The sequence below is a fragment of the Flavobacterium sp. GL_143 genome, assembly GCF_057834355.1.
In genome coordinates this window covers 4,902,078-4,959,748 of record NZ_CM174401.1, presented here as the reverse complement: position 1 = coordinate 4,959,748, position 57,671 = coordinate 4,902,078, and the positions used below count along the sequence as shown (strand labels likewise).

General features: G+C 32.2%; 57 protein-coding genes (2 of these 57 cut by a window edge). 37 read left to right on the top strand and 20 right to left on the bottom strand.

What is annotated here, in order from left to right; genetic code table 11:
• The 10 genes from AC3IPI_RS20940 to AC3IPI_RS20895 form a co-directional block, all read left to right on the top strand.
• On the top strand, positions 1–699 hold the 3' portion of the coding sequence (locus AC3IPI_RS20940) for an outer membrane protein assembly factor BamD (RefSeq protein WP_039113093.1). Its footprint begins 96 nt before the window's first position; 699 of the gene's 795 nt are visible here — the last part of the coding sequence; its start codon lies off the left edge, out of view; it ends in the stop codon at positions 697–699.
• 9 nt (positions 700–708) lie between these two features.
• On the top strand, positions 709–1,026 hold the full coding sequence (locus tag AC3IPI_RS20935; RefSeq protein ID WP_012025451.1) for a DNA-directed RNA polymerase subunit omega: 318 nt from the start codon (positions 709–711) through the stop codon (positions 1,024–1,026).
• A 9-nt stretch (positions 1,027–1,035) separates the two neighbouring features.
• Positions 1,036–2,247 (top strand): bifunctional phosphopantothenoylcysteine decarboxylase/phosphopantothenate--cysteine ligase CoaBC, encoded by a 1,212-nt coding sequence (gene coaBC / locus AC3IPI_RS20930; RefSeq protein ID WP_489155475.1) that lies wholly within the window; start codon positions 1,036–1,038, stop codon positions 2,245–2,247.
• Positions 2,240–3,124 carry a type IX secretion system protein PorD gene (gene porD / locus AC3IPI_RS20925; RefSeq protein WP_039113073.1) on the top strand — a complete coding sequence of 295 codons (885 nt, stop codon included), beginning with the start codon at positions 2,240–2,242 and terminating at the stop codon, positions 3,122–3,124. Before coaBC ends, porD begins: the two co-directional genes overlap by 8 nt.
• A 51-nt stretch (positions 3,125–3,175) precedes the next feature.
• Positions 3,176–4,828: a DNA repair protein RecN gene (gene recN / locus AC3IPI_RS20920; protein ID WP_489155473.1), complete on the top strand. Its 1,653-nt coding sequence runs from the start codon at positions 3,176–3,178 to the stop codon at positions 4,826–4,828.
• Between the two features lie 107 nt (positions 4,829–4,935).
• Positions 4,936–6,126 carry an enoyl-ACP reductase FabV gene (gene fabV / locus AC3IPI_RS20915; protein ID WP_039113071.1) on the top strand — a complete coding sequence of 397 codons (1,191 nt, stop codon included), beginning with the start codon at positions 4,936–4,938 and terminating at the stop codon, positions 6,124–6,126.
• A gap of 128 nt (positions 6,127–6,254) precedes the next feature.
• Positions 6,255–7,256: a glycosyltransferase family 2 protein gene (locus tag AC3IPI_RS20910; RefSeq protein WP_039120199.1), complete on the top strand. Its 1,002-nt coding sequence runs from the start codon at positions 6,255–6,257 to the stop codon at positions 7,254–7,256.
• 1 nt (position 7,257) lies between these two features.
• The gene (gene coaE / locus AC3IPI_RS20905; RefSeq protein ID WP_489155470.1) at positions 7,258–7,854 is read left to right on the top strand and encodes a dephospho-CoA kinase; all 597 of its coding nucleotides are present in this window, start codon (positions 7,258–7,260) and stop codon (positions 7,852–7,854) included.
• 59 nt (positions 7,855–7,913) lie between these two features.
• Positions 7,914–9,494 carry a sensor histidine kinase gene (locus AC3IPI_RS20900; RefSeq protein WP_489155468.1) on the top strand — a complete coding sequence of 527 codons (1,581 nt, stop codon included), beginning with the start codon at positions 7,914–7,916 and terminating at the stop codon, positions 9,492–9,494.
• A gap of 3 nt (positions 9,495–9,497) precedes the next feature.
• Positions 9,498–10,214, top strand: a complete 717-nt coding sequence (locus tag AC3IPI_RS20895) for a response regulator transcription factor (protein WP_035620894.1) — start codon at positions 9,498–9,500, stop codon at positions 10,212–10,214.
• Between the two features lie 275 nt (positions 10,215–10,489).
• On the opposite strand, the gene AC3IPI_RS20890 is transcribed toward AC3IPI_RS20895, so the two are convergent.
• From AC3IPI_RS20890 to AC3IPI_RS20850, 9 genes are all read right to left on the bottom strand, one after another.
• A complete protein-coding gene (locus AC3IPI_RS20890) occupies positions 10,490–11,233 on the bottom strand; it encodes an acyl-[acyl-carrier-protein] thioesterase (protein ID WP_039113068.1) in 744 nt (247 codons plus the stop codon).
• Between the two features lie 12 nt (positions 11,234–11,245).
• Positions 11,246–12,169, bottom strand: coding sequence for a tRNA (adenosine(37)-N6)-dimethylallyltransferase MiaA (gene miaA / locus AC3IPI_RS20885; RefSeq protein ID WP_086895771.1), 924 nt, complete (start codon positions 12,167–12,169; stop codon positions 11,246–11,248).
• A 153-nt stretch (positions 12,170–12,322) separates the two neighbouring features.
• Complete coding sequence (locus AC3IPI_RS20880) at positions 12,323–13,162, bottom strand: ion transporter (RefSeq protein ID WP_039120201.1); 840 nt, start codon at positions 13,160–13,162, stop codon at positions 12,323–12,325.
• Between the two features lie 30 nt (positions 13,163–13,192).
• Complete coding sequence (locus AC3IPI_RS20875; protein WP_489155464.1) at positions 13,193–14,554, bottom strand: exonuclease domain-containing protein; 1,362 nt, start codon at positions 14,552–14,554, stop codon at positions 13,193–13,195.
• 79 nt (positions 14,555–14,633) lie between these two features.
• Positions 14,634–14,987 carry a four helix bundle protein gene (locus AC3IPI_RS20870; protein WP_489155462.1) on the bottom strand — a complete coding sequence of 118 codons (354 nt, stop codon included), beginning with the start codon at positions 14,985–14,987 and terminating at the stop codon, positions 14,634–14,636.
• 39 nt (positions 14,988–15,026) lie between these two features.
• Positions 15,027–15,689: a YggS family pyridoxal phosphate-dependent enzyme gene (locus AC3IPI_RS20865; protein WP_489155460.1), complete on the bottom strand. Its 663-nt coding sequence runs from the start codon at positions 15,687–15,689 to the stop codon at positions 15,027–15,029.
• Positions 15,686–16,276 (bottom strand): hypothetical protein, encoded by a 591-nt coding sequence (locus tag AC3IPI_RS20860; protein WP_489155458.1) that lies wholly within the window; start codon positions 16,274–16,276, stop codon positions 15,686–15,688. Before AC3IPI_RS20860 ends, AC3IPI_RS20865 begins: the two co-directional genes overlap by 4 nt.
• Before the next feature lie 18 nt (positions 16,277–16,294).
• Entirely contained in the window at positions 16,295–17,182 is an 888-nt protein-coding gene (locus AC3IPI_RS20855) for a 3-hydroxyacyl-CoA dehydrogenase family protein (RefSeq protein WP_489155456.1), read from the bottom strand.
• An 86-nt stretch (positions 17,183–17,268) separates the two neighbouring features.
• The gene (locus AC3IPI_RS20850) at positions 17,269–18,234 is read right to left on the bottom strand and encodes a Gfo/Idh/MocA family protein (protein WP_039120207.1); all 966 of its coding nucleotides are present in this window, start codon (positions 18,232–18,234) and stop codon (positions 17,269–17,271) included.
• 143 nt (positions 18,235–18,377) lie between these two features.
• Here AC3IPI_RS20850 and AC3IPI_RS20845 point away from each other — a divergent pair, with 143 nt between their 5' ends.
• Positions 18,378–19,019, top strand: a complete 642-nt coding sequence (locus AC3IPI_RS20845; RefSeq protein ID WP_489155453.1) for a protein-L-isoaspartate(D-aspartate) O-methyltransferase — start codon at positions 18,378–18,380, stop codon at positions 19,017–19,019.
• 225 nt (positions 19,020–19,244) lie between these two features.
• On the opposite strand, the gene AC3IPI_RS20840 is transcribed toward AC3IPI_RS20845, so the two are convergent.
• The 3 genes from AC3IPI_RS20840 to smpB all read right to left on the bottom strand — a co-directional run bounded on the left by AC3IPI_RS20840 (position 19,245) and on the right by smpB (position 21,519).
• A complete protein-coding gene (locus tag AC3IPI_RS20840; protein WP_489155451.1) occupies positions 19,245–20,252 on the bottom strand; it encodes a helix-turn-helix domain-containing protein in 1,008 nt (335 codons plus the stop codon).
• A 107-nt stretch (positions 20,253–20,359) separates the two neighbouring features.
• Positions 20,360–20,986 carry a hypothetical protein gene (locus tag AC3IPI_RS20835; RefSeq protein ID WP_489155449.1) on the bottom strand — a complete coding sequence of 209 codons (627 nt, stop codon included), beginning with the start codon at positions 20,984–20,986 and terminating at the stop codon, positions 20,360–20,362.
• An 80-nt stretch (positions 20,987–21,066) separates the two neighbouring features.
• Positions 21,067–21,519: an SsrA-binding protein SmpB gene (gene smpB, locus AC3IPI_RS20830; protein WP_039113058.1), complete on the bottom strand. Its 453-nt coding sequence runs from the start codon at positions 21,517–21,519 to the stop codon at positions 21,067–21,069.
• Positions 21,520–21,665: 146 nt separating this feature from the next.
• Here smpB and AC3IPI_RS20825 point away from each other — a divergent pair, with 146 nt between their 5' ends.
• Both AC3IPI_RS20825 and AC3IPI_RS20820 read left to right on the top strand, forming a co-directional pair.
• Positions 21,666–22,304: a porin family protein gene (locus AC3IPI_RS20825; RefSeq protein WP_039113057.1), complete on the top strand. Its 639-nt coding sequence runs from the start codon at positions 21,666–21,668 to the stop codon at positions 22,302–22,304.
• A 102-nt stretch (positions 22,305–22,406) separates the two neighbouring features.
• Positions 22,407–22,634 (top strand): VF530 family protein, encoded by a 228-nt coding sequence (locus AC3IPI_RS20820; RefSeq protein WP_323489269.1) that lies wholly within the window; start codon positions 22,407–22,409, stop codon positions 22,632–22,634.
• On the opposite strand, the gene AC3IPI_RS20815 is transcribed toward AC3IPI_RS20820, so the two are convergent.
• The 3 genes from AC3IPI_RS20815 to AC3IPI_RS20805 form a co-directional block, all read right to left on the bottom strand.
• Positions 22,631–23,188, bottom strand: a complete 558-nt coding sequence (locus AC3IPI_RS20815; protein ID WP_489155446.1) for a DUF3575 domain-containing protein — start codon at positions 23,186–23,188, stop codon at positions 22,631–22,633. The two genes, AC3IPI_RS20820 and AC3IPI_RS20815, sit on opposite strands and share 4 nt — an antisense overlap.
• A gap of 134 nt (positions 23,189–23,322) precedes the next feature.
• A complete protein-coding gene (locus AC3IPI_RS20810; protein WP_489155444.1) occupies positions 23,323–23,874 on the bottom strand; it encodes a GNAT family N-acetyltransferase in 552 nt (183 codons plus the stop codon).
• Between the two features lie 17 nt (positions 23,875–23,891).
• Entirely contained in the window at positions 23,892–24,743 is an 852-nt protein-coding gene (locus tag AC3IPI_RS20805) for an aldose 1-epimerase family protein (protein ID WP_489155442.1), read from the bottom strand.
• Between the two features lie 168 nt (positions 24,744–24,911).
• On the opposite strand from AC3IPI_RS20805, the gene AC3IPI_RS20800 reads away from it, so the two are divergent.
• The 14 genes from AC3IPI_RS20800 (at position 24,912) to AC3IPI_RS20735 (ending at position 42,574) form a co-directional block, all read left to right on the top strand.
• The gene (locus AC3IPI_RS20800) at positions 24,912–27,173 is read left to right on the top strand and encodes a M1 family metallopeptidase (RefSeq protein WP_489155440.1); all 2,262 of its coding nucleotides are present in this window, start codon (positions 24,912–24,914) and stop codon (positions 27,171–27,173) included.
• A gap of 790 nt (positions 27,174–27,963) precedes the next feature.
• On the top strand, positions 27,964–28,581 hold the full coding sequence (locus tag AC3IPI_RS20795) for a GNAT family N-acetyltransferase (protein WP_039113092.1): 618 nt from the start codon (positions 27,964–27,966) through the stop codon (positions 28,579–28,581).
• A gap of 4 nt (positions 28,582–28,585) precedes the next feature.
• Positions 28,586–29,779 (top strand): argininosuccinate synthase, encoded by a 1,194-nt coding sequence (locus tag AC3IPI_RS20790; RefSeq protein WP_039113051.1) that lies wholly within the window; start codon positions 28,586–28,588, stop codon positions 29,777–29,779.
• Complete coding sequence (argC, locus tag AC3IPI_RS20785) at positions 29,772–30,749, top strand: N-acetyl-gamma-glutamyl-phosphate reductase (RefSeq protein ID WP_489155437.1); 978 nt, start codon at positions 29,772–29,774, stop codon at positions 30,747–30,749. The genes AC3IPI_RS20790 and argC overlap by 8 nt, the downstream gene beginning before the upstream one ends.
• A 79-nt stretch (positions 30,750–30,828) precedes the next feature.
• Positions 30,829–31,968: an aspartate aminotransferase family protein gene (locus AC3IPI_RS20780; protein WP_489155435.1), complete on the top strand. Its 1,140-nt coding sequence runs from the start codon at positions 30,829–30,831 to the stop codon at positions 31,966–31,968.
• The gene (locus AC3IPI_RS20775; RefSeq protein ID WP_039113048.1) at positions 31,969–32,478 is read left to right on the top strand and encodes a hypothetical protein; all 510 of its coding nucleotides are present in this window, start codon (positions 31,969–31,971) and stop codon (positions 32,476–32,478) included. It abuts the gene before it with no gap.
• A 348-nt stretch (positions 32,479–32,826) separates the two neighbouring features.
• Complete coding sequence (locus AC3IPI_RS20770) at positions 32,827–34,023, top strand: glutamate-5-semialdehyde dehydrogenase (RefSeq protein ID WP_489155432.1); 1,197 nt, start codon at positions 32,827–32,829, stop codon at positions 34,021–34,023.
• 397 nt (positions 34,024–34,420) lie between these two features.
• A complete protein-coding gene (gene proB / locus AC3IPI_RS20765; protein ID WP_489155430.1) occupies positions 34,421–35,182 on the top strand; it encodes a glutamate 5-kinase in 762 nt (253 codons plus the stop codon).
• 378 nt (positions 35,183–35,560) lie between these two features.
• The gene (locus AC3IPI_RS20760) at positions 35,561–36,508 is read left to right on the top strand and encodes an N-acetylornithine carbamoyltransferase (protein ID WP_039113043.1); all 948 of its coding nucleotides are present in this window, start codon (positions 35,561–35,563) and stop codon (positions 36,506–36,508) included.
• A 102-nt stretch (positions 36,509–36,610) separates the two neighbouring features.
• A complete protein-coding gene (gene argB, locus AC3IPI_RS20755; protein ID WP_489155428.1) occupies positions 36,611–37,384 on the top strand; it encodes an acetylglutamate kinase in 774 nt (257 codons plus the stop codon).
• A gap of 97 nt (positions 37,385–37,481) precedes the next feature.
• Positions 37,482–38,552, top strand: a complete 1,071-nt coding sequence (locus tag AC3IPI_RS20750; RefSeq protein WP_489155426.1) for a M20 family metallo-hydrolase — start codon at positions 37,482–37,484, stop codon at positions 38,550–38,552.
• Between the two features lie 223 nt (positions 38,553–38,775).
• Positions 38,776–40,056: an argininosuccinate lyase gene (gene argH, locus AC3IPI_RS20745; RefSeq protein ID WP_489155424.1), complete on the top strand. Its 1,281-nt coding sequence runs from the start codon at positions 38,776–38,778 to the stop codon at positions 40,054–40,056.
• A gap of 345 nt (positions 40,057–40,401) precedes the next feature.
• A complete protein-coding gene (locus AC3IPI_RS20740) occupies positions 40,402–41,400 on the top strand; it encodes a DUF2157 domain-containing protein (RefSeq protein WP_489155422.1) in 999 nt (332 codons plus the stop codon).
• Entirely contained in the window at positions 41,384–42,574 is a 1,191-nt protein-coding gene (locus tag AC3IPI_RS20735) for a hypothetical protein (protein WP_489155420.1), read from the top strand. Before AC3IPI_RS20740 ends, AC3IPI_RS20735 begins: the two co-directional genes overlap by 17 nt.
• Before the next feature lie 53 nt (positions 42,575–42,627).
• On the opposite strand, the gene AC3IPI_RS20730 is transcribed toward AC3IPI_RS20735, so the two are convergent.
• The 3 genes from AC3IPI_RS20730 to ytxJ all read right to left on the bottom strand — a co-directional run bounded on the left by AC3IPI_RS20730 (position 42,628) and on the right by ytxJ (position 43,899).
• Complete coding sequence (locus AC3IPI_RS20730; RefSeq protein ID WP_489155418.1) at positions 42,628–42,888, bottom strand: hypothetical protein; 261 nt, start codon at positions 42,886–42,888, stop codon at positions 42,628–42,630.
• Positions 42,889–42,950: 62 nt separating this feature from the next.
• A complete protein-coding gene (locus AC3IPI_RS20725) occupies positions 42,951–43,493 on the bottom strand; it encodes an HD domain-containing protein (RefSeq protein ID WP_489155416.1) in 543 nt (180 codons plus the stop codon).
• Between the two features lie 16 nt (positions 43,494–43,509).
• Entirely contained in the window at positions 43,510–43,899 is a 390-nt protein-coding gene (gene ytxJ / locus AC3IPI_RS20720; RefSeq protein ID WP_039118298.1) for a bacillithiol system redox-active protein YtxJ, read from the bottom strand.
• A 156-nt stretch (positions 43,900–44,055) separates the two neighbouring features.
• Here ytxJ and clpB point away from each other — a divergent pair, with 156 nt between their 5' ends.
• From clpB to AC3IPI_RS20700, 4 genes are all read left to right on the top strand, one after another.
• Positions 44,056–46,662 (top strand): ATP-dependent chaperone ClpB, encoded by a 2,607-nt coding sequence (gene clpB / locus AC3IPI_RS20715; protein WP_489155414.1) that lies wholly within the window; start codon positions 44,056–44,058, stop codon positions 46,660–46,662.
• A gap of 481 nt (positions 46,663–47,143) precedes the next feature.
• Positions 47,144–48,025: a DUF808 domain-containing protein gene (locus AC3IPI_RS20710; RefSeq protein ID WP_086895711.1), complete on the top strand. Its 882-nt coding sequence runs from the start codon at positions 47,144–47,146 to the stop codon at positions 48,023–48,025.
• Between the two features lie 193 nt (positions 48,026–48,218).
• Entirely contained in the window at positions 48,219–48,644 is a 426-nt protein-coding gene (locus AC3IPI_RS20705) for a hypothetical protein (protein WP_039113034.1), read from the top strand.
• Between the two features lie 174 nt (positions 48,645–48,818).
• Positions 48,819–49,706 carry a carbon-nitrogen hydrolase gene (locus AC3IPI_RS20700; RefSeq protein ID WP_035620980.1) on the top strand — a complete coding sequence of 296 codons (888 nt, stop codon included), beginning with the start codon at positions 48,819–48,821 and terminating at the stop codon, positions 49,704–49,706.
• A gap of 78 nt (positions 49,707–49,784) precedes the next feature.
• On the opposite strand, the gene AC3IPI_RS20695 is transcribed toward AC3IPI_RS20700, so the two are convergent.
• Positions 49,785–51,047, bottom strand: a complete 1,263-nt coding sequence (locus AC3IPI_RS20695; protein WP_039113031.1) for an OmpA family protein — start codon at positions 51,045–51,047, stop codon at positions 49,785–49,787.
• Positions 51,048–51,312: 265 nt separating this feature from the next.
• Between AC3IPI_RS20695 and AC3IPI_RS20690 the strand changes: the two genes are divergently transcribed.
• Together AC3IPI_RS20690 and AC3IPI_RS20685 are read left to right on the top strand one after the other, a co-directional pair.
• Entirely contained in the window at positions 51,313–52,353 is a 1,041-nt protein-coding gene (locus tag AC3IPI_RS20690; protein WP_039113030.1) for an agmatine deiminase family protein, read from the top strand.
• Positions 52,354–52,419: 66 nt separating this feature from the next.
• On the top strand, positions 52,420–52,803 hold the full coding sequence (locus AC3IPI_RS20685; protein ID WP_489155410.1) for a hypothetical protein: 384 nt from the start codon (positions 52,420–52,422) through the stop codon (positions 52,801–52,803).
• Between the two features lie 75 nt (positions 52,804–52,878).
• On the opposite strand, the gene fahA is transcribed toward AC3IPI_RS20685, so the two are convergent.
• Positions 52,879–54,162, bottom strand: coding sequence for a fumarylacetoacetase (gene fahA, locus AC3IPI_RS20680; RefSeq protein ID WP_086894340.1), 1,284 nt, complete (start codon positions 54,160–54,162; stop codon positions 52,879–52,881).
• 108 nt (positions 54,163–54,270) lie between these two features.
• Between fahA and glyA the strand changes: the two genes are divergently transcribed.
• The 4 genes from glyA to corA form a co-directional block, all read left to right on the top strand.
• Positions 54,271–55,545: a serine hydroxymethyltransferase gene (gene glyA, locus AC3IPI_RS20675; protein WP_489155408.1), complete on the top strand. Its 1,275-nt coding sequence runs from the start codon at positions 54,271–54,273 to the stop codon at positions 55,543–55,545.
• 142 nt (positions 55,546–55,687) lie between these two features.
• Positions 55,688–56,281 carry a MiaE family protein gene (locus AC3IPI_RS20670; RefSeq protein WP_039118306.1) on the top strand — a complete coding sequence of 198 codons (594 nt, stop codon included), beginning with the start codon at positions 55,688–55,690 and terminating at the stop codon, positions 56,279–56,281.
• 226 nt (positions 56,282–56,507) lie between these two features.
• Complete coding sequence (locus AC3IPI_RS20665; RefSeq protein ID WP_039118307.1) at positions 56,508–57,005, top strand: GNAT family N-acetyltransferase; 498 nt, start codon at positions 56,508–56,510, stop codon at positions 57,003–57,005.
• Positions 57,006–57,125: 120 nt separating this feature from the next.
• Positions 57,126–57,671 carry the 5' portion of a magnesium/cobalt transporter CorA gene (corA, locus tag AC3IPI_RS20660; RefSeq protein WP_039118308.1) on the top strand. Its footprint extends 525 nt past the window's final position, so 546 of the gene's 1,071 nt are visible here — the first part of the coding sequence; the start codon lies at positions 57,126–57,128; its stop codon lies off the right edge, out of view.

The window sequence follows — 57,671 nt, the reverse complement described above, 5'->3', positions numbered from 1 at the left end:
TTTGAAATTGCAACAAAAATGTACGATGCCGGAAAGTATACTAAAGCAATTCGTTTGTTTGAGCAACTTGCAGCATCATATAGAGGAAAGCCTCAGGCAGAGAAATTATTTTATATGTTTTCTCAATCCTATTATAAAACAAAACAGTATTATTTAGCTGGATATCAATTCGAGAGTTTTGTTTCTGGATATCCAAGAAGTGAAAAAGTAGAAGAAGCGGCTTATTTAGGAGCAAAAAGTTATTCGATGTTGTCACCAGTATATAGTTTAGATCAAACAGATACTAATAAAGCTATCGATAAGTTACAGGCTTTTATAGATAATTATCCAAATTCACAATATATAGTAGAGGCAAATGCAAGTCTTAAAGCATTAACTACTAAATTGGAGAAAAAAGCATATGAAAATGCAAAAGGATATAATACTATCTCAGATTTTAAATCGGCGATAGTAGCATTTGATAATTTTGTTGGAGAGTATCCAGGAACAGAATTTAAAGAAGATGCATTGTATTATAAATTTGATTCAGCATATCAGTTAGCAATTAACAGTATTTCAGCAAAAATGGAAGACCGTTTAAAAGTAGCTAAAACTGCATATTCTAATTTAATGAAATATAAAAGTGATACTCATTACAAAGTGAAAGCTGATGAGATGAATGAGAGAGTTGAAAAAGAGTTACAAAATTTTACTAAATAAAATAAAGTCATGGATTTAAAAAAGACGAATGCTCCAGTAAATACAATTACCTACAATAAAACGGTTATTGAAGAGCCTACAGGTAATGTGTATGAGGCAATAACTATTATGGCTAAAAGAGCAAATCAAATTAATTCTGAAATTAAAAAGGAATTGACTGAAAAGTTAGAAGAATTTGCTACCTATAATGACAGTCTTGAAGAAGTTTTCGAAAACAAAGAACAAATCGAAGTTTCTAAATTTTACGAAAAATTGCCTAAACCACACGCTTTAGCAGTTCAAGAGTGGTTAGACGGTAAAACATACCACAGAAATTCAAATAAATAATACAGTACCATGTCAGTTTTAAACGGTAAGAAAATTTTACTAGGAGTTTCTGGTGGAATTGCAGCCTATAAAACAGCATCATTAGTACGACTTTTTATAAAAGCAGGTGCCGAGATTCAAGTAATCATGACACCTGCTTCTAAGGATTTTGTAACGCCACTTACGTTATCAACCTTATCAAAAAATCCAGTACATTCTTCTTTCTTTAATCAAGAAGATGAAAATGAAAAATGGAACAATCATGTCGAATTAGGACTTTGGGCCGATTTGATGATTATTGCTCCAGCTACCGCAAATACAATGTCAAAAATGGCAAACGGTACTTGCGATAATCTATTGATAGCAGCTTATTTATCGGCAAAATGTCCAATTTACTTTGCACCAGCAATGGATTTGGATATGTATAAACATCCCTCAACGTTAGCGAGTTTTTCGTTATTAAAACAGTTTGGAAATACTATTATTCCTGCTGAAAGCGGAGAGTTGGCTAGTGGTTTGTCTGGAGAAGGTCGTATGGCAGAACCAGAAAATATAATTGCATTTTTAGAAGCTGATTTAGAAAGTAAATTACCTCTTAAAGGGAAAAAGTTTTTAATCACAGCTGGTCCAACATACGAAGCAATAGATCCAGTGCGTTTTATAGGAAACCATTCCTCAGGAAAAATGGGGTTTGATATTGCATCAGAAGCAGCAAACTTAGGAGCTTCGGTTATTCTTGTTGCAGGACCTACAAATTGTAAAGTTACAAACACATCAGTAAAAGTAATTTCGGTAACATCAGCACAAGAAATGTATGATGCATGTCATGAATATTTCTCAGATGTAGATGTTGCAATTGCAGCAGCAGCAGTTGCGGATTATAGACCGAAAATAGTTGCATCGCAAAAAATAAAGAAAGCTTCAGAAGATTTTACAATTGAGCTGGAAAAAACAAAAGATATCTTATTGTCATTAGGAGAAATAAAGGAAAAACAATTTTTAATTGGATTTGCTTTAGAGACTGAAAATGAAATTGAGAATGCAAAGCTGAAAATTCAGAAAAAAAACTTAGATTTGATAGTTCTAAATTCTTTACAGGATAAAGGAGCAGGTTTTGGTGGGGGAACTAACAAAGTAACCTTTATTGATAAGGCTTTTGCCATCGAACCAATGGAATTAAAATCCAAAGAAGCAGTTGCAATTGATATTTTAAATAAGGTGATAAAGCATTTTCATGAATAAAATACTTACTTTTTTGTTGTTTTTAACTTTTGGCCTTACGCAGGCGCAACAGTTAAATTGTACGGTAACCGTAAATTCTCAAATGCTTCCTAATGCAAATCAGCAAGTTTTTAAAACATTGCAGACAGCATTGAGCGAATTTGTAAACAATACAGATTGGACAGGGAGTTTGCTAAAGCAAAATGAAAAAATAAACTGTTCGATGTATATTACGATTACGTCAAATAACTCAGATCAGTTTTCGGGTACAATACAAATACAATCATCTCGATTAATTTATAATTCTACTTACTCATCTCCAGTATTCAATTTTAATGATAAGGATTTAAGTTTTAGATATACAGAATTTGAAAATTTATTGTATAATCCAAATGTTTTCGAATCAAATCTTGTTTCTATAATGACTTTTTATAGCTACATGATTTTAGGAATGGATGCTGATACTTTTATGCCAGCATTAGGGAATCCTTTTTTCGAGACTGCTCAAAGTATTGCCAATGTAGCTCAACAAGGAGGATATAAAGGCTGGAGTCAGGCTGATGGAGTACAAAATCGTTATTTCTTAATTAACGATATGCTTTCGCCAACATATAATGACTTGAGACAATGTGTTTATGGGTATCATACAGGTTTAGATGTAATGAATCAGGATTTAAAGCTAGCCAAAGAAAAAATTAAAACTTCGTTATCGCTTATAGGAAAACTAAATGCAACGAAACCAAATGCTTTTTTAACGCGTGTCTTTTTTGATGCTAAATCAGATGAAATTGTATCTATATTTACAGGAGGGCCAAGTGTTCCTATAGCAGATTTAGTAGAGAATTTAAATAGAGTTTCGCCAATGAACTCTGCTAAATGGTCGCAGATTAAATTTTAAGCATTCTATTAAGATTGCTTATTTCCAAAACTTATATTACAAAAAAGAGATATGATTACTTCATTGTCAATAAAAAATTATGCACTGATTGAAAAATTATCAATTGATTTTTCAAAAGGCTTTTCTATAATTACTGGTGAAACAGGAGCTGGAAAGTCGATAATATTGGGTGCATTAGGCTTAGTTTTAGGTAAAAGAGCCGATTTGACTTCATTGAAAAATAAAGAAGAAAAGTGTGTAATCGAAGCACATTTTAAAATTTCTAAATACAATCTGGAAGCTTTTTTTGAAGCTAATGATTTAGATTATGAAGAAGATACTATAATAAGACGCGAAATCTTGCCTTCGGGAAAATCACGTGCTTTTATAAATGATAGTCCAGTAAATCTTCAGGAATTGCAAGAGTTGAGTTTGTATTTAATAGATATTCATTCGCAACAGCAAACCCAGGAACTTTCAGAAGAAAGCGTACAATTTCAGATTATTGATGCAATTGCTGATAATTTTGGTGTTATTACAGATTATCAAAATGTTTTAAAGAAATATAAGTCAGATAAAACAAAGCTGAATTCCCTTCTTAAAAAACAAAGCGAATCGGCTAAAGAACAAGAGTATAATACCTTTCTTTTAAATGAATTAGTTGCTGCGCAATTAAAATCGGGACAACAAGAAGAGCTGGAAGAAGAATTTGAAAAACTTAACAATGTTGAGATTATCAAAGAATCATTAGATAAATCTTTGGCTATAGCCAATGAAGAACAATTTGGAGTAATCCAGAATCTTAATGAAATAAAAGCTTCTTTGCATAAAATTGCTACTTTCTCGACAGAATATGGAGCTTTATTTGAAAGGATAACAAGTCTGGCAATAGAGTTTGATGATGTTTCGGGTGAATTGCAAAAAGCATCAGAGAAATTATTGAATGATCCGGCTCAACTTGACTTCATCAGTCAGAAATTGCAGGTTATTTATAATCTACAAAAAAAGCATCAAGTTGCTTCGGTTGATGATTTAATTGAAATTCAAACTAAACTAGAAAATTCAGTTCTGGAATTAGGTAATATCGAAGAAGAAATAACAAAATTAACCACTTCGATTGAGCAAAAAACAATTGAGTTGGACGCTTTTGCAAATAAAATTCATGAAAACAGAATTGCTGCAATACCATTATTGTCAGATAAATTAATAATAATATTAGAAACATTAGGAATGCCAAATGTTCGTTTTAAAATTGATATTAATTTTGGAGAAACATACTTCCCGAACGGAAAAGATGAACTTCAGTTTTTATTTTCCGCAAACAAAGGAACCGATTTTGGGTTACTTAAAAAAGTTGCTTCAGGAGGGGAAATGTCACGTATAATGCTTGCAGTAAAAGCAATTTTGGCACAATACTCTAAATTGCCAACATTAATTTTTGATGAAATCGATACAGGAGTTTCAGGAGAAATAGCAGTTAGGATGGGAGAGATAATGAAAGAGATGAGTCAGCAAATGCAAATCTTCGCAATAACTCATTTACCGCAGATAGCGGCAAAGGGAGAGTCTCATTTTAAGGTATTTAAGTCAATAGTAGATGATGATACACAATCAGAATTAAAGCTTCTGTCACAAGAAGAACGAGTAATGGAAATTGCTCAAATGTTGTCAGGTTCAGTCGTTTCAGATTCAGCTTTAAATCATGCTAAAGCCTTGCTTAACTAAAAAAATGGATTATATTTGTCAATCAAAATAAACGGTCTTGCCAAGTAAAAAACGGTAGTTAAATACCAGCATTTTATAAAATAAAAATAAAAAACAGTTCCAAAATTATGATTATAGAACCAAGAATGAGAGGATTCATTTGTTTGACATCACACCCAAAAGGATGCGAACAAAATGTAAAAAATCAAATAGAATATATAAAATCTAAAGGACCAATTGAAGGTGCTAAAAAAGTATTAGTAATTGGAGCATCAACAGGTTTTGGATTGGCTTCTAGAATTACAAGCGCATTTGGATCTAATGCCGCTACAATTGGAGTGTTTTTTGAAAAACCACCAGTTGAAGGAAAAACAGCTTCTCCAGGATGGTATAACTCAGCAGCGTTTGAAGCAGAAGCTCACAAAGCAGGATTATATGCAAAAAGTATCAATGGTGATGCTTTTTCTAACGAAGTAAAACAACAAACATTAGACTTGATTAAAGCTGATTTAGGTCAGATTGATTTAGTTATTTATAGCTTAGCTTCTCCAGTTCGTTTGCACCCTGTTACAGGAGTATTGCATCGTTCAGTTTTAAAACCAATCGGAAGTACATTTACTAATAAAACTGTTGATTTTCATACAGGAAATGTAACAGAGGTTTCTATCGAGCCATGTACAGAAGAAGAGATTGCTAACACTGTTGCAGTAATGGGCGGTGAAGATTGGTCAATGTGGATGGATGCATTGAAAAAAGAAAACCTATTAGCTCCTGGAGCTACAACAGTTGCTTATTCTTATATTGGACCATCTTTAACAGAGGCAGTTTACCGTAAAGGAACTATCGGTCGTGCTAAAGACGATTTAGAAGCTACAGCATTTGCTATTACAGATAGTTTAAAAGATTTAGACGGAAAAGCATACGTTTCAGTAAATAAAGCATTAGTTACACAAGCAAGTTCTGCAATTCCAGTTATTCCATTATATATCTCATTATTGTACAAAATTATGAAAGCCGAAGGTCTTCATGAAGGATGTATCGAGCAAATTCAGCGTTTGTTCCAAGATAGATTATATACAGGAAAACCAATTCCTACAGACGAAAAAGGAAGAATCCGTATCGACGATTGGGAAATGCGTGAAGATGTTCAGGAAAAAGTAGCTAAGTTATGGTTGGAAGCAACTACAGAAACATTGCCGGCAATTGGTGATTTGGCTGGATACAGAAATGACTTCTTAAACTTATTCGGATTTGAATTTGAAGGAGTAGATTACAAAGCAGACACAAACGAAGTAGTTGGGATAGAAAGTATCAAATAATCCAACTGAATTTATATAATTATTTAAAACCATCAACCCAAAGTTGGTGGTTTTTTTATGGATATAACTTACCTTTGTTAAAATTTTACAGTTAAAACAAATACTACCTTAATACCGCATACCTAATTATGGTGTTTTCTTTAATTATACCAGTGTATAATCGTCCTGACGAAGTTGATGAGCTATTAGAAAGCTTATTATTATCTGAATATAAAGAGCCTTTTGAAATCGTACTTGTAGAAGATGGTTCAACATTGCCATGCGATGACATAGTTCAGAAATATCAAGGAAAATTAAATATTTCCTATTATTTTAAAGAAAATTCAGGACCTGGAGATTCCAGAAATTTTGGAATGCGTAAAGCATTAGGAGATTACTTTATCATTTTTGATTCAGATTGTATTATCCCACCTGATTATTTATCAGAAGTTGATAAAGCACTAAGAGAAGATTATGTAGATTGTTTTGGTGGTCCGGATAAAGCATTGGCTAGTTTTTCGAATATTCAGAAAGCAATTAATTTTGCCATGACATCTTTCCTTACAACAGGAGGGATAAGAGGAGGTTCAGAGAAAATAGGCAAGTTCCAGCCGCGTAGCTTTAATATGGGATTATCTAGAAAAGGATTTGAAGCATCAAAAGGATTTGGAAACATTCACCCTGGCGAAGACCCAGATCTATCAATACGTTTATGGAATTTAGGTTTTGAAACCAGACTTTTCTCTAAAGCTTACGTATATCATAAACGAAGAATCGATTGGGATAAATTTTCGATTCAGGTAAATAAATTTGGAAAAGCCAGACCAATACTTAATAGTTGGTATCCCCAATATAATAAACTTACTTTTTTCTTTCCAACTTGTTTTATTTTAGGACTTGTTTTGGCAGTTATTATATTGCTGTTTTTCAACATTGATATATTATTACAATTGTATTTTGTTTATTTTGTCATAATTTTTATAGTATCGACAATTCAAAATAAGAGTTTAAAAATTGGATTTTTATCAGTTATTGCAGTTTGGAAGCAATTTTATGGTTACGGAATTGGATTTTTAGAATCGTTTATTAAGATAATTATCTTAAAGAAAAAGCCACAAGAAGCATTTCCGGGATTATTTTTTAAGATTTAATATGACAAAAGTAATAGGCTTAACAGGAGGTATTGGTAGTGGTAAAACTACCATAGCAGGGTATTTTAATGAAATGGGAATTCCTGTTTATATTGCCGATGATGAGGCTAAAAAAGTCATGCAATCCGATGAAATAATTGCCGCTATTCATGAAACTTTTGGTGCTGAAATTTTTGATAATAATACATTAAATAGAGCCAAATTGGCTGATATTGTTTTTAATAATGCAGATAAATTAGCATTACTCAATGCAATTGTACATCCTGCTGTAAAAACGGATTTTGAGAATTGGTTACTAAAGCATAAAAAAGAGCCCTATATAATTTACGAAGCAGCAATTTTGTTTGAAAGCGGACGTTATAAAGAATGTGACATTATAATTACGGTTACCGCACCCCAGGAAACCAGAATTGAGAGGGTAATGAATCGCGATAAAACTACTCGCGAACATGTTTTAAAAAGGATGAATATGCAATGGAACGATGAACAGCGTTTTGCTAATAGTAATTATATTATTCATAATTTGAATCTTAAAATTGCTAAGCAAGAAGTTGTTAAAATTCTTAAAATTTTAGATATTAAACAAAATCACTCTTAAATGTTAATATTTGGTTAATGTATTATTTAGTATATTGTTAAAATATTAATTTTGTTTCGATGAATAAATTGTTTTTTAGAATTCTTGTTTTATTGATGAGCTTATCCTTAATAGGGATAATTCTTGTTCAGGTATATTGGTTTACTTCTTCGTTTAAAAATAATGACGAACAGTTTAAGTTTCATGTTAAACAAGTTATTGGAAATGTAGCCGATAAGCTACAACAGCAAGAAGCCTATAGTTTTTATGATAAATACAATCATTATAAAGATAGTACAGGTAAAGTACCACAAAAAAATGATTTGTTAGAATTTTATTACGTTCAAAAAAATCCTAGAACAAATAAAACAATTGTATATTCAAATAGTATTATATCAGAAGATTATAATATAAATGGCTCGTTCTTTGATAAGAAATTTAGTAACGAAAGGTTTAAGAATTTTAATTCTAAGCGTACAACCGAAGTTTATAATAATAACAGTATAGATAATTCGTTGCAACAAAGCATAATACCAGATGTAAAGATTGAGAAATCAGGAAATCTGGATGTTTTAGATAACGCGCAATTTGAGATATTCTTTAAAGACATTGCTTCGGCAATGCCAATTAACGAAAGGATCACCAAAGAGAAGCTGCAAAAGCTGCTGAAAAAAGAATTAGAAGAGTACGGTGTAAAAACAAAATTCGAGTTTGGAATTTATAGTAGCGGTATTGCTACCAAAATTAAATCGGATGGGTTTAAATATGATAAAGAATCAACCTACTCGATACCAATTTTTGCAGATAATGAAGGGAATAACAAATATGAGTTATCGGTAACATTTCCTCACAAGAAGAAATTTTTACTATCAGAGTTAGTAAGTATAACCATATTGTCAATCATATTTACGCTTATTATCATAATTGCTTATACAAGTGCATTAAATCAGTTAATACGTCAGAAACATATATCTGAAATTAAAACAGATTTTATAAACAATATGACGCATGAGTTTAAAACTCCAATTGCAACAATAAATCTGGCTTTGGATGCCATTAAAAATCCTAAAATAATCGAAGATAAAGAGAAGGTCTTTAGGTACCTTCAGATGATACGGGACGAGAATAAACGAATGCACGCTCAGGTTGAGAATGTATTACGAATCTCTAAATTAGAGAAAAGTGAATTGGATATCAACAAAGAACCGACCGAAATCCATGGGATTATCGATGATGCAATTGAGCATGTAAGTTTGATTCTTGAGGATAGACAAGGTACTATTACAAATCATTACGATGCAGCCAGAGCGACAGCATTAATTAATGAAGTACATTTTACCAACGTCTTAGTTAATATCTTAGAGAATGCTATAAAGTATTCGCCAGGTATTCCTAAAATAGAAATTTTTACAGAGAACATTAAAGATATGATTCTTATAAAAGTAAAAGATAATGGGTTAGGAATGAGTAAAGTGGCTCAAAAAAGAGTTTTTGAGAAATTTTACAGAGAACACACGGGAGATTTACATAATGTTAAAGGCCACGGATTGGGCTTATCATATGTAAAAAGGATAGTAGAAGACCATAATGGTCAAGTTTACGTAGAAAGTGAAAAAGGGAAAGGTAGTACCTTTATAATAAAAATACCACTAATAAATTAAAATATGGAAAATATCAATAAAAGAATTCTTTTAGTAGAAGATGACCTTAATTTTGGTGCAGTTCTTAAAGACTATTTAATGCTAAATGACTTTGAAGTTACATTGGCAAAAAACGGAATGGAAGGCTTCGAGAAATTCAAGAAAGACGTATACGACTTATGTATTCTTGATGTCATGATGCCATATAAGGACGGATATACATTAGCAAAAGAAATCAGAGAGAAAAATAGCGAAGTGCCTATTATCTTTTTAACAGCAAAATCTATGAAAGAGGATGTGTTAAAAGGGTACAAAGCAGGAGCAGATGATTATTTGAATAAGCCATTTGATTCAGAAGTATTATTAATGAAAATCAAAGCGATTATTCAAAGAAAATCTTCTGATACTAAAGCTGAGCAAGTTCAGTTTGAGTTTAACATTGGTAAATTTCATTTAAATTCAAAACTTAGATTTTTAACTTTTGAAAATGAAGAGCCAATAAAGTTATCTCCAAAAGAAAACGAATTATTGAAAATGTTAATCCTTCATGAAAATGATTTAATGCCAAGAGAATTAGCATTAACAAAAATCTGGAGAGATGATAATTACTTTACTTCAAGAAGTATGGACGTTTATATCGCCAAACTTAGAAAGTATCTTAAACCAGACGAAGATGTTGAAATTCTTAACATCCACGGTGAAGGTTTTAGATTAGTTGTTAAAAACAAAGTAACTGCATAAATTAAAAAGCTTCGAGAAATCGGAGCTTTTTTTTGTAACTATTTCCCGCTTTCCGTTACAAGATTTTTCATAAAAAAGGCATTTCCTATGATTAAAAACGAGCTTCCGCTGGTCGCTGTTTTTATTCAGGAAATGTTTTTTTTTATTTCAAAATGCTTTTCATTACAATCAGGGTTAAGAGATGTTTATTTAAAATAGAATATGAAGATTTTAATTGATAATCCTGCAAGGTTTTTTAACCTTGCAGGATATTAAAAATGTTAGTTCTGAAAACCTTATTTCTTCCAGTTAAGTTGTAATGCGAAGCAAGATTTATCGCCTTTTGTAATACTAAAGGTTGAATTGTCTTCAGTTTCACTTTCGTGTATTACAACAGCATCGTTTAAGGATAATTCTTTTAAGAAATTCATTTCGAAACTTTCTATTTCCTGATTCAGAATATGTTTTGGGTCAACGTGATCCAAACACCATTCTAAGTATTTTACATTATTGGCATGGTTTACAATATCTAAATCGGATAGATAAACGGTTTTTTCAAAAACTGATTCTTTTTCTGGATTGATATTAATTTTAGAGAAACCTTCTTTTGTGGCTCTGTTATCTGGATATAACTCAAAATGGTCATAAGGAAGTGCTAATCCTTCAGGGCGACGTGCTTTTGTATTAAAAACTGCCCAGAATGTCTCGCTGCCAATTATTTTTTTGCCGTTTACATACATTTCTAATGCACGTACAGAACGGGAATTTTCCAGACTATTAATCCATGTTTTTACCGTTACCACATCTTGCCATTTAGGCAAAGCAGTAACTTCTACGCGCATTCGGCTTAAAACCCAAGCTTGATCGAATTCCTGCATATCTGTAAAACTAATTCCTCCAACTTCTGAGTGGGCGGCGGCTGTTAGTTGTAAAAGATTGCACATATCGGTATATTTTAAATATCCATTTGGTGTGCATTGTGTAAAATTGATTTCCCAGTCTTTGCTTAATACAGACGTGAAATTTGGAGAGATTGGCATGAGTCCTTTATCTTATTTTTTTATACTTTCTTCGATGAAGTTGATTATCTCATTTTTTGGAGTGAGATAATCAAACCATTTTGTGTTTTCATTGCGTTTGAACCAAGTTAACTGACGTTTTGCAAAGCGTCGGGTGTTTTTCTTGATTTCTTCGATTGCAAAGGGCAACGTAAATTCTTCATCAAAATAACTAAATAATTCCCGATATCCCACCGTTTGTAGTGCATTTAACGCTTTGTTAGGATAAAGGCTTTGTGCTTCTTCTAGTAAACCTTGGTTAAGCATTATGTCAACACGTTGGTTTATTCGGTCGTAAATTACAGCTCTGTCAGCTTCTAAACCAATTAAGACAGGAGTGAAGTTTCGATTATTCTTTTTCTGATTTAAAAACGATGAATATGGCTTTCCTGTTCCTAAACAAACTTCGACAAAGCGCATCATTCGTTGCGGATTTTGTAATGTCTGAGGATTTTCGATAGTTAGTTTATCGTAATAAGCAGTATCTAGTTTTTTTAATTGCTCTTGTAGATACAAAATTCCGTTTTGTTCATATTCTAGTGCTACTTTTTCGCGAATTGTTGTATCGATTTCAGGAAATTCATCAAACCCTTTTAATACAGCATCTACATATAATCCGGAGCCACCTACAAGAATTACGTAATCATTGTGTTGGAATAGTTCTTCTAACTTGGTTATGGCTTCTTTTTCGTAATCGCCTACGGTATAGTTTTCGAAAATAGATATATTCTGGATAAAATGATGTTTAGCGGCCTGTAGTTCGTCTTGATTGGGTACGGCTGTACCAATTGTCATTTCTTTGAAAAACTGACGGCTATCGCACGATATTATCTCGCACTTAAAATGTTGTGCCAAAGCAATACTTAAGGCAGTTTTACCTATAGCTGTTGGTCCGACGATGGTGATTAAGTATTTCATATTTTTTAGCCCAGATGGAAACGTAAACCCCGGACTTAGATTTGTTTATTTTTTTGGTATAAAAGAGCGACTTTATGAAGCTCCTTTTATGCCTTAAAAAAATTACGAATGTAAGGAGGAGTTGTAGTGTACAGCTGGAAAAGGCTTCATAAATTAATTATCGGGTAATGTTTCGCCACATTCATAGCAATATTTTGCATTATCAAAATGAACTTGGGAATTACATTTTAGACATTTCTTTTTTGTACTGATAGAGTTGCTTTTCAGGCTGCTTTTGGCAAATTCGGCTGTTACGATTCCAGTAGGAACGGCAATGATTCCGTAACCCATAATCATAACCAATGAGGCTAAAAATTGTCCTATTGGCGATGCTGGTGAGATATCACCATAACCAACGGTTGTTAGGGTAACGATTGCCCAGTAAATACCCATTGGGATGCTGGTAAAGCCGCTTTCTTTGCCTTCGACTACGTACATTAATGAGCCAATAATTACTGCACTAATAACTACAAAATAGATGAATACAAGGATTTTTTCTTTACTGGCTTCCATTGCTTCGCGAAGCTGTATGGATTGTTGTGAGATTTGGGGGATATGTAAAATCTTAAACAATCGGAAGAAACGTAGCACCCTTACAATTGTTAAAACATTTGTAGCAGGAAAAAATATAGATAAATACATGGGTAATATCGCCATTAAATCGATGATTCCATAAAAGCTAAAAACATATTTTATGGGTTTTTGTATCGAAATAATACGTAAAATGAACTCTATGGTAAAAAATACGGTGATTATCCATTCGCAAATAAGAAGCTGTGTATGGTATTTTTGATTGATTCCTTCTACGGTATCCATCATAACCAATAATACGCTTAGTAAAATAAGTCCTAGAAGTACCAAATCGAACAAGCGCCCTAAAACGGTATTTGTACCATAAAGGATGATTTGGGTTTTTTGCCTAAAAAGGTCGTATTTGGATTTTATTCTTGACATATCTGCGAAGATACTGAAAGTTAATATGTATTAAAAATGAATTACTTTTAATGATTTGCTTTTTCTCATGTAATTCTGAATTATGCTTTTAGCATCACGATTGTTTTGCATCGGAATTATGATATTTTTCAGGATTTCGATGTTGGTAATCTGATAGTTTAAATCGTAAAAAGCATAACCTTTATAAACGCCATTTTCTATTAATATTGCGCTGCGCTCGTTTACAGTTCGCCCACGGTCGATTAAAATCATGTTTTTGTTTTCGAAACTATAATCGGTAATAAAGTTTTGAACTCTTGCATTATATTCTTCGGGAGTGATTTCTCCGATACATGCACCGTCGCATTCTTTTATTTTATATTGAAAACATTCTTTCTTAGTGAGATATAAACCAGTCAGTTTTTGGCACAATTTGTATTTATCGGTGATGAAAAACAAAGCGTTTTTTCCTTCTTGTAAACTTCCGTAAGAGGTGATTTCTTTTTTACGTCCGTCGGTTTTCTGAAGTTTTAAGTTTAGATAACCATTTTTGTCTTTTTCGGCGTATAATGAAAGTGGGAAAATAGTTTTTTTCTGCGAACGATTGTATTTGGGTTTATTGACTTTTATTTCTTCGCTTTCTTTTAAAAGCGCAATAAGTTCGCTTCCTGTTTCATCATAAGTTACTGTAAATACTTCGGCTTGGATTTTTTTGCTTTTGGTATTTGTTCCTGTAAAATGCTGATTGATGCGTTTTTTTATGTTTCGGCTTTTGCCAATGTATATTAAATTTCCGCTTTCGTTATGAATGTAGTATACACCTGTTTTTGTAGGTGCTTGTGCTACAATATCTAATAATTTTGGCGCAATTCCTTTTTCGACTTCTAGTTTTATGAAGTCTTTTATGATTGTTTTTTCGGTATCTTTTTCAAGAAGCATTTTGAACAACTTTACTGTTGCCATTGCATCACCATTGGCACGATGTCTGTCGGCCATTGGAATTCCTAGTGCGCGAACTAGTTTTCCTAAGCTGTAAGAAGGTTGTTCTGGAATTAATTTTTTGGCAAGTTCGACTGTACAAAGCGTTTTGGCTTCGAAATCATAACCTAAACGGCGAAATTCTGTGCGTAAGATTCTGTAATCAAAAGAGGCGTTATGTGCTACGATAACACAATCGGAAGTAATTTCGATAATTCGTTTAGCAACTTCAAAAAACTTTGGTGCTGAACGTAACATTGCATTACTGATACCTGTAAGTTTTACAACAAATGGCTGAATGGGAATTTCCGGGTTCACCAGGCTAATGAATTGGTCGACTACTTCATGACCATCAAATTTATAGATGGCAATTTCGGTAATTCCTTCTTCATTAAACTGTCCTCCAGTTGTTTCTATGTCTAGTATTGCGTACATTATCAATGTCAATTTCAAAAATCAAATTCAATTTCAAAGTCAATAATAATCCTTAAAATTACTATTGTCGTTGTGATTGTTATTGACTGTTTTTATTTATTATCATTTTTGATGAAATTGCAATAAGTTGTTCTACTTCAATTAGAAGTTTATTTCTTTTATCGTTATCACCTTCTTTAATATAATTCAGAATTTTTAATGAGTTTCTTGATTCTTTTAACTCTTTTGCTACTAATGAAACTTTAAAAATAAAATCTTTATCAGTAATTGTACCTTGAGCTTCTCCAAAATTTAAGGATGCACTTCCAGATGATCTGATTAATTGATTTTTATAGTATTCGTTTTCAAATAATTTCTCCAATTGCCTTGTAAAGAAAATACATTCTCCTGCAAAACGAACTAACCTATCTTCAAAATTGAATATTTTTTCCATTAAGTATTGATTTTTGCAATTGATATTGATTTTTGAAATTTATCTCCCTCCAAATATACTACTTCCAATTCGAACCATGGTACTACCACATTCTATGGCAAGTTGGTAATCTCCGGACATTCCCATCGAAACCGTATTCAGTTTACAGTTTACAGGTTTTGTAGCTTGTAAAGAGTCAAAAATAGACTTTAAATGTGTGAATTCTTTTTTTATTTGGTTTTGATTTTCTGTAAAAGTTGCCATTCCCATTAAACCCAAAATTTGAATGTTTTTCATATTATGAAAATCTTCTGAGGCTAGGAGTGATGTGAGTTCTTTTTCGTCAAGACCAAATTTTGTTTCTTCTTCGGCAATATGCATTTGAAGCAGGCAATCTATAACTCGGTTGTTTTTTAACGCTTGTTTATTGATTTCCTGCAATAATTTTAAACTATCAACACCATGAATTAAACTTACAAACGGAGCCATAAATTTGACTTTATTCGTTTGTACGTGTCCAATCATGTGCCATTGGATGTCTTTTGGCATTTCTTCCCATTTGTCTGCCATTTCCTGGATTTTGTTTTCTCCAAAAATGCGTTGACCAGCTTCGTAGGCTTCCATTAAATCAGTAACAGGTTTGGTTTTAGAAACCGCAACTAATGTTACATGTTCGGGTAGAGAAGCTTTTATTTGGACTAAGTTTTGCTTTATTGAATTCATTTGTTGTTGTAAAACTTAATTATTTCATTGTTTTTTTGCTTTGCCCAATTTTTAAGATTAAGCGAAGAAATGTTTTTTATTTTTTGAGAATCTTCTAGTTCTAAAAGGTTAAAATTGAATACTTCTGAAATTTCCTTCTTATTGTTTTCAGTTCGGATAATTTTAATTTTCACATAAAAAAGTGACATTTCAGAATAGTAAAACTCTCCGTAAATATTTTCTGAATATGCATTCTCATAATGTATAGCTTGATGATACACTCCTTTTATTAGTGTACTATATTCTTCAAAATCATAATTTAGTTGTTCGGTTTTTGATAGAGTATTGTATTTTTCTTCATTAAAATGTTTTGTGTAAATCTTATAGGAGAAACCTCCAGTACCTTTTACGGTTTTGGCTTTCTGTTTTTTGAGTTTAATTTTAGTTGTACCTTCAATTGTTCCTTCTACAATGAGATAGTTATTGTTTTTTTTACAGAGACTATCAATTTCATTAGTTGAGAATTTTTTATCAGAATCTATTTTTATGTTTTGAGAAATGCAAATTGCAGTTACAAAATAAATAATAACTAAAAATAGATTTTTCATACTGTTTAAAATTTCATTTTAAATAAATTGCTTTGAGATTTTCTCTGCTTTTTTACTTTCACTATAATCATAGAATCCTTCGCCAGATTTCACTCCTAATTTCCCAGCTCTAACCATATTTACCAATAAAGGACATGGTGCATATTTAGGATTTTTGAAACCGTCGTACATTACATTTAAAATAGCCAAACATACGTCAAGTCCAATAAAATCGGCTAGTTGCAATGGTCCCATCGGGTGTCCCATTCCTAGTTTCATTACTGTGTCTATTTCGTAAACGCCAGCCACTTTGTTATATAACGTTTCGATTGCTTCGTTTAGCATAGGCATTAAAATTCTATTTGCCACAAAACCTGGATAATCGTTTACTTCAACTGGAGTTTTACCTAGTTTTACAGATAATTCCATGATTATTTTGGTAACTTCATCGCTAGTATTATAACCGCGAATGATTTCTACCAATTTCATAATTGGCACAGGATTCATAAAGTGCATCCCGATAACACGCTCTGGATGAGTTACAACAGCTCCGATTTGTGTTATAGAAATAGATGAAGTATTGGTCGCTAAAATTGTATTATGCGAACAAGTTTCGTTTAATTGCTTAAAAATATTCAGTTTTAGATCGATGTTTTCTGTCGCAGCTTCTACAACTAAATCAACACCTACAACACCATCTTTAATATCGGTATAGGTAATAATATTAGTTATTGTTTTAGCTTTTTCTTCTTCAGTAATACTTCCTTTTGCAAGCATTCTGTCTAAATTAGCGGCAATAGTTGCCATTCCTTTATCCAACGATTTTTCGGAAACATCAATTAGTTTTACTACAAAACCACTTTGTGCAAACGTATGAGCGATTCCGTTACCCATTGTTCCTGCACCGATTACAGCAATTGTTTTCATATTATTTAAGTACTATATTTTATAATTTTAGCCACAAACGCACAAATTAATTCGTGAATTTATGGCTAACTTTTTTTAAGATTATTTTATTTGTTAAAACAGTCGATAATTTGGTAAGCTACTCTTAAAGCATCTGTTGCTTGTTCTAGAGTTACCACTGGAGCTGTATTTGTATTGATTGCATTTGCAAAAGATTCTAATTCATCAAGAATTGCGTTGTTTTGCTCTACATCTGGATTTGTAAAATAGATTTGTTTTTTTACACCTTCAGCATTTTGCAAAATCATATCAAAATCACCTGGAACTTCAGGAGCATCTTTCATACGAACAACTTCACATTTCTTCTCTAAGAAGTCAACCGAAATATAAGCATCTCTTTGGAAAAAACGCGTTTTACGCATGTTTTTCATCGAAATTCTGCTTGCTGTTAAGTTGGCAACACAACCGTTTTCAAATTCAATTCGGGCATTGGCAATATCTGGAGTGTCGCTAATAACTGAAACTCCACTAGCATTGATACTTTTTACTTTAGATTTTACGACGCTTAAAATGGCATCGATATCATGAATCATTAAATCTAAAACTACAGGAACATCTGTACCACGAGGATTAAATTCGGCCAAACGATGTGTTTCTATAAACATCGGATTTTCAATCATGTTTTTTGTCGCTATGAATGCTGGATTAAAGCGTTCTACATGTCCTACTTGACCTTTTACGTTATATTCTTTTGCTAAAGCGATAATTTCTTCAGCTTCTTCAACAGTATTCGAAATAGGTTTTTCGATAAAGATATGCTTTCCTGATTTTATGGCAACTTTAGCACATTTATAATGGGATAATGTTGGGGTTACAATATCAATTACATCTACAGCGTGTATTAACTTGGCAATTGTATTGAAATTTTTATAACCGAATTCTTTGGAAATTTTCTCGGCGTTTTCTTGATTTTGGTCATAAAAACCAACTAATTCATATTTATCAGATTGTTGTAATAAACGTAAATGTATTTTACCTAAGTGACCAGCACCTAAAACTCCTACTTTTAACATGAGAATGTATTTTTAACAAAAATATAATTTATTTGTTGAAAGTGAAAGTGAATGCTTTAAAGTTTTAGTAATTTAATATTTAAGAATCAATATTTGAATTACTATTTACTTTCTTATTTTTACCAAAAATTAAATAATAAACATTGAAAGACACTGCCAAACATCAAGGACTTCGGAATCAATTAGTAAGCACTTTGCAACAAAAGGGAATTACCGATAAAGCTGTTTTGGAAGCGATAAAAAAAATCCCAAGACACCTTTTTTTGAACTCTAGCTTTGAAGATTATGCCTATCAGGACAAGGCTTTCCCGATTGGTGCGGGGCAAACTATTTCTCAACCTTACACTGTTGCGTTTCAATCGCAGCTGTTAGAAGTTAAAAAAGACCATAAAGTATTAGAAATTGGTACTGGGTCAGGGTATCAAACTGCAGTATTATATATGTTGGGTGCCAAGGTATTTAGTGTCGAAAGACAAAATGAACTGTTTAAAACAACATCTATTTTATTTCCTAAATTAGGAATTCGTCCGAAACACCTTTCTTTTGGAGATGGTTATAAAGGATTACCTACTTATGCACCATTTGATAGTATAATTGTAACTGCCGGAGCGCCATTTATTCCGCAACCATTAATGGCACAATTAAAAATAGGAGGAAGGTTAGTAATTCCGCTAGGAGAAGACGTTCAGATTATGACGTTGTTAATTCGTAAAAACGAAACACAATTTGAAAAACATGAGTTTGGAGAATTTAGATTCGTTCCTTTATTAGAAGATAAAAACTAAAATATTTTTGGTATTGTTAGCCAAAAAGTAAAGAATTTTACCATTAAGAAATTAAGTTTCTTTAAACTTCAGATTTCTTAATGGTTTTTTTAGCTACAGATTTTTCAGATTAAAATGATTTCTCGATTAAGTATCTTAGTTTTATTTTAGATTAAACTTAATTTTTCTTAATTTCTTAATGGTGAAAAAAAAACATTTTTAAATGTTTATACTCTAATAATGTAATTATTGAGAAACTAATTGGATGGCGCGTTGTAAATTTTCCTTTTCTACTTGTGCAACATAGTTTATAAAAATAGATTCATCATTTTGATTTTGACTTTTCTCAAGAATGCTCAGATATTCGTTTTTATGTTCTGTATCTCCTTGTATTGTTGCAAAGACATAGCCATTTTGTATTAATATCCAATTCATTAATAAATGAGCTATTTGTGTGTTTCCACTTTCAAATGGGGTAATTTTTATAATTCTTAAATGTACTTCAGAAGCTAATAATATTGGATGTAAGCTGTTTTTATTCGTTTCAAACCAGCTAAAAAAGGAAGTCATTTCGCGAATAATGAGGGCGTCATTTTTATATTTTCCTGCATGGTCAGGTTTAATTCCTCTTGAAATCAAGTTATGAATATTGAGTAATTCTTTTTCGTTAACAGGGCTGTTTTTTTGAGTCAAATCTTTAATATAAGAAATGGTTTCATGGTGGTTTACGGCTTCTAAGTGCTCGCGCATTGTTTTACCCGCAATTGTTAACCCTTCATTAATTACCGCTTTGGTTTCTTGTAATGTTAATGAGTTATCGTTGAGACGATTGCTTTCGTATGTAAATTCAAGCTCAAGAATTTTTGAAATTCGATGTAGTTCAAATTGCTGAAACGATTGAACTTTCTTTTTTAAAATTTCAATTTCATCCAAAACGTTCTGTAGCGTTGATAATATTACCGAAGCAACTACTTTTTTGTTATTTTGAATTTCGATTTCTGCAAGATGTAGTGCTTTAAGTGCAAATTCTTCTTGGCCGATTTCGTGTATTATTTTTTCTTTTAGCCAAAGAATTAATAAGTTTTCAAAATCAATTTCAAGTAATGAGGCAAGTTTAACGATTTGTTCCCTTGTGGGTTTTCGGGTACCACTTTCAAATTTACTTATTAAAGCTTGGTCAATTTCTAATAACTGCGCTACTTCTCGGGTTTTAAATCCTTTTTTCTCTCTGGCATTTTTAAGAATCGTTTTCATTTTAAAAAGCAGGTTTTAATTGTCAAGACAAGTTTAGTCATTATTTTTTAAATAAAAAAAAGCATCAAATTAATTCGATGCTATTTTATGATTTATTTTAGAAGAAATTATTTTTCAGGAAGCGTTCCGTCTTTTTTCATTTCGTTCACTACAGTTCTCATGATATCATCTACTGTTGCACCTATATCTGTTATATCTGACGATTGTGTGGTGCCTGTCCAGATTAATTTATTGTGTTTTAAAGAGAAAACGTTGGTTTCTACAATATAAAATGTGTTTTCTACATAATAACCTGGAGAATAGAAATCAGTTGCGTACATACCGTACCAACCACCAAAAGCACCTCCATATAAACCATTATAGCCACCATAATAAATACTAGTATCAATTCCTGGGACATAATCAGTTTGTTTTTCTTTGCTTACCAAGCGCATTGTTACTACACCATCAAAATTTTCGTCGTTTAATATTTTTAGTTTCTGATCATTTGTTAAGTCATTATTAATCTGATTTAAGAATTGATAAGAAGTATGGAAGATAGGGCTGCTGGCAGCAATTCTGTTCTCCGTAATTCTTCGTGTTTCTTCATCTTTGACTAAAGCTACGACTAATACTTTTTTGAAATTTTCAGAACTAATTGTTATTTTAGGATCTCTCCAGCTGCTAACAATTGTAGAACTAGTACCGCAACCATAAAGTAAGATGACGGTTAATACAACAAATATTCTTTTCATAAACTTGAAATTTAGAATTTATTGTAGTAAAAATAAGTATAAAAATCGAGAAATAACTCTTATTAAAAGAGGATTAAAAATTAGAAAGCTTTTTTAATTCTATCTAAATCACGTTTGGTATCTTGTTCTTTTAAAGATTCGCGTTTGTCGTAGTTTTTCTTTCCTTTACAAAGACCGATTTGCAGTTTTGCTAATCCTTTTTCATTAGTAAATAGTTTCAAAGGGATGATTGTTAGTCCTTTTGCTTGTACACTTTTCTGAAGACTCTTCAATTCTTTTTTATTCAAAAGCAATTTTCTTTCGCTTCTTGACTTATGATTGAATTGATTTCCAAAAGCGTATTCTTCTATATAAGTGTTTATGGCAAAAAGTTCATTACCACTAAATTCACAAAAACTCTCGGTAATATTTGCTTTACCAAGACGTATTGATTTGATTTCGGTTCCCGCTAAAACAATTCCAGCAGTATAGGTATCTATTATTTCGTAATCGAAACGGGCTCTCTTATTGAGTATATTGACAGTTTTTAACATAGGATTGCAAATGTAGAATAAAAAAGAAAAACTTTAATGAAATCAAAGATAATTAAAGATTTTTTTAAACCTATGATTTTAATCATTCTTCAGGAAAAACCTTACGCTTAAGTTTGTTAAATAATTTATAACAAAAACTTAAAAACATGAAAAAAATTTTAACATTAGTTAGTATTGTGTTAGTAGGCTTAACGGTAAAAGCTCAGGAAGCAAATCAAGGTCTAAAAGGTGCATGGTTTGTAACATCCCAATTTGGTTACCAACAAACTAAAACAGACGATGTAAAAAGCACAAATTTATTAGTAATGCCAGTTGTAGGTAAATTTATTACGCCATCTGTAGCTGTTGGAGCAGGGCTTGGATATATTAATATAAAAGCAGATTCAGATAAAGGAACTGCTGCAAATTCTAATTTAATAGTTATTCAGCCTTTAGCTAGAAAATATTGGAATGTTGCTGGTTCTTTATATTTCTTCGGACAATTGGCAGCACCAATAATCACTGGAAAAGAAAAGGAAAGTGAATTAAAAGTAAATCAATTTGGACTGTCTTTATCTGGTGGATTTGATTTCTTTGTAACGAAATATTTCTCAGTTGAGTTCTCTTATGATTTAGCTAATTTTACATCTACAACTTTAGATCCTAAAGATGGTTCTAAAACTACGGTAACTAATTTTGGATTAGCACATGTGGCTAATGTTGATTCTTATTATAATGGGGCATTAGGAGGAAGTAATCCAAATTTAACTTCTCCACTTTCTTTCGGATTTAAATTCATATTCTAATATTTAGGAGATTATTTAAATTTCAATTTAGTAATTTTGTAAAAAAGAAAGACCGTACTTTTCATAGTACGGTCTTTTTATTATTTATTTAAAAAATATTAAATGCAAAATCAAGATAAAAATCCTCTACACGGAATCACTCTTCAAACAATACTAGAAAAACTAGTAGAGTATTATGGATTTGATACTTTGGGAGAATTAATTCCGATTAAATGTTTTTCTTCAAATCCTAGTATTAAATCTAGTTTGACTTTTTTAAGAAAAACGGATTGGGCTAGAAAAAAGGTAGAAGATTTATATATAAAATCGATTCCTAAATTTTCAAATTAATTTAACTTATACGAGATCATTACACCACCACCGTAAGGTAACCATTCTCCACTTTTGTTGTAATCATGGGCTTTTTCATAACGGCCTGGTGTACCATCATTATAATGCCCTTTATAAAAACCTTGGTGCCATCCTCCGCTAACAAAAAAATCAAGCATAAATTTATCATTAAGTTTCTTTTGGTATCCTAGCGTAGCTCCTAATCTGTATCCAAAACCATCTTCGTACATATTACTATCCCAGTAGTTCCATTTTTGAATTTGATATATATCACCTCCAATATGACCACCAAGGTATAAGCCATTGAATTTCTCATTAAAATGATAACGAACTTCTGGAGTAAAGGTGACAAATTTCATTGGGCTTTTTCCATCAAATGATTCCCAAAAAGAAGCCATTAAATCAACATTCAGAGTTAATTTCTCACCAATGCTTGTTTCTACAGCAATATCTGGAATTGCTACTAAAGCGGTAAGTGCATTTGCTTTAATATAAGTTTGACTTTGGGATTGAATTGAAAATAGTAGAACGATTAGGGCAAATAAATTTTTCATAAAATCTAGTAATTACTAGCAATAAGTTAGTTTGGGTTGCTAGTTTTGGGTGCAAATATAACGGAATGAAATATGTTGTATTGTTATAAAGTTAAAATTTAACAAGAATCAATAAAAAAAGATATTGCTATGAATTACTTTTTGTTTAATAACGAATAAATTACGCTATCTAAAAAATTGCCTTCATAATATTCGACTTCTTTAAAATGCCCTTCTTTTACAAAACCAATTTTTTGTAATACTCTTTCTGATGCAAAATTTTCAGGATCAATAGCAGCTTCGATTGAGTGTAGTTTCATTTCGTTAAAGCCATAATCAATTACTGTTTTTACTGCTTCAGGAATAATTCCTTTTCCGTGAAGTTCAGGTAATAGCATATAGCCAATTTCGGCACGATAATGTTCTGGTTTTATTCTATAATAGCCAATTATTCCAACTACTTTGGAATCGCCTTTTAGTGTTATTCCCCAATTTATTCCTTCGTTAGTTTCAATTGTACTATCAATTTGAGCTATATGTTCTAATGCCTGTTCAGTAGTTTTTGTGAGTGGCCTTGGAATGTATTTCATAGTTTCAGGATTAGAACGAAGTGCTATAATTTCGTTTGCATCCTCATTGGTTACTCTTCTAATAATTAAGCGTTCCGTTTCGAGTACTGGAAATGGAGAAAAATTAAATGTTAACATAATATATCAAGATAAGATTATAGGATTTCGATACTGAATTTAGAGTTAAATGTTTGATTTGCATCTAAAGTTACTATTCCTTCTTTTTCGAAAAGATTTCCTGTGTTTTCAGGAGTATCAGAATAACCAAACCAAGGTTCGATACAAATAAAAGGAGCATTTTCTTTTGTCCAAATACCTAAACTAGGAAAATCTGCGAAATCTACTTTTATATATGGTTTGTTGTTTTCTAAAATGGTTAGCGAGTTTGACTCTAATGATTTAAAAATTAAAGCATCATTTTCAAATAGTTGATAATTTAGCTCAATTTGATTTTCTTTCGTTTCTAATTGTTTTGTTTTATTAGATATCAAATCATTTTCGAGCAAAGAATATTTTAGAGGCTCTTTTTTTTCAAATTCTAAAGCATAATTTTCAAAATTCCCAGGTAGCGCAATTGCTGGATGTGCACCGATAGAGAATGGCATTTTAGAATCATTTTTGTTAAATATTTTATATTGGATGTCTAATTGAGAATCTATTAAAGTATAAATTATTTGTAATTCAAATTCAAACGGATATACTTTCAACGATTCTGCATTAGATTGAATCGAAAAAATGGCGCTTTCGTCAGTTTTAGAAACTAAATTAAATTCCATATCTCTTGCAAATCCATGGCGTGGCAAGTGATAAGATATATCATTAATGGTGTAAGTATTGTTTTTTAAAGTACCAACAATTGGGAATAAAACAGGGGAGTGTTTACCCCAAAAATCTGGGTTTCCTTCCCAAATGAATTCTTTATTATCGTTGTTTTTTAATGAAAATAATTCGGCTCCGGCATGTTTAATAGAAGCAGTAAGTTTTGAATTTGAAATAATTGTAGTCAAAATTTAGTTTTTGAATGGTTTAAGAATGAGTTGTAAATATATTTATAAATTTAATTTATAGGAAAAAAAGCTGATGAAATATTTTTTGATAAAATTGTATTAACCGGTAGGATTTAATTCATAAATAGCTTTTTTTTTCATTAATTTGCTAGATAAACAGCAACAAAAATGAAAAAACACTCTTTAAAAGCCTTGTTAACGATGGCTTTATTGTTTGGAATTTCGGCCACCTGGGCACAACAAGTTCCTACTGCGACAACTAATCCTATTTCTAAATATGATTATTATGATGCATTCTCTCCATTATTTTATTCTAAAAACGGAACAACAACCCGTTCTGCAAGTGGTCAGCCTGGTCCAGAGTACTGGCAAAACAGAGCAGATTATAAGATAACTGCGAAGTTAAATGGGGTTACTAATGAAATTATTGGTACAGACGAGATTACATATACCAACAATAGCCCTGATAAAATGTCATTTGTTTGGCTTAATTTGGATCAAAATTTATTCAAAGAAGATTCAAGAGGAAATGCTGTAGTGCCATTAACAGGAAGTCGTAACGGTGCTCAAGGACAGGTTTTTGATGGTGGAAATAAAATTAAATCGGTAAAAGTTACTATACTTGGTAAGAAAAAATCGGTTGAAGTTGATGCTAAATATGTTGTTACCGATACAAGAATGCAAATTTTTCTTCCAGAAGAGTTAGCATCAAAAGGAAGCAGCGTTAAAATTAAAATTGATTTTTCTTATATAGCTCCTAACGAAGGATCAGATAGAACAGGAGTTCTTGAAACAAAAAATGGTAAAATATTTACAATAGCACAATGGTATCCGCGTATGTGCGTGTATGATGACGTAAGAGGCTGGAATACACATCCATATTTAGGAGCATCGGAATTTTACTTGGAATATGGTAATTTTGATGTAAAGTTGACAGTTCCTGCTAATCATTTTGTAGTTGCCTCTGGAGAATTATTAAATGCTCCAGAAGTGTATACTGCAGAACAACAAAAACGTTTTAAAGATGCTGCACTAAGCGATAAAACGGTTATGATTCGTTCAGCCGAAGAAGTTGCAGCTGCAAAAGCTAATGGAAATGGAGAAAAAACATGGCATTATCAAATAAAAAATGCACGTGATTTCTCTTGGGCATCTTCGGCTGCTTTTATTTTAGATGGTGCTAAGATTAATTTACCTAGCGGGAAAAAATCATTGGCTCTTTCTGCATATCCAGTTGAAAGTGATGGAAATGCTGCTTGGGGACGTTCGACAGAATATACTAAAGGTGCAATTGAAAATTACTCAAATAAATGGTTTGAATATCCTTATCCAGTTGCAACAAATGTTGCAGGGAATGAAGGAGGTATGGAATATCCAGGAATTGTATTTTGTAGCTGGGAATCTAAAGGAGAAGATTTATGGGGAGTTACAGATCATGAGTTTGGACACATCTGGTTTCCTATGATTGTTGGTTCAAACGAAAGATTATTTGGTTGGATGGACGAAGGATTTAATACATTTATTAATTCATTGAGTTCTGCCGAATTTAATAAAGGTGAATATAAAGATGCACCGAAGGATTTGCATAAAATGGCTGAGGCATTTACAAATCCTAAGTTAGAAACTATTATGAGTTCTCCAGATAATATGAAGGAGGCAAATATTGGGATGTTATGTTATTTTAAACCAAGTTCAGGTTTGGTAATTTTAAGAGAACAAGTATTAGGTAAAGAGCGTTTTGACACAGCTTTCCGTACTTATATAGACCGTTGGGCTTATAAACACCCTACGCCAGATGATTTCTTTAGAACAATGGAAAACGTTGCAGGAGAAGACTTAAGCTGGTTCTGGAGAGGTTGGTATGTTAACAACTGGCGTTTTGACCAAGGTATTAACTCAATTAAATATGTGAAAAATGACCCTGCAAAAGGAGTGATTATTACTATTGAGAACTTTGAAAAAATGGTAATGCCTGTTGTAATTGATGTGAAAACTAAAAGCGGAAAAGTTTCCAGAGTGAAATTACCAGTTGAAATCTGGCAAAGAAACGTAGAATGGTCTTTCAAATTTGACTCAACAGAAGAAATCGAAAGTGTTACTATAGATCCTGATCACGTTTTTCCTGATAGTAATGAGGCAAACAACGTATGGACGGCTGGAAGTGGTAAATTAGAAAAAGATGTTGTTCTAGACCCTTATTTAGGGACTTATTCTAGTAAAAAAACACCTTTAAAAATCACTTTTACCGAAAAAAATAGCGCTTTAACTGTAGAGCTTCCTAATTATCCTAAATTTCCAGTTCAGCCTGTTGCGAATGCGGCAGATACTTTTGAATCTGTGAGAGCTGGATTAAGATTTGCATTTACTAAAACTGGATTAAACATGACAATTTTAGAAAATTCGCAAGTATTAGAATTTACGAAAGAATAATTTGAATTGATAAATATTCAATAAAATTAACCCGTTGAGTACAATTATTTAACACATAGAAACATAGGTCTTGCATACAAAAAAAAGGCGTTTCACTTATTTTAAATGCACATAGCTAGCTATGTGAAAGAAATATATTTCTTTTTGTACTCTTTTTTACATATAAAATCTATGTTTCTATGTGTTAAATAATTTTTTCACGCCCCGAGCGAATAGATACAGTAATTGAAACCAGCAGGTTAAAATTATAATTTTTAGGCTTTTTTAAAGAGCAATAAAGATATAAATAATTAAAATCGGCTATTTGAGTTTAACTCAGATAGCCGATTTTTTATTAAAAGTTTAATTTTTAGTTGATTTTTTAAGTGTAGAAATGAGATAAATTGATAAAAGCAACATAATATTAAAAAAATGTTACAAATTATCAATAATGTATTGTAATTAAAAAAAAGATGTAAATTTGCACCAATGAATAAAATGAGTTTACATATAATTTCTATCTCACGGACAAACTTGCCTGTTACTTCTCCCGAAGTACGGATGCTATCTCTATAGCATTCACAAGAGTTTTTCGTCGTATGTATTTATATTCATTTTTTTGTTTTGAAATTACCTAAGTTGTCCTTTGGACAAACACATCCTACAAGTACATTTTATTTAAAATTATCTCAATGTCATCTTTTTGATATTAAGGGTTTTACGTATTTTTTATTTAATTTTGCTGAAGCAACTCTTGGGTTTCAGAAGAAAAATCATGTCTTATTTTTTAACCCTAACTTCAACTATTGAAATGAAGATCTCTATTGTTGTAACACAAGAAGAACATTATAAATATGCGCAAGAAATATGCGATACTATAGAGTCGTCTGCCTTATTGAGAGGTACCGGAATTGCCAAAAGAACTCCTGAATATATCCAGAAAAAAATGGAGAACAGAGATGCATTGATTGCTTTGGTAGATGGTAAATTTGCAGGTTTTTGCTATATCGAAAGTTGGCAACATGGCAAATTTGTGGCTCATTCTGGTTTGATAGTACATCCAGATTACAGAAATTTAGGTTTAGCCAAAAAAATTAAATCTAAGGTTTTTGATTACTCGTTAGAAAAATTTCCAGATGCAAAAATATTCGGAATCACAACTGGTTTGGCAGTAATGAAAATTAATTCAGATTTAGGATATAAACCAGTTCCTTTTTCAGAACTTACAAGTGATCCAAGCTTTTGGGCAGGTTGCAAAACTTGTACAAATTATGAAATATTAAAAAGTAAAGAAAATAAAATGTGCTTATGTACAGGAATGTTGTACGATCCAAAAGAAAAACAAAAGGATCCACCAAAACATCCTTTTAACGTAAAAGTACTCAATAGATTAAAATCAATTAAACAAGCCCTTTTCTTAAAAAAATAAAATTATGAAAAAAGTTGTATTAGCTTATAGCGGAGGATTAGATACTTCGTATTGCCTTAAATATTTAAAAAATGAAAAAGGATATGAAGTCCACACTGTACTTATTAATACAGGAGGTTTCGATGAAGAAGAATTAAATGCTATTGAAGAAAGAGCTTACGAATTAGGAAGTGCGCAACATGCAAATCTTACCATCGTAGATAAGTATTATGATAAAGCTATAAAATATTTGATTTTTGGAAATGTATTAAAAAACAATACTTATCCATTATCTGTAAGTGCCGAGCGTGTTTTTCAAGCTATTGAAGCAATAAAATATGCTAAGAAAGTAGGAGCAGAGGCAATTGCACACGGAAGTACAGGAGCAGGAAATGACCAAATTAGATTTGACTTAATTTTTCAGACAATTGCTCCAGAGATTGAAATAATTACTCCAATTAGAGATTTAAAATTGTCAAGACAAGAAGAAGTAGATTATTTGTCTAAAAATGGCGTTCATTATTCTTGGGAAAAAGCACAATATTCTATCAATAAAGGACTTTGGGGAACAAGTGTAGGAGGAAAAGAAACTTTAACTTCTGGTACACCATTACCTAGTGAAGCATATCCTTCGCAATTGCAAAAAGAAGGTGAAGAAAAAGTGACTTTACATTTTGAGCAAGGAGAATTAGTTGGAATAAATGGTAAAACAGATAAACCATCAAATAATATTGTAGCACTAGAGAAATTAGCAAATGCATATGCAATTGGTAGAGATATTCACGTAGGTGATACTATTATAGGTATTAAAGGAAGAGTAGGATTTGAAGCTGCTGCTCCGTTAATTATCATTAAGGCACACCATTTATTAGAGAAACATACACTTGGTAAATGGCAACAATATTGGAAAGAGCAATTAGGAAACTGGTACGGAATGTTATTTCACGAAGGTCAGTTTTTGGATCCAGTAATGCGTAACATCGAAACATTTTTACAAGACACGCAAAAAACGGTTAATGGAGTTGTAACTGTTTCGCTTAAACCATATCATTTTTCGCTTGACGGAATTGAATCAGATAATGATTTAATGAATACAGGATTTGGTCAATACGGAGAAATGAATAATGCATGGACATCAGACGATGCTAAAGGGTTTATTAAGATTTTAGGAAATGCTCAAAATATATTTTCATCTGTAAATCACTTAGACTATGATTAATGTTGGAATAATTGGCGGTTCAGGCTATACAGCTGGGGAATTGATAAGAATATTGATGTATCATCCCAATGTAAATATCGATTTTGTGTACAGTACAACAAATGCTGGAAAGCCACTATCGGTAGCACATCACGATTTATTGGGAGATATCGAAATGGATTTTACAGATGCTCTTAATCCAGATGTAAATGTGTTGTTTTTGTGTTTAGGTCACGGAAGATCGATTTCGTTTCTTAAAGAAAATAAATTTGCGGGTCATACTAAAATTATTGATTTAGGAAATGATTTTAGATTAAACAAAGACGCTAATTTTGATGGAAAAGAATTCATTTACGGCTTACCAGAACTGAATAAAACCGCTATCAAAAAAGCACAATTCATTGCTAATCCAGGTTGTTTCGCAACAGCAATTCAACTGGCATTATTACCATTGGCAAAGAATGAGCTTTTAAATAATGATGTACATATTAATGCAACAACAGGAAGTACAGGAGCTGGAGTAAATCCTTCAGAAACGACACATTTTAGTTGGAGATTAAGTAATATGTCACATTACAAAGCATTTGATCATCAGCATTTGGGAGAGATAAACCAAAGTATAAATCAATTGCAGGCAGATTATTCAAACGAATTGTTGTTTATTCCGAACAGAGGAGATTTTGCAAGAGGAATTTTTGCAACTTTATATACAACTGTCGAAGAAAGTTTAGATGAAATCGTTGCTAAATATGAAGATTTTTATAAAAACGAACCGTTTGTAACTGTTACTACAACTAATATCAATATGAAACAAGTTGTACAAACGAACAAATGTATAATAAGCTTAACCAAAAGCGGAAACCGGATATTGATTACTTCAATAATCGATAACCTAACCAAAGGAGCTGCTGGACAAGCAATTCAAAACATGAATTTAATGTTTGGATTACCAGAAACGACAGGTTTACATTTAAAACCAAGCGGATTTTAAATTGGTTGTTGATACGGTTAATCGTGAATTCGGTTAATCGATTAAACAAATAGCCGATTAAACATTTAAACAAAAAAAGATGAACTTATTTAACGTATACCCACTTTATGACATAACACCTGTAAAAGCATTAGATTGTACTATTACAGATAATAACGGAGTAGAGTATTTAGATTTATATAGTGGACATGGAGTAATTTCTATTGGACACACACAACCAGATTATGTAGCAAAACTTAAAAATCAATTAGATAATTTAGGTTTTTATTCCAATGCAATTCAGAATCCTTTGCAGGTAGAATTAGCTGAGAAATTAGGAAAACTTTCAGGATTAGAAGATTATGAACTGTTTTTATGTAGTTCAGGAGCTGAGGCGAATGAAAATGCTTTGAAACTAGCTTCATTCCATAACGGAAAATCAAGAGTTGTAGCTTTTGATAATTCTTTTCACGGAAGAACTTCGGCAGCAGTTGCAGTTACAGACAATAAAAAAATTGTAGCTCCAATAAATGCACAACAAGTTGTTACTTTTTTACCTCTTAATAATATCGAATTAGTAGAAGCTGAACTAGCAAAAGGAGATGTTTCGAGTGTAATTATTGAAGGAATTCAAGGAGTAGGAGGATTAGACGAGGGAACAACTGAGTTTTTTCAGGCTTTAGAAAAAGCTTGTAAAAAATACGGTGCAGTTTTAATTTTAGACGAAGTACAATCAGGTTATGGAAGAAGCGGAAAGTTTTTTGCGTACCAACATCACAATATCAAAGCCGATATTATTTCGGTTGCAAAAGGAATGGGGAATGGTTTTCCAGTTGGAGCCATTTTGATTTCGCCTGAATTTGAAGCTAGTTTCGGATTATTGGGAACTACTTTTGGCGGAAGCCATTTGTCTTGTGCTGCAGGAATTGCGGTTCTGGATGTAATCGAAAAATTGAAATTACAGGATAATGTAAACGAAGTTTCGGCTTACTTTTTTGAGCAAATCAAGCAAGTTCCTCAAATCATAAAAGTAAAAGGAAAAGGATTAATGCTTGGAGTAGAATTCGATTTTGAGATTGGTCCGCTTCGTAAAAAGTTAATTGTCGAGAAACATATTTTTACAGGAAGTGCCAACAACAAAAATCTATTGAGAATTTTGCCGCCATTAACTGTGAAGAAATCTGATATAGATACCTTTATCGTTGCATTAAAAGAAAGTTTAGAAGAGCTTCAATATTAAATGAAAGTATTAAAAAATATTTGGGGTGTTGTGCTGGTAATTAGTGTTTTACTACCAATGTTGCTTTTTCTGAATCCATTTGCGTGGGGAATGAGAAGAGCCCCTGAATATATTCCTTCTGCTGGACTTGAAAAAGTTTTAGGAAGAATGCAAAATGAAATCAATGAACAAGAAGACATAGAGATTGATACTTATAATAATGAACCTAGTTTATGGTATTTGAGAGATTGCGAGAATCTAAAGCTAGATTCTTTAGATAATTTTAAAATTGAACTTTCAGAAATTAAAAGTGATTCTTTTATTAAAGAAAAAATTAATAAATACGCACCTTTGATTGAGAAAGAAATAGGTTGTAAATGTTATGATTCTTTAATATTCACCTATAAATTGAAAGAAGATAAAGTTCAGCCTAATGAAGAAAATGCTTTAGCTAAAAAATATAATTTAGTAAAGGAAAATGAGCCAAAAAAAATAGTTTATGGATTTAAAATTAAAGAACATGAACAATAATTTTTTGATTTCAGATTTGTTTCTCAAATATCAATCATTAGCATATTTGATTATCATTTTTTGGGCGATTTTAATTAGTAGCTTTCAAAGTTTGTTTGTTATTTGGAAGCATATAGAAATGATAAACCTAATTCTTTTTTTTGTATATTTTTTAATTGGATTATCTTCTGTTATAATATTGATAATGCAGATTTCAAGAATTTATTTTTCCTCGGATAATAGTATAAAAAGGAGAGTATGGATAGTAGTAAATATTTTATTTTATTATGGAGTTTTATACGCAGATTTATATCTCTCAACACAAACTAGATTTTAGAAAACAACCAAAAACAACCAACTACAAAAATTATGAACCACCATTTATCAATTGAAAAGCGAAATTTGGTTTTACTCTCGATGGCAAAGCTTGTCGAAGAAGAAAGAAACCAAATTATTCTGACGAATCAAGCTGATTTAGCCGCTTACAATGGCGAAGATCTAGCAATGGAAGAACGTTTAAAAGTAGATAACGCCAAGATTGATGAAATGATTCTGTCATTGAATCAATTGGCTTCTCAGGAAGACCCAGTTGGCGTGGAAAGGTTTCATTTTGTACACGATAACGGAATTAAAGTCAGTAATAAAACAGCAGCTTTTGGTACGATATTAATTATTTACGAATCAAGACCCGATGTAACTATCGAAGCTGGTGGAATTGCCTTTAAATCAGGAAATAAAATTTTGCTAAAAGGCGGAAAAGAAGCGCTAAAATCCAATTTAAAGATTGTGAGTTTATGGCATCAGGCTTTAGCAGAACACAATGTTTCGACAGAATGGGTGGAATATCTAAATTTCAATCGACAAGAAACCCAAGCTTTTTTAGAAAAACCAACACAAAAAGTAGATTTAATTGTACCACGTGGAGGCGAAAAATTAATAGAGTTTGTAAAAGCACATGCTACTTGCCCAGTAATCGTAAGCGGACGGGGAAATAATTTTGTTTATGTTCATAAAGAAGCAAATACAGATATTGCATTGAAAGTGATTCTGAATGCAAAAACATCCAAAATCTCAGCTTGCAACGCTGTAGATAAAGTTTTGGTAGATTCACGATTGCCAAATTTTGAAGGTTTTCTAGCCATTTTAATAGAAGAACTAGATGAATCGAAAGTGGAAATTATTGTAGATAAAACATTAGAATCTTTTGCGAACACAAGTGTTCTAAAAGACGAAGATATTTGGTATGAAGAGTTTCTTGATTATAAAATCGTACTAGGTACAATCGATTCAGAACAAGATGCTATTGCAAAAATAAATAAGTATTGTGGCGGACATTCGGCTGCGATTATTACAAGAAATAAAGATATTGCTCAGGAATTTATGGAATCTATAGATGCGGCAGCAGTTTATCATAATGCCTCGACAAGATTTACCGATGGAGGGCAACTTGGTTTAGGCGGAGAATTAGCCATAAGCACAGATAAATTACATCAGCGAGGACCAATCGGATTGCAACATCTGGTTACCAATAAGTGGTATATTTACGGAGAAGGGCAAATTCGATAATTAGACTTCTTAGATTGTTAGACTATCTTAGATTATTAGATAGTTAGATTTCTTAGAATTTAAGTCCCGAGGCTTCGGGATAGATTAATAATTCTCGATTGTTGGAATTTGGAATTTGGAATTTAAAATTTGGAATTTAACTATAGATTTAGCTTTGCGAACTCAGCGTTTATAAAGGTTTACAATATAAAAATCTTAGCGCCCTTTGTGGTTAATTTTAGATTTTAGATTGATGATTAACGATTTTAGATTTCAGATATAGCTTTGCGAACTCAGCGTTTGTAAACACAAACAGAATATAAAACCTTGCGCCCTTTGCGGTAAAAACGTTTACAATATAAAAACTTAGTCCCGAGGCTTCGGGATAGTAACTCAGAACCTTAGCCACTTAAAAAAAATGACTAAAAAAAGGATTTTATTAAAAATAGGAAGCAATACACTAACCAAAGAAACCAATCATATTTCCAGAGGAAAGATTGAAGATATTGGTATGCAAATTGCAGCTTTAAATGACAAATACGAATTTGTAATTGTAAGTTCCGGAGCTATTGCAGCAGCGAAACAATTTGTGAAATTAGAGAGCAAAGGCAAAGAGATTATTGTAAAACAAGCTTTGGCATCGATCGGACAACCTCATTTAATGCGGATTTTCCATGAGAACTTCAGTGATTTGGGATTATTGACTTCGCAATGTTTGTTATCCTATTCAGATTTCGAAAAAGAACAATCCAAAATCAATATTGTAAACACAATTAATGTTTTGGTCGAGAATAATTACATTCCGATTATCAATGAAAATGATACCGTTGCAACCGACGAAATTCAGTTTGGAGATAACGATAAATTAGCAGCATTAACAGCAGTTTTATTAAATGTAGATATCTTGATAATCGCCACAAACACAAGCGGAATTTATACAAAAGCATCTATACATAACGAAGTGCCAGAAACGATTGCTTTAGTGAATGATTTACAGCTTTTAGAAAAAGAAATCGGAGAATCTAAATCGTCACACGGAACAGGAGGAATGCAATCAAAAATTGAAGCAGCGGCAATCGCCAAAGCAGCAAATATCGAGACCTGGATTGTAAACGGACTAGAAGATAATTTTATTCTAAAAGCATTAAAGGATGAAATTCCTTTTACCAAGATTGTATAAAGATGTTGATTTGTTTAATCGTTTATTCGTTTAAATGACAAACTATCACTTTAATTCGAATTATGATTATTAAAAAGGAACACGGATGATACGGATTTTTAGAAATTATAATAAGAAAGAAAAGAAATCTGTTTTTATCAGCGTTTTCGCAATTGCGAATCAGTTTAATCAGCGTCCAAAAAACACAACAATAAATAAAGAAAACATAAACTATATTTTTAATTCAAATTATGATGATTATCAAAAGAAGAACGCGGATGATGCGGATTTGTTAAGGCAAAGACACAGATAAAAACAGATACTACTCTTAAAAATGTTGATTTGGTTAATCGGTCATTCGGTTAAACAATTAGACAAAAAACGATTAAACAATATATTATGAACTATATTTCAATTCAAGATATCAACTCATTATCAAAATGGGTTAAGAGTGCGTTAAAAATCAAGAAAAAACCACTAAAAAACCAACACCTGGGTAAGAACAAAACATTAGGAATGTTATTCTTTAATCCGAGTTTAAGAACGCGTTTAAGTACTCAAAAAGCAGCTATAAATTTAGGGATGAACGTAATGGTAATGAATTTTACCAACGAAGGATGGACGCTAGAGTTTGAGGATGGAGCGATTATGAACTCAGGAGCTTCAGAACATATCAAAGAAGCTGCCGAAGTAGTTTCTCAATACTGCGATATTATTGCTATTAGAGCCTTTGCAGGATTATTAGATAAAGAAAAAGACTATGCAGAAACCGTTATCTCGGGATTCTTAAAATACGCTACAGTTCCAATCGTAAATATGGAAAGTGCTGTTCGTCATCCAATGCAATCTTTGGCAGATGCTATTACAATGGAAGAGTTTAAGACTAAGCACAAGCCAAAAGTAGTACTTTCTTGGGCGCCACATCCTAAGGCTTTGCCACAAGCAGTTGCTAACTCATTTGTAGAAATGATGCAAATGAAAAAAAATGTCGACTTTGTAATTACACATCCCGAAGGATATGAACTAAGTCCAGAAATTACCAAGGATTCGAAAATAGAATACGATCAGGACAAAGCATTTGAAAATGCCGATTTTGTGTACGTAAAAAACTGGAGTAATTTTAACGATTACGGAAAAGTAACTAATTCAGATCCAAATTGGACAGTTACTGCCGAAAAAATGGCATTAACCAACAATGGAAAATTCATGCATTGCCTTCCTGTTCGTCGTAATGTAATTGTAAGTGATGAAGTTTTAGATGGCGAAAATTCAATTGTAATCGAGCAAGCTAATAACAGAACATACGCAGCACAATTGGTATTACAGAAGATTCTTAAAAAGTTATAAATAAAGGTACAAAGATACAAAGTTGCAGAGGTACAAAGGTTCTAGAAACCTTAAGAGAAACCTTTGAACCTTTGAGCCTTTGTTCCTCTGAACCTATAAAAAATGAACGTTACATTAATAAAAATTGGCGGTAATATAATCGATAATCCATCAGAATTGGAGAAATTCTTAACTGATTTCTCTAAGATAGAAGGACATAAAGTATTGATTCACGGTGGTGGAAAATCGGCTACAAAAATGGCCGAAAGTATTGGTTTAGTTCCGCAAATGATAGATGGTCGTCGTATAACCGATGCAGCAATGTTGGATGTTGCCGTGATGATTTATGCAGGACAAATCAATAAGAATATTGTAGCGCAATTGCAGGCAAAAAACAATAATGCAATTGGATTTTCGGGAGCCGATGGAAATTTAATCCAATCGACAAAAAGAAACCATCCAACAATCGATTATGGATTTGTAGGCGATGTAAAACAAGTAAATACAAGTTTATTGGCTACATTGCTAGAAAACAATATTGTACCAGTTTTTTGCGCCATTACGCACGATAAAAGCGGACAATTGCTAAACACAAATGCAGACACAATTGCAAGCGAGTTAGCAATTGCATTATCCGAAAATTTTGATGTTACGCTTACCTATTGTTTTGAAAAACAAGGTGTTTTATCAGATTCAGAAGACGATGATTCGGTTATTACCGAAATAAACGCCGAATTATACGAAAAACTAAAAGCCGAAAAAGTAATTCATTCCGGAATGATTCCAAAACTAGACAATTGTTTTAATAGCCTGTCTAAGGGAGTTCAGACCATAAAAATTGGACATCATAGTATGTTGCAAAATTCCAATATATTGCATACAACTATTAAATTATAAAAGAAAAAAGTTGTTAAGTTTCTAAGAAACCAAGACTTTTGTAATCTTAGAAACTCAGCCCCGAAGCTTCGGGATAGACTTCAGTACCTATCAAAAAATGAAAAATATAGAAACGCTTACTCAAGAAGCAATAGCATTATTAAAAAGTTTGATCGAAACCCCATCTTTTTCAAGTGAAGAAGATCAAACGGCACTTTTAATCGAAAATTGGTTCAATCAAAACGAGATTCCTTTTAAAAGAGAGAACAATAATGTGTGGGCTTTCAATAAATATTTCGACAAAAATAAACCAACACTATTACTGAATTCGCACCACGATACAGTAAAACCCAATCAAGCATATACCAACGATCCGTTTAAAGCAATTGTAAAAGAAGGCAAATTATTCGGTTTAGGAAGCAACGACGCAGGAGGATGTTTGGTTTCGTTATTGGCGACGTTTGTACATTTTTACAATAATGAAAACTTACCTCATAATCTAGTAATTGTAGCTTCGGCAGAAGAAGAAAGCAGCGGAAAAAACGGATTAAACAGCGTTTTACAACATTTACCAGAGCTAGATTGTGCCATTGTAGGTGAACCTACATTGATGCAATTGGCAGTAGCCGAAAAAGGGTTATTAGTTCTTGATGTAAAAGTAAAAGGAACAGCAAGCCACGCTGCACACCAAAACGATGATAACTCATTATACAATGCTATTCCCGTAATGGAATGGTTCCGAAACTATAAATACGATAAAATATCCGATGTTTTAGGACCGGTAAAAATGACCGTAACCCAGATAAACGCTGGGAAACAACATAATGTAGTGCCGTCAGAGTGTGATTTGGTGGTCGATATTCGTGTAACCGATTGTTACTCCAATACCGAAATTCTAGAAGTGGTAAAAGCTAATGTAAAAGCCGAAGTAACGCCACGGTCTATGCATCTTAATGCTTCGTCTATTCCAATTGCACACGCTTTAGTACAAGCCGGAATCGCTTTAGGAAGAACAACCTATGGCTCTCCAACACTTTCCGATCAATCCGTTTTAAGTTGCCAGTCATTAAAACTAGGACCAGGAGAAACATTACGTTCACACTCGGCAGATGAATTTATTTTTATCAACGAAATCGAAGAAGGAATCGAATTGTATATTAAAATACTAACCGATTTCTTTAAATTATAATAGTTATGCTTTTGTCATCCTGAGCGAAGTCGAAGGATAATAAGGAGCTATTTCCCGCTATCCGTTTCAATCTTTTATTTTTTAAAGGAAAAAATAAAAGGATTTTCACTGCTATCGGGGCTAAGGCATTTAGGAAATAAAGAAACATAGTAATAAAATTAAACTTTGTGAATCTTTGAGTTTTTTTTTGAGAAACTCTGTGAAACAAAACAACATACAGCTTATGAAACTTTGGGAAAAAGGAATTGCAACAGACAAACAAATCGAACATTTCACTGTTGGAAACGATAGAGAACTAGATTTGGTTTTGGCAAAATACGATGCATTAGGTTCAATAGCTCATGCAAAAATGCTGGGACAAATCGGACTTTTAACAGCCGATGAAACCAATTCGTTAGTAGATGCATTAAACGAAATCATTGTCGATGCCGAAAAAGGAAATTTCGTAATCGAAGATAGTTTTGAAGACGTACATTCTAAAATCGAATATTTGCTAACAGTAAAACTAGGAGATGCAGGAAAGAAAATCCATACGGCACGTTCACGTAACGACCAAGTTTTAGTCGATGTGCATTTATACCTAAAAGATGAAGTAAAAGCATTAAAAGAACAAGTAAAAAGTCTTTTTGATTTGTTAATGGAATCTGCAGAGAAACATCAAAATGTATTATTGCCAGGATATACACATTTGCAAATAGCAATGCCATCATCATTCGGGATGTGGTTCTCAGCCTATGCCGAGAGTCTTATCGACGATATTACGATGCTAAATGCAGCTGCCAAAATTGTAGATCAAAACCCACTAGGTTCTGCTGCAGGATACGGAAGTTCATTTCCTATAAACAGAACATTTACAACGCAAGAACTAGGTTTTGAAACCTTAAAATATAATGCCGTAGCAGCTCAAATGAGCCGTGGTAAGGCAGAGAAAACTGTTGCTTTTGCAATGAGCAGCGTTGCAGCAACGTTGTCTAAATTTGCAATGGACGTTTGCTTGTATATGAGTCAGAACTTTGATTTTATCAGTTTGCCATCACATCTTACAACAGGTTCAAGCATAATGCCACATAAAAAGAACCCAGATGTATTTGAATTGATACGTGGGAAATGCAATAAAATACAAGCATTACCATATGAAATCACGTTGATCACAAACAATTTACCAAGCGGATATCACAGAGATTTGCAGCTTTTAAAAGAAGGATTGTTTCCAGCAATTCAAAATCTTAAAGCCTGTTTAGATATTGCGATTTTTTCTATAAAAGATATCACAGTAAAAGACCATATCTTAGACGATAAAAAATATGATTACCTATTTACAGTAGATACATTAAATGAAATGGTTGTAGCAGGAATGCCGTTTAGAGATGCATACAAAGAAGTAGCTGAACAACTAGAAAACGGTACGTTTAAGTCGCCAAAAGAAACTAAACATACACATGAAGGAAGCATCAATAACTTATGTTTAGATGCCATAAAAAATAAGATGAAGAGTTCTTATTAATTCAGGAAAATGCGCTATGATATCATAGCGTTTTTTTTTGGTTAAAACCTTTTTTATTGAAAACAGAAAATTCATACTAAATACATATATTTGATACATAGTTATCTTAACCCGTTGGGTGTAATTAATTTTAACACATAGAAACATAGGTTTTGTATTCTCAAAGTAGGCGTTTCACTTATTTTAAATGCACATAGCAAAGCTATGTGAAAGAAAAGTATTTCTTTTTGTATTCTTTTTTATACATAAAATCTATGTTTCTATGTGTTAAATGAAATTTTTACGACCCGAACGAAGCGAAGAGACGAAGTAATTACACCCAATAGACTATCTTAAAGTAATAGTATGACACAATTTGATGAACAGGCAACTCAAAAACTTTTTGAGAACAATTTAATCACCGAAGAACAATTTATACAGGTAAAAGCCTATCGTAGTTTAGGGATTTTTTCGCTGCATAACGAATTAAAGTTATTTCTGTACCTGTCGGTTTTGTTATTTACAACAGGAATCGGAATCTTAATTTATCAAAACATCGATACAATTGGGCATGTAGCTATTTTATCTTTATTATTAATCGTAACGGTAATTTGTTTTTACTTTTGCTTTAAAAAATCAAAAGGATTCCAAAAAGAAGATTCTAGTTTTGAGAACCCCGTTTTACAATATTTAGTCCTTACAGCAACAATCCTCAGTTGTATTTTTGTAGGTTATATTCAGTTTCAATACCAGCTATTCGGTACCCACTACGGTTTAGCAACATTAGTTCCTACTATTATAAGTTTCTTTTGTGCGTATTATTTTGATAACAAAAGTGCCCTAACAATTGCAGTAACAGGTCTAGCTGCCTATATAGGATTGTCAGTAAGTCCGCAAACATTGCTACATAATGATTTTTATACTACAGATACCTTAAGTTATTCGGCAATTATATTAGGAGGTTTATTAATCCTTTGGACTATTTATAGCACAAAGATTAATTTAAAAACACACTTCAATTTTATCTACCTTACCTATGCTTTGCATTTAATAAGTATTGCTTCAATCAATAATTTATTTAATGGTTATTGGTTAATCTTTGTAATTGTTTTAGGAGCTTCTACCTATTATTTTTACAATGTAAGTTATAAAATTCCCGCAATTTCATTATTTGTGTTTACAATTTTATACGGGTATATCGGTACAAATATTGTAGTTTTTAAAATCTTAAACTTTATAAATGCTTACGAATTTTATGGATTGTTGATATTTGGAACTCCTTTATATATTATAGGTTCTATTATATTGTTCATTAAATTAATTAAAAACTTCAATAAACAAAAAGCAAATGATAGTATACAATAAGGATTTATTGAAGAATATTTTCTTGGTCAATGAGGCTGAGAAATTACAAAAAGCTAATTTTATTACTAAAGAGCAATTAGATACAGTTTCTAAAGAATTACCAGTTCTTAAAAGTCAGGATAATATATTAATACGTATTGGGTTCTTTTTGTTAGGAGCATTTTTATATTCATCTATTTGTGGGTTATTATCTATTTTTGGACTTACTTATAATGATGATTATTTAGCGGTCTTACTTTATGTATATGCAATAATAGGATTTGCAGGAACTGAATTTTTAGCAAAGCAAAAATATTATGGATATGGCTTAGATGATGCATTTGTACTAGGAGCACAATTAACTTTGGCGGCAGCAGTTATAATGTCTTTTGTAATGAGTATATCTCGAGTTACAGACCTTGATGTGCTATCTTGTATGATTACAGTAACCGTAGTTTCTTTACTATTATATCTGCGTTATATACATTTATCTTCAGCATTAATTTTTTGTTTAGCACTAACCACAACATTAGGATTTTTTGTCTTTAAGTATATCGAGCTGGGGAGTCTTTTCTTACCGTTTGTATTAATGATTTATGCAATCGGAATGTATTTTGTTAGTAAAAAGCTTCTTAAGGATTTAGCAGAGCCTTTTTATTATAACGGCATACTTTTGATGAAAAATTTTAGTTTAATTATATTTTATTTTTCAGGGAATTATATGGTTGTAAGAGAGTTTTCGGCTTTTTTATCAGGGATGTATTATGAGTTAAGTCCAGATGTTCCTTTTTCGTTATTCTTTTGGGCTTTCACGTTTATAGTTCCGGTTCTTTATTTGTTTTTTGGATTACGCAATAAAGACAGAATCTTACTTTGGATAGGTTTTTTAGCCTTTTGTTTTTCAATTTTTACTTTTAGAACCTATCATCATGTTTTGCCAGTAGAAGTTGCCTTGACTTTTGGAGGTTTATTGCTTTTTGCCTTTACTTATTTTGTGATAAGAAAGATAAGGGACAATGAAAAAGGAATAACATTTAAACCAGATCGTATCGATAGCTCAAATTCATTACTAAATGCCGAAGCCTTGATTATAGCTTCTACTTTTAATTTAAAACCAGAAATAAAAGCTGAAGAATCCCCAATGGAGTTTGGAGGAGGAGATTTTAGTGGAGGAGGCTCAGGAGGGAGTTTTTAGATTGTATATTTATAAGAAAAACGCTGAAATTTTAATTTCAGCGTTTTTTATTGTTAGCTAGATAATAAGCTTATAATCACTAAAATCAAAGTAAGTATAATTTCAATAATAGATAATTTTCGCTGATTTATAAATGAAACCAATGCTCTGTCAATTGCCAAAAGAATCAATAAACCAGATACACACCAAAGGACTACAAATCCACCCATGCTGCCGTAATTTGCTAAAGCATATAATCCAAAAGGAAAGCCAATTACAATTCCAATTATTGAAATTACAGAAACAAAAGTTCGTTTGTTTTTAATTATATCCATTTAAATTTTAAAGTATATATTTTCAAAAATCATCTTTGCTATATATTTATAAAGAAGAATTCTTAATCAAGGTATTGCTCGTATTCTTCAATTTTTGAGCGTAAACGATTTTCTAAATATTGATTTGCTCCTTTTAATTTTTCTAAAATTGTTTCAGCTTCTTCCTTATATTTTCTTTTTTTAGGACTATCCCAAGATTTAGGAGGTTTTTGTAAGTTTGTTATTCTATCTGCTAATTTCACAGCCCAAACTTCTTTTCTTTGGGGTAAAATTCGGTTCAAACTATCAAGCATTCTTTCTTCTTTTGGTAAATCACCATTCTTAGTGAGGGCAGAAACACCTTCAGCTATTTCAGTTCCAAATTCAAGTTCTAATTCATCAAATGTTGTAGCAGTATCTTCTATGGTATCATGTAATAGCGCAATTTGAGTAGCAAAGTTTAAGTCAAATTCCTTTGTGTTATTTGAAGCAATTAAAATTTCCATGGCCACATTGCTTAAATGGACAACATAAGGTAGTTGAGAATCAGGAATGAGTTGATTATTTTCTAAATGTTTAAGGGTAGCAAAAATTATTGTTTTTTGATAAATTGATTGGATATCCATTTAGTTTTATTGAAAATTAAACTTTCTCTTTCAATACTTCAGCATCAATATCGCTATGAGAAGCATTATATATTGACTTTCCGTCTTTGATAAGTAATAATTGAGGAGATTGGTGAACAACGTTAAAACGAGAAGCTATTTCGTTCGAAACATCACGATACGCTATTAAATCAAGAAAATATGCATTAACTTTATTGTCCAAATCGAACTCTTTTTCAAATTGTTTTAGTGCCATTCGGCTAATACTACATCTTGTACTATGTTTGAATATAAGAATTTGCTTATCTTTAGATGCCGTTTCGATTTCGTCTAATTGCTCCAAACTTGTTAAGGGAATCCAGTTTATTTTGGTTTCTGATGATTTATTTTGATCAGAATCTCCGAATAGTGATGATAAAAAACTCATGTTTTGTCGTTGTTTGTGACTTTTTGTCGTTTAAAAATGATAAAAATCAAATTTTAAGCGTCATTTTGTCTGTTTTATTGTTGTGGAATATAATTTGAGAAATAATAAACAAAGTTACTTATTAAAATAGAATCATAAATCATAAATCAAATAAAGATGAACATAAATAAATTTACAATCAAATCGCAAGAAGCAATTCAGCTCTCTCAGCAATTGGCCCAAAAAAATGGTCAACAGCAAATAGAGAATGAACATATCTTCAAGGCTATTTTTGAAGTTGATGAAAATGTGGCGCCATTTATTTTGAAAAAACTCAATGTAAATGTGCCTTTATTTCTTCAAATTCTAGATAGCACCATACAAAGCTTCCCAAAAGTTTCGGGAGGAGATGTAATGCTTTCCAGAGATGCGAATAAAGCATTGAACGAAGCGGAAATTATTGCACAAAAAATGAACGATGAATATGTTTCAATCGAACATTTAATGCTTGCAATTTTTGATTCAAAAAGTAAAGTTGCTCAAATATTAAAAGATCAAGGAGTAACAGGTAAAGGCTTAAAAGCTGCTATTGAAGAATTACGTAAAGGAGAACGTGTAACTTCAGCATCTGCCGAAGAAACATATAATTCTTTGAACAAATATGCTAAAAACTTAAATGAATTAGCACGTACAGGAAAATTAGATCCTGTTATCGGACGAGATGAAGAAATTAGACGTGTATTACAAATTTTAACACGTCGAACTAAAAATAACCCAATGTTAATTGGTGAGCCCGGAGTTGGTAAAACTGCAATTGCCGAAGGTTTAGCACGAAGAATCGTTAATGGTGACGTGCCAGAAAACCTAAAGGAGAAAATTGTGTTTTCGCTAGATATGGGAGCATTAATTGCCGGGGCAAAATATAAAGGTGAATTCGAAGAGCGATTAAAATCGGTAGTAAAAGAAGTTACTGCAGCCGAAGGTGATATCGTCTTGTTTATAGATGAGATTCATACACTTGTAGGAGCGGGTGGAGGAGAAGGCGCAATGGATGCGGCTAATATCCTAAAACCAGCATTGGCTCGTGGAGAATTAAGAGCGATTGGTGCAACAACTTTGGATGAATACCAAAAATATTTTGAAAAAGATAAAGCGCTTGAACGTCGTTTCCAAAAAATTATAATCGAAGAGCCAGATACTGAAAGTGCGATTTCAATTTTACGTGGAATCAAAGAAAAGTATGAAACACATCATAAAGTTCAGATAAAAGACGAAGCAATTATTGCTGCTGTAGAGCTTTCTCAACGTTATATTACCAATCGTTTCTTACCAGATAAAGCGATTGACTTAATGGACGAAGCTGCGTCTAAATTGCGTATGGAAATCAATTCAAAACCTGAGGAATTAGATGTTTTGGATAGAAAAATAATGCAGTTAGAAATTGAGATTGAGGCTATAAAACGTGAGAAAGAAGAAAGCAAGCTTAAAGCTTTACGAATGGAATTGGCGAACCTGAAAGAAGAACGTAATGAAATCTACGCTAAATGGAAATCTGAAAAAGATGTAGTAGATGGTATTCAGGCTGTAAAATTAGAGCTTGAAAACTTTAAACATGAAGCAGATCGTGCAGAGCGTGATGGTGATTACGGAAAAGTAGCTGAGATTCGTTATGGTAAAATTAAGGAAGCTCAAGAAAGACTGGATGTTTTATTGAAACAAATGCATGAATACCAATCTGGAAATTCTTTGATAAAAGAAGAAGTTACCAGAGAAGATATTGCCGAAGTTGTGGCAAAATGGACTGGTATTCCAGTAATGAAAATGCTTCAAACAGAAAGAGAAAAACTATTGCATCTGGAAGATGAGTTACACAGACGTGTAGTAGGTCAGGAAGAAGCAATCGAAGCAGTAAGTGATGCTGTAAGAAGAAGCAGAGCTGGTTTACAAGACATGAAAAAACCTGTGGGTACATTCCTGTTCTTAGGAACTACTGGTGTTGGTAAAACAGAGCTTGCAAAAGCATTGGCAGAGTATCTTTTTGATGATGAAAATGCCATGACCAGAATTGATATGAGTGAATATCAAGAACGCCATAGTGTGAGTAGATTAGTAGGTGCGCCTCCAGGATACGTAGGATATGATGAAGGAGGGCAATTAACAGAAGCTGTGCGTAGAAAACCGTATTCAGTAATTTTGTTAGATGAGATTGAGAAAGCGCACCCAGATACATTTAATATTTTATTACAAGTATTAGATGAAGGACGATTGACTGATAATAAAGGGCGTTTGGCCGATTTTAAAAATACGATTATCATCATGACTTCAAATATGGGAAGCCAGATTATACAAGAAAAATTTGAAAACCTAAAAGGTGGAATCGAAGCTGCTACAGAGGCTGCAAAAGTCGAAGTGCTTGCTTTATTAAAACAAACAGTACGTCCGGAATTTATAAACCGTATTGATGAGATTGTGTTGTTCCCACCTTTAACAGTGGACAATATTAAACAAATTGTTGGTTTACAATTAAAAAGTGTTACCAAAATGTTGGCTTTGCAAGGAATTACAATGGATGCAACTCCAGAAGCAGTTGCTTATTTATCAGATAAAGGATTTGATCCGCAATTCGGAGCAAGACCAGTAAAACGTGTTATACAAAGAGATGTTTTAAATCAATTGTCAAAAGAAATTTTGGCAGGAAAGATTACAACCGATAGTATTATTTTATTAGATGCTTTTGATGGTAAATTGGTTTTTAGAAACCAAACACCAGAATTGGCTAATTAATATTTAATTTTTAGTAGAGACGCACCGCAGTGCGTCTTTACATTTATAGTAAGCACCAGTCGTAAGGCTGGTGCTTTTTTTTGTAAAAACTGAAAATCAGTAAATCATGAAACTTTTTTTAAAATTATTATAAAAAAAAATCTAATTAAGTTCTCACCTTTACGTAAGCTGAGTTAAACTAGAATTAATACGATATAAAAACTTAAAAATAAATATTATGAACAACATATTTAGAGGGTTAATAGCAGGTTATGGAGCCAAAAAGCTAGGTAGCGGATGTTTTGGTACTATTTTCGTTTTTGTAATCATCTGGTTGCTTTTAGGACAATGTAGTTAATGAAAGCCAGATTGAAAATATTTGATTAAATCAGAAGAAAGAGATTTAAACAAAAAGTATTAGATTCGCACAAAATAACAAAATGCGTCAATTATTTTTTTGTGCCCTACACAAAGAGATTAGCGCAATTTTTAAAACAAAGATATGGCATCAGGTTTTTTCGTTCTATTAGATGATATTGCAGCAATTATGGATGATGTTGCGGTAATGAGTAAAGTTGCAGTAAAAAAAACAGCAGGTATATTAGGAGATGATTTGGCGGTTAATGCCGAAAAAGCTTCAGGATTTGTTTCTTCAAGAGAATTACCTGTATTATGGGCGATTGGTAAAGGTTCGTTTATTAATAAACTTATCATTTTGCCAATAGCATTTTTATTAAGTGCCTTTTTTCCAGTAGCAATTATTGTAATCTTGGTACTTGGTGGGGCTTTTTTAGCTTATGAAGGAGCCGAAAAAATATTTGAATTTTTCTTTCCACATAAACACGCAAAAATTGAGGTTACAGCACAAACTTTTTCAGAAGAAGAAATTTTAGCTGCCGAAAAAGAAAAAATAAAATCAGCAATAGTAACCGATTTTATATTATCTGTCGAGATAGTAATTATAGCATTAGGAACTGTAATAGAAAAACCTATTCTAACGCAAATTATGGTTGTTTCGATAATTGCAGTAGTAGCAACAATTGGAGTGTATGGCATTGTTGCGCTTATTGTAAGAATGGACGAATTAGGTTTAAAACTTATTCAGCTTAGTAAAAAAGAACGTAGTATATCAAAAACTATAGGGAATTTTTTAGTGCAGGCACTTCCAAAGGTGATTCAGAGTTTATCAGTAATTGGTACAATCGCTTTAATCCTGGTAGCAGGAGGTATATTTGTACATAATATTGATTTTTTCCATCATTTAGTTCCACAATTACCTTCTATCGTAAAAGAGTTTACTATAGGACTTGTAATCGGTTTTGTGGTTTTAGCGATTGTAACCCTAATCAAAAAAATGCTTCCTAAAAAAGAAGTAGCAGAATAAATAAAAAAGCAATTATTAAGGAACATCAGTCTAACGGCTGGTGTTTTTTTATGCCAAAAATGAAAATTTTAAAATTATTAATTTGTTGATTTTTAAGTATTTGTTGTTTTGTTTGGTTTTTTTAACATTTTTATGAAGCAACCATAGTAATCTATTTGCATCTATGTTATAATTAACAACAATAATTATTTATATGAAAAATTTTAAATTAAAAACAGTTTTAGTCGTATTATTCTTGTCAACAGCATTTATTGCATGCAGCAATGATGATGATAAAGAGGAAGAAAAACCACCAACTCCTGAGTTTGTAATAAAAGGTGCTTTGGCAACAGAAGTAAAAGGTCCTACAACTGGAAAATTAAATGAGGAACTTAGTTATGATGTAACTTATATAGTAGATAATACTTGTGGAGAATTCAGTAAAATTTCTGATGTAACAATTGGTAAAGACAAAGGATTACAAGTTGAGGTTAAATATCCAACAGGAGTTTGTACTACACAAGTTCCGGATCCTAAAAAAACGATCTATAAATTTAAATCGGCTACTGCTGGAACTTTTGAAATAAAATTCAAAAAATCAGAGACAGAATTCGTGATACAGAAAGTTGTTATTGAATAGTTTATTCAATAAAAGTAAATAGCTGTTAAAAGCGTAATGCTTTATATAGCTAATTTAAAAACCGTTTTATATTTATTTCTTTTATCAAAAACCATTGAAAAGAAATATTTATAAAACGGTTTTCTGTTACTATCTAGAAAATTAACTATTTTTGCAGTCTAAAAATTTTAAGTCATGCCGAATAAGAAATATAAAATTGCTGTTATTCAATTGAACCTTAATGATGTTGCCGAAAACAACTTGAAAAAGTGTATCAGTTGGGTAAAAGACGCTGCAAATAAAGGTGCCGAAGTTATATTATTGCCAGAATTATATAGCAGTCATTATTTTTGCCAAAGTGAAGATGTTGATAATTTTGCTTTAGCAGAACCATTATATAGTACTTCATTTATTGCATTTAGTGCTTTAGCTAAAGAATTAGGTGTAGTTATAATTGTTCCTTTCTTCGAAAAAAGAATGGCAGGAATATACCACAACAGTGCTTATATTATCGATACAGACGGATCTGAAGCTGGATTATACCGTAAAATGCATATTCCAGATGATCCACATTTTTACGAAAAATTCTATTTTACACCTGGAGATTTAGGTTTTCAAGCTATTGAAACAAAAAAAGGAAAAATAGGGACATTAATTTGTTGGGATCAATGGTATCCGGAAGCTGCTCGTATTACAGCCTTAAAAGGTGCTGAAGTATTGTTTTACCCAACTGCTATTGGATGGCATCCGAAAGAAAAAGAGCAATATGGTGAAAACCAATATGGAGCTTGGATGAACGTGATGAAAGGACATGCTGTTGCAAATGGTGTATTTGTTGCTGCTGCTAATAGAATTGGTTTAGAGCAATATATCGATGGTACAGACGGAATTCAGTTTTGGGGAGCTTCATTCATTGCAGGACCTCAAGGTGAAATTTTAGCGCAAGCGTCACATGATAAAGAAGAAATTCTTATTGCTGAAGTAGATTTAGATTTACAAGAAAATGTACGTCAGAACTGGCCATTTTTTAGAGACAGAAGAATAGATGCTTTTGGAGATATTACTAAAAGAGCAATCGACTAATTGAGTTGATTTATATAAAAGCAAAAAGGACAAAATTTACATTTTGTCCTTTTTTTGTTTGTAAAAGTAAAATTAAATTTATTTTACTTGGAAAGTAACTCTTCTTACGATTTGACGAGCTTCTTTAGAATTTTTATTCACAGAAGTATCTTCACCGTTAGCAATAACATTTAATCTAGATCCATCGATTCCAGCATTTAAAGCTACTTTTTTCACAGCTTCAGCTCTTTTTCTAGATAGCTCAGTGTTATAGCTAGAGCTTCCAATTTCGTCAGCATAACCTACGATATCTGCACTTTTTGATGGATTGTTTTTTAAGTATTTAACTAAAAAGTCAACACCAGATAAAGACGCATTTGTTGGTTTTGATGAGTTAAAGTCAAAATATACGTTTACATATCCTCCGTTAATTAACTCCTCAACAGTATTGTTTGTAGCGGTAGTATTTTTTTGCCCGTAGGTTTTATCTAAGTAACTTTCTAATTCATCTGGAACACCATTTTGATTGTTGTCAATAGATTGTCCTTTGGTATTTACGGCAACTCCAGCAATAGAATTTGGTTCTAAGTCATATAAATCGGCTACACCATCTTTATCGCTATCGATAAGACCTGTTTCGATAAGACCAACTCTTTCTTCTAATTTGTTGTACTTGTCGTTGTCTTCAGAATACCAATCGGCATGTTTTTCGTTTTTACCTAAGTAGAAAGTTAAACCTACAGAAGCATTTAATAATACACCGTCAAAGCTACCGCTTGTTGTTGGGCCCATTCCGTCGAAATTGTAATTTTGTCTTCCATTAACGATTCCGGTAAGATCTCCAGTTAAAGCAATTCTATTACTAAGTCTAACTTGTCCTGTAAGACCAAGAATTCCGTGACCTGTGTAATCTTTTCCGTCAAAACCTGTGTCAGAACTTAATTGAGAAACTCCAAATCCACCATGTGCTAACAGACCAAAAGTATTAGTCCAGGTTTCAAAGTTTAAAGCTCTACCAAGGTTAATAACCCCTTGCAAACTTGTTCTTAATTGTCTGCCTTCAAAGTCGGGAGTATCATCACGTTCTTTAAATTGATCATATCCAAAATCGAATTTCAAACCAAACTTTGGATTAAACATGTATCTTACCCCTAAATCTGCATGAAATGGGCTAAGTGTAGCAGTCGAATACCCTTCGGTCATTGTTCTGGTTGGTTTGTTTATACCACCATTTAATTCGATAGACCATTTATTATACGGATTTTTTTCAACTGAAGGTTGGGCAGAAGTTGTTGCCATGTTTTGGGCACCTGCTGCCACGGATAGTAATAAAAGCGATACGGAAGCTAATTTCTTTTTCATGATATCATTTGTTTAATTTGATTTTTGTGAGCTCTATTTTTTAAACTCAACATAAAATTAGAGTAATGATTTTAAAAGAGTGTTCTATCGGTATTATATAATTCCCATGTTTTAGGGCTTTGGCTAGAGTAAGATTGCTTTATTAGTATTGTATTTTTAATTATTTTAGAGAATATATATATTATAAGGAGAGGAAAAAATGAATATTGCACAATGATAAAAGTTACGAATGATTATCTTTGCTTTTTTAATTTAGAACCTTTTTATGACAACGAATAATAGAAGATTTCCTGCTGAATGGGAAAAACAACAAGGTATTGTATTGTGTTTTCCTCATAATGGTAAAGATTGGCCAGGGAAATACGAGGCAGTTCAATGGGCTTTTGTAGAGTTTATAAAAAAAGTAGCTACTTATGAAACTGTTTTCTTGGTAGTTGCTGATGAAGTTTTAAAAGCTAAAGTGAATGATATGCTCGAAAGAGCACGTGTAGATTTAAACAATGTTACTTATATTGTTCATAAGACTAACAGAAGTTGGATGCGTGATTCTGGACCAATTGTGGTTAAAAATGGAGATAAAAGAGAAGCATTAAACTTTAATTTTAATGGTTGGGCTAAATATAAAAATTATCAATTAGATAAATTTGTTCCAGCTAAAGTTGCTGATGTTTTAGATATTCCGCTTACACAAGTAATGTATAAAGGGAAACCAGTTATTGTAGAAGGTGGTGCGATTGATAGTAACGGAAGAGGTACCTTATTAACATCAGAAGAATGTTTGATGCACCCAAGTATCCAAGTTCGAAACCCAAATTTTACCAAAGAAGATTACGAAGCTGTTTTTAAAGAATATCTTGGAATAACCAATGTTATTTGGTTAGGAGATGGAATAGAAGGGGATGATACACATGGGCATATTGATGATTTGTGTCGTTTTGTAAACGAAGATACAATTGTTACGATTGTAGAAACAGATAAAAATGATGCAAACTACGAACCTTTGCAGGATAACTTAAAAAGGTTGCAAAATGCAAAGCTAGAGAACGGAAAATCTCCAATAATTGTTGCTTTGCCAATGCCTAAGCGAATAGACTTTGAAGATTTAAGATTGCCAGCAAGTTATGCTAATTTCTTAATTCTGAATAATTGCGTTTTGGTTCCTACTTTTAATGATAGTAATGATCGCATAGCACTAAATATCCTTTCGGAATGTTTCCCTGATAGAGAAGTAATCGGAATTAGTTGTGTTGATTTTATTTGGGGATTCGGAACATTACATTGTTTGAGCCAGCAAATACCTGTATAATTGGTTTTGATGAGTTAATATGAAGTTTGAGAATGTAAAAGGTTAAATTACAGAAAGATGAATGGAATGAAATTTAAAATATTTTCAGTTTTAATTGTGTTTTTGGTTTTAGTAAGCTGTGTCTCAAAAAAGAATAACTTAACAAATGAAAATTTTGAATTTGTTAGTGGCAATGAAAAAGTAATTTTTGAAATTTCGACTGGAAATAAATATTTAGAATCGAATGTTTTAACGAAAACTAAATTTAAGTTTGAAAATATTAATCCAAAAAATGTAAATCTTTCAGGGAAGACAATTCGGATTCTAAAAGGAAATGATGAAAATGAATTACTGGTAGAAATGTCGCCCAAAAAAGAAGATTTAGAAAACGGAAAATTAAAGATATTTGTTTCTTATAGAAGTAATAATGAATTTAAGACATTTGAGTTTAATATTCCAGTAAAATTATAAAATAGAGTAAAGCTAAAAAGAGGCGATTTTAAATTTAAAATCGCCTCTTTTTTATTATTCTGAATCAAGATCTCTTCATTGTCTCACGAAAGGAGCAAGTAATTGGCTTGAAACTTCTCCAAAACCAATACGAACTTCATTGCTCTCGCAATATCCTCTCATAATTACAGTATCGTTATCTTCGATAAATTTACGTTCGCTACCATCATTTAACTTTAAAGGATTTTTTCCTCCCCAAGTTAGTTCCAGCATAGATCCGCAACTGTCTGGAGTAGGTCCGGATATTGTTCCAGAACCCATCATGTCGCCAGAATTAACACGACAACCATTAGAGGTATGATGTGCTAATTGTTGACTCATTGACCAATACATATATTTAAAATTCGATCTGGAAACTACCGTTTCTTCTTTATCTAATGGTTTAATAGAAACTTCTAAATTGATATCAAAAGCTTTCTTTCCTTTAGTTTGTAAGTAAGGAAGCGGAGATGGGTCTTGTTTAGGTCCTTTGGTTCTAAAAGGCTCTAAAGCATCCATGGTAACAATCCAAGGAGAAATAGAAGAAGCAAAGTTCTTAGCCAAGAAAGGTCCTAAAGGCACATACTCCCATTTTTGGATATCGCGTGCACTCCAGTCATTCAATAAAACCATTCCGAAAATATATTCTTCAGCTTCATAAGCAGGAATAGGTTCTCCCATTATGTTGGCATCAGTTGTAATAAATGCTGTTTCTAGTTCAAAATCAATAGATCTTGATGGACCAAAAACAGGAGAGTTCTCTCCATTAGGAAGCGTTTGTCCCATTGGTCTGTGTACAGGAATTCCAGAAGGAATAATAGTCGAACTTCTTCCGTGGTATCCTACAGGAATGTGTAACCAGTTTGGGAACAAAGCATTTTCCGGATCACGGAACAATTTACCTACATTGGTAGCATGCTCTCTGCTTGAGTAAAAATCGGTATAATCACCAATTAAAACAGGTAATTGCATTTCGACATCATCAATTTTAAAAATGACTATATCTCTATCTTTTGTAGAATCTCTTAATTGTGGATTGTTAATGTCAAATATATCGGCAATACGGTTTCTAACCAATCTCCAAGTTTTTTTTCCATCAGAAATGAAATCGTTTAGAGTGTCTTGCATAAACATATCATCAGTTAAATCAATTCCTGAGAAATAGCTTAATTGTTGCAAAGCACCTAAATCTATGGCGTAGTCGCCAATTCTTGTTCCAACCGTTACTATATTTTCTTTGGTAAGAAAAACACCGAAGGGAATGTTTTGAATAGGAAAGTCACTATTCTCTGGTACATCTAACCATGATTTTCGTTTAGTATCGTTGGCAGTTATCGGCATGTGCATGTTAATTATTTGTTGAAAAATTCTATGTCAAATATATCATAATCTAACAGTTTGACAAACGTTTTTTTGTATTTTTGCATCAAATTAACGAAAAACTAAAAAATGCAACGCGACGAACAAATTTTTGATCTTATTCTTGAAGAACAAGAGAGACAAATTCACGGATTAGAACTAATCGCTTCAGAAAATTTTGTAAGTGATGAGGTAATGGAAGCAGCTGGTTCTGTTTTAACAAATAAATATGCAGAAGGTTATCCAGGCAAAAGATACTACGGAGGTTGTGAAGTAGTTGACGTTATTGAGCAAATTGCTATCGATAGAGCCAAAGAGTTATTTGGAGCTACTTATGCAAACGTACAACCACATTCAGGATCACAAGCAAATACTGCTGTTTATCATGCATGTTTAAAGCCAGGAGATAAAATTTTAGGATTTGACTTATCTCACGGAGGTCACTTAACTCACGGGTCTCCAGTAAACTTTTCGGGACGTTTATATACTCCGGTTTTTTATGGTGTAGATAAAGAGACAGGACGTTTAGATTATGATAAAATTCAAGAAATTGCTACTAAAGAGCAACCAAAATTAATCATCGCAGGAGCTTCGGCTTATTCTCGTGATATGGATTTTGAGCGTTTTAGAGTAATTGCAGATAGCGTAGGAGCAATCTTATTTGCTGACATTTCACATCCAGCAGGACTTATTGCTAAAGGATTAATGAATGACCCAATTCCTCATTGTCATATCGTTTCTACTACAACACACAAAACATTACGTGGACCACGTGGAGGTTTAATCTTGATGGGTAAAGATTTTGAAAACCCACTAGGATTAATAAATCCAAAAGGAGAAATCAGAATGATGTCTGCATTATTAGACTTAGCTGTATTCCCTGGTAACCAAGGAGGTCCTTTAATGCATATTATTGCTGCAAAAGCGGTTGCTTTTGGAGAAGCATTACAAGATGAGTTCTTTACTTATGCAATGCAATTAAAAAAGAATGCAAATGCTATGGCAGAAGCTTTCGTAAAAAGAGGATACGATATTATTTCTGGAGGAACTGACAATCACATGATGTTAATTGACCTTAGAAATAAAGGAATTTCAGGTAAAGAAGCTGAAAATGCATTGGTAAAAGCTGAAATTACTGTAAATAAAAATATGGTTCCATTTGATGATAAATCACCATTTGTAACTTCAGGAATTCGTGTAGGAACAGCAGCAATCACAACTCGTGGTCTTGTTGAAGATGACATGGAAACTATCGTTGCATTAATCGATAGAGTATTAACAAATCACACAAGTGAAGAAGTTATCGAAGAGGTTGCTAACGAAGTAAATGAAATGATGAGCGAAAGAGCAATCTTCGTTTATTAAGAATATTTTATTTAAAAAGATTAAGGTTTAAAGTTTAAGGTTTTGTTGATATCGAAAGCTATCACAAAAGTTTTAAACTTTAAACTTTTTTACTTCCAGCCCTAACTTTAAATACTTTTTTAAACATTAAACAAAAAGAAAAATGGGTGTATTAAGATTACAGTTGCCAACTGACCCAAGATGGGTAAATATAGTAGAGAAAAATATTGAAGAGATATTAACGGATCATGCTTGGTGCGAACAAAAAGCTGCAACAAACGCTATCACGATAATTACGAATAACTCAGAACATCAAGATTTAGTTAAGGATTTATTGGCTCTAGCCAAAGAAGAAATTGACCATTTTGAGCAAGTACATAATATCATCATCAAAAGAGGATTAAAACTTGGTCGTGAGCGCAAAGACGATTATGTAAATGAATTGTATTTATATATGAAGAAAAGCGGTGACGGAAGTCGTGTTTCTAGCTTAGTCGAAAGATTACTATTCTCAGCAATGATTGAGGCAAGAAGCTGCGAACGTTTTAAAGTACTTTCGGAAAATATCAATGACGAAGAATTATCTGTTTTTTATAGAGATTTGATGGAAAGTGAAGCAGGGCATTATACCACTTTTATTACTTATGCCAGAAAATACGGAGTTGGGATTGATGTAGAGAAACGTTGGAGAGAGTGGCTTGCCTACGAAGAATCAATAATTACCAATTACGGAAAAGGAGAGACGATTCACGGGTAAGATTAGTGTTCAGTGGCAGTATTCAGTCTCAGTGTTTAGTGGCAGTGCTCAGTTTCAGTAAACAGTGACGGCGCTCAGTCTCAGTTTTAGTAACAGTGTTTAGTGTCATCCTGAGCGGAGTCGAAGGACATTCCAATTATCCATATAGTCTAAAAATCTAAGAAATCTAACAATCTAAGAAGTCTAACAATCTAAGTCAGTCTAACAATCTAAGAAGTCTAAAAAAATGATTACACTTAAAACAGCATCAGCAACAGATATACCTACAATAAGAGAAATTGCATTTAAAACCTGGCCTAATACTTATGGCGAAATCCTATCTCAAGAACAACTTGATTATATGCTGGACAAATTTTATGAGCCAGCTCTTTTAGAAGAAAGCATTCGTAACGGACATATTTTTACTATGGCTTACGAGGATGATTTTTGTCTTGGTTATGCTGGATATCAACATAATTATCAAGACAAGAATGCTACACGCTTAAATAAACTGTATTTGCTTCCAGAAGCACAAGGAAAAGGTATGGGGAAAATATTAATTGATGTTGTTGTGGCTGCAGCCAAAGAGAAAGAAGCAGATATCGTTACTCTGAATGTAAATAGATTTAATAAAGCAGCTTCTTTTTATAAAAAAATGGGATTCGAAATTGTAGCCGAAGCTGATATTGAGCTAGATCACGGGTATTTAATGGAAGACTTTATTATGGAAATGAAAGTAAAGTAATAACCTACTTTATTCAATTCTTAAATAAATTAGAATTTTACTTTAGTAATGCCAAAATTGGGAATGTAGCCATGTTTTAAAAAACTTTTTTGTAATATTACTATATAAATCATTTATTGAATGAGAAAAATAAAATACAAAAAAGGCCGAAAACTACAACCCTATTCTTTAGAATATACAGGTCGGCATAAAGACACTCAGTCGGAAATGCAACTTTTTGTTTACGATGATTTAGAAATCACCGAATATGAGAATTTCAATATATTAGCTTTAAATGCGTGTATCGATTACACTAAAAATAATTGGCTAAATATTCATGGATTAAATAATATAGATCTTATTAAGACTATTGGAGAATATTTTAAAGTAGACGGCTTTATGCTTGCTGATATTCTCAATACTACAAAAAGGACTAAACTACAAGAACAACAAGAAATACTCTTTTTTAATATAAAATCTCTTTTACCTTCTGAAGATTCAGATAATATTAGTGTAGAGCAGATTAGTTTTATAATCAAAGACGGTATTTTAATCTCTTTTCAGGAAAAACGAAGTGATTTCTTTACACACATTCGCGAACGTATTAGGCAACATGCGGGAATTGTACGAACCAAAAAAGTAGATTACTTGCTTTATTTATTATTAGATGCTGTGATGGAAAATTTT

Coding starts and splice junctions, on each gene's coding strand:
- argC (WP_489155437.1), top strand. CDS start 29,772: ATGATTAATGTTGGAATAATTGGCGGTTCAGGCTATACAGCTGGGGAA.
- porD (WP_039113073.1), top strand. CDS start 2,240: ATGAATAAAATACTTACTTTTTTGTTGTTTTTAACTTTTGGCCTTACG.
- AC3IPI_RS20685 (WP_489155410.1), top strand. CDS start 52,420: ATGAAATTTAAAATATTTTCAGTTTTAATTGTGTTTTTGGTTTTAGTA.
- AC3IPI_RS20665 (WP_039118307.1), top strand. CDS start 56,508: ATGATTACACTTAAAACAGCATCAGCAACAGATATACCTACAATAAGA.
- AC3IPI_RS20770 (WP_489155432.1), top strand. CDS start 32,827: ATGAACCACCATTTATCAATTGAAAAGCGAAATTTGGTTTTACTCTCG.
- AC3IPI_RS20730 (WP_489155418.1), bottom strand. CDS start 42,888: ATGGATATAATTAAAAACAAACGAACTTTTGTTTCTGTAATTTCAATA.
- AC3IPI_RS20890 (WP_039113068.1), bottom strand. CDS start 11,233: ATGCCAATCTCTCCAAATTTCACGTCTGTATTAAGCAAAGACTGGGAA.
- AC3IPI_RS20760 (WP_039113043.1), top strand. CDS start 35,561: ATGAACTATATTTCAATTCAAGATATCAACTCATTATCAAAATGGGTT.
- AC3IPI_RS20705 (WP_039113034.1), top strand. CDS start 48,219: ATGAAAAATTTTAAATTAAAAACAGTTTTAGTCGTATTATTCTTGTCA.
- AC3IPI_RS20810 (WP_489155444.1), bottom strand. CDS start 23,874: ATGTTAACATTTAATTTTTCTCCATTTCCAGTACTCGAAACGGAACGC.
- miaA (WP_086895771.1), bottom strand. CDS start 12,169: ATGAAATACTTAATCACCATCGTCGGACCAACAGCTATAGGTAAAACT.
- AC3IPI_RS20850 (WP_039120207.1), bottom strand. CDS start 18,234: ATGTTAAAAGTAGGAGTTTTAGGTGCTGGTCACTTAGGTAAAATACAT.
- clpB (WP_489155414.1), top strand. CDS start 44,056: ATGAACATAAATAAATTTACAATCAAATCGCAAGAAGCAATTCAGCTC.
- coaBC (WP_489155475.1), top strand. CDS start 1,036: ATGTCAGTTTTAAACGGTAAGAAAATTTTACTAGGAGTTTCTGGTGGA.
- proB (WP_489155430.1), top strand. CDS start 34,421: ATGACTAAAAAAAGGATTTTATTAAAAATAGGAAGCAATACACTAACC.
- fabV (WP_039113071.1), top strand. CDS start 4,936: ATGATTATAGAACCAAGAATGAGAGGATTCATTTGTTTGACATCACAC.
- AC3IPI_RS20875 (WP_489155464.1), bottom strand. CDS start 14,554: ATGTACGCAATACTAGACATAGAAACAACTGGAGGACAGTTTAATGAA.
- fahA (WP_086894340.1), bottom strand. CDS start 54,162: ATGCCGATAACTGCCAACGATACTAAACGAAAATCATGGTTAGATGTA.
- AC3IPI_RS20865 (WP_489155460.1), bottom strand. CDS start 15,689: ATGAATTCAATAAAGCAAAACTTAGTCCAAATAAAAGCTTCTCTACCC.
- glyA (WP_489155408.1), top strand. CDS start 54,271: ATGCAACGCGACGAACAAATTTTTGATCTTATTCTTGAAGAACAAGAG.
- AC3IPI_RS20800 (WP_489155440.1), top strand. CDS start 24,912: ATGAAAAAACACTCTTTAAAAGCCTTGTTAACGATGGCTTTATTGTTT.
- AC3IPI_RS20790 (WP_039113051.1), top strand. CDS start 28,586: ATGAAAAAAGTTGTATTAGCTTATAGCGGAGGATTAGATACTTCGTAT.
- AC3IPI_RS20795 (WP_039113092.1), top strand. CDS start 27,964: ATGAAGATCTCTATTGTTGTAACACAAGAAGAACATTATAAATATGCG.
- argB (WP_489155428.1), top strand. CDS start 36,611: ATGAACGTTACATTAATAAAAATTGGCGGTAATATAATCGATAATCCA.
- AC3IPI_RS20700 (WP_035620980.1), top strand. CDS start 48,819: ATGCCGAATAAGAAATATAAAATTGCTGTTATTCAATTGAACCTTAAT.
- AC3IPI_RS20690 (WP_039113030.1), top strand. CDS start 51,313: ATGACAACGAATAATAGAAGATTTCCTGCTGAATGGGAAAAACAACAA.
- AC3IPI_RS20835 (WP_489155449.1), bottom strand. CDS start 20,986: ATGAAAAGAATATTTGTTGTATTAACCGTCATCTTACTTTATGGTTGC.
- AC3IPI_RS20840 (WP_489155451.1), bottom strand. CDS start 20,252: ATGAAAACGATTCTTAAAAATGCCAGAGAGAAAAAAGGATTTAAAACC.
- AC3IPI_RS20750 (WP_489155426.1), top strand. CDS start 37,482: ATGAAAAATATAGAAACGCTTACTCAAGAAGCAATAGCATTATTAAAA.
- AC3IPI_RS20735 (WP_489155420.1), top strand. CDS start 41,384: ATGATAGTATACAATAAGGATTTATTGAAGAATATTTTCTTGGTCAAT.
- AC3IPI_RS20820 (WP_323489269.1), top strand. CDS start 22,407: ATGCAAAATCAAGATAAAAATCCTCTACACGGAATCACTCTTCAAACA.
- AC3IPI_RS20815 (WP_489155446.1), bottom strand. CDS start 23,188: ATGAAAAATTTATTTGCCCTAATCGTTCTACTATTTTCAATTCAATCC.
- AC3IPI_RS20870 (WP_489155462.1), bottom strand. CDS start 14,987: ATGGAAAAAATATTCAATTTTGAAGATAGGTTAGTTCGTTTTGCAGGA.
- AC3IPI_RS20695 (WP_039113031.1), bottom strand. CDS start 51,047: ATGAAAAAGAAATTAGCTTCCGTATCGCTTTTATTACTATCCGTGGCA.
- AC3IPI_RS20895 (WP_035620894.1), top strand. CDS start 9,498: ATGGAAAATATCAATAAAAGAATTCTTTTAGTAGAAGATGACCTTAAT.
- AC3IPI_RS20855 (WP_489155456.1), bottom strand. CDS start 17,182: ATGAAAACAATTGCTGTAATCGGTGCAGGAACAATGGGTAACGGAATC.
- ytxJ (WP_039118298.1), bottom strand. CDS start 43,899: ATGAGTTTTTTATCATCACTATTCGGAGATTCTGATCAAAATAAATCA.
- AC3IPI_RS20825 (WP_039113057.1), top strand. CDS start 21,666: ATGAAAAAAATTTTAACATTAGTTAGTATTGTGTTAGTAGGCTTAACG.
- AC3IPI_RS20775 (WP_039113048.1), top strand. CDS start 31,969: ATGAAAGTATTAAAAAATATTTGGGGTGTTGTGCTGGTAATTAGTGTT.
- recN (WP_489155473.1), top strand. CDS start 3,176: ATGATTACTTCATTGTCAATAAAAAATTATGCACTGATTGAAAAATTA.
- AC3IPI_RS20725 (WP_489155416.1), bottom strand. CDS start 43,493: ATGGATATCCAATCAATTTATCAAAAAACAATAATTTTTGCTACCCTT.
- AC3IPI_RS20780 (WP_489155435.1), top strand. CDS start 30,829: ATGAACTTATTTAACGTATACCCACTTTATGACATAACACCTGTAAAA.
- AC3IPI_RS20900 (WP_489155468.1), top strand. CDS start 7,914: ATGAATAAATTGTTTTTTAGAATTCTTGTTTTATTGATGAGCTTATCC.
- AC3IPI_RS20670 (WP_039118306.1), top strand. CDS start 55,688: ATGGGTGTATTAAGATTACAGTTGCCAACTGACCCAAGATGGGTAAAT.
- AC3IPI_RS20910 (WP_039120199.1), top strand. CDS start 6,255: ATGGTGTTTTCTTTAATTATACCAGTGTATAATCGTCCTGACGAAGTT.
- AC3IPI_RS20935 (WP_012025451.1), top strand. CDS start 709: ATGGATTTAAAAAAGACGAATGCTCCAGTAAATACAATTACCTACAAT.
- AC3IPI_RS20880 (WP_039120201.1), bottom strand. CDS start 13,162: ATGTCAAGAATAAAATCCAAATACGACCTTTTTAGGCAAAAAACCCAA.
- smpB (WP_039113058.1), bottom strand. CDS start 21,519: ATGTTAAAAACTGTCAATATACTCAATAAGAGAGCCCGTTTCGATTAC.
- AC3IPI_RS20710 (WP_086895711.1), top strand. CDS start 47,144: ATGGCATCAGGTTTTTTCGTTCTATTAGATGATATTGCAGCAATTATG.
- AC3IPI_RS20740 (WP_489155422.1), top strand. CDS start 40,402: ATGACACAATTTGATGAACAGGCAACTCAAAAACTTTTTGAGAACAAT.
- coaE (WP_489155470.1), top strand. CDS start 7,258: ATGACAAAAGTAATAGGCTTAACAGGAGGTATTGGTAGTGGTAAAACT.
- AC3IPI_RS20860 (WP_489155458.1), bottom strand. CDS start 16,276: ATGAAAAATCTATTTTTAGTTATTATTTATTTTGTAACTGCAATTTGC.
- argH (WP_489155424.1), top strand. CDS start 38,776: ATGAAACTTTGGGAAAAAGGAATTGCAACAGACAAACAAATCGAACAT.